Below are 57,671 nucleotides of genomic sequence, written 5' to 3'. Positions count from 1 at the left end.
CATGTTGTGGACCGCTTGGCCGCTAGCACCCTTCAATAAGTTATCGATCATAGAGATGATAAGAAGCTTATCATCTATTTTCTGTAAGTGGATCAAGCATTTATTCGTATTTACCACTTGTTTCAAATCCGGGTTCTTATCAGTGATAAACGTGAAGCTGTGATCATCATAGTATTCCTCATAAATACGTCGGATCTCTACCAAGTCGATCTTGCAATCGATGTATGTCGTGGCGAATATACCACGGGAGAAATTACCGCGTACGGGGATGAAGTTGATCCGGCTTGAATAGCTCTTCTGCAACTGGCTCAAGCTTTGGTTGATCTCGGCCAAGTGCTGATGCGTAAAAGGCTTATAGATCGATATGTTGTCGTTGCGCCAGCTAAAGTGAGAGGTGGAAGAAGGCTTCACGCCCGCTCCCGTCGATCCCGTGATGGCATTGACATGCAAGTCGGAATTCAGCATCAAGTGCTTCGCCAACGGCAATACGCCCAATTGGATGCAAGTAGCGAAACAACCGGGGTTCGCTATATGCCGGGCGTTGCAAATCCGGCGGCGGTTCAATTCCGGCAGGCCGTACACGAAATCGTGCTCCGGGCCTTCGATCCGGTAGTCCATGCTCAGGTCGATAATCTTCACGTTCTCGGGGACCGTGTGGCTCTCCATGAACTTTTTCGTATCGCCATGAGCGGTACAGAAGAACAGAAGGTCGATGCTATCTAACGGCAACTCGCTGGTGAACACCAAATCCGTCTCGCCATAAAGACCGCCATGCACGTCCGTGATCTTGTTACCGGCGTTACTGCTACTGTTTATAAATGTAAGCTCGGCATCAGGGTGGTTTAGGAGCAGGCGGATCAATTCACCCGCCGTGTAACCCGCTCCGCCTATAATTCCGCATTTAATCATATCTCTTCGTCTTTATGGTTCGTATAATAAACACGCAACGGAGTGGAAAGAACCTTGATGAAGCCTTTAGCGTCCTCGGCGGTCCAACCTTTCTGCATCTCTCCGTACTCACCGAATTTCGTCTTCACCAAGTCATCCTCAGATTCTACGCCAACGGTAGAGAAGGACAACGGACGAAGCTCCAGAATAGCCGTACCGTTCACGTTACGCTGAGACTCTTGCAACATCGCCTCGATATCGCGCATCACCGGTTCCAGATATTGGCTCTCGTGCAAGAACATGCCGTACCAGTTCGCTACCTGATCCTTCCAGTATTGTTGCCATTTGCTCAACGTATATTTCTCTAGGAAGCGGTGCGCCCCGATAATCAACATAGGAGCGGCAGCCTCGAAACCGACTCGTCCCTTGATACCGATGATCGTATCGCCCACGTGCATATCACGGCCGATACCGTAAGCGGCCCCGATCTCCTCGATCTTCTGGATAGCGGCGATCTTATCCTCGAACACCTCACCATTCACGGCATGAACCTCACCGTTCTTGAACTCGATGCGCAATTGCTCGCTGCCGGTCTTCTCCACTTGTTTCAGATAAGCGCTCTCGGGCAGTCCTTGCGCGGAATCAAGAATCTCGCCACCGCAGATAGAGGTTCCCCAAAGACCTACGTTATAGGAATATTTCAACTTCGTGAAATCGGCCTCGAAACCGTGCTCCTTCAAGTAGTTGATCTCAAAATCACGGCTCAAGGCCATATCGCGGGTCAACGTGATAATCTCCACGTTCGGAGCCAATACCAAGAAAGTCATATCGAAACGGATCTGGTCGTTACCGGCTCCGGTAGAACCATGGGCGATAGCGTCGGCGCCAATCTCGTTCGCGTAGCGGGCGATCGCCAAGGCTTGGAAGATACGCTCGGAGCTTACGGAGATCGGATACGTACCATTACGCAGCACGTTTCCGAAAATCATGTACTTCAAGCTCTTCTCGTAATACTCTTTCGTAACGTCGATCGTCACGTATTTCGTGGCGCCTAGCTTATAGGCGTTCTCCTCGTTTTGTTTCAATTGTTCCTCGCTGAAACCACCTGTGTTAGCGCAAGCGGCGTATACCTCGTATCCTTTTTCTTTAGCCAGATACATGACCGTGAATGAGGTATCCAAACCTCCGCTGAACGCTACTACTACTTTCTTCTTCATCGTTTCTTTATTTTATGTTGTTTTTCTATCGTATTAATTTAGTCCTTTTTAGTCTGATTACGGGCCTCCCGCTCTCGTTGCGCACGATGCGGATCGGCCGGGTCGAACAGCATGGCCGTGCAGATGCAATACTTACGTTCGGTGCGTTCCAAGATATCGTGGTTCACGCAACCGTTGCAACCTCGCCAGAAAGCCTCATCGTCCGTCAAGTCGGAGAACGTAACCGGTACATATCCCAGCTCGGTATTCATCTTCATCACGGCAGCGCCGGAGGTAAGGCTGAATATCTTCGCTTTCGGCCAGCGCATGCGGGCAAGTTGGAAAGTCATGTCTTTGATGCGTTTCGCGATACCCAAGCCCCGGAAATTCGGATGTACGATCAAGCCGGAGGTAGTCACGTACTGCTTGTTTCCCCATGACTCGATATAACTAAACCCGGCGAACTCGTTTCCCGCCAAGGCGATCACCGCTTTGCCCTCTTTCATCTTCTGGGCCACATACTCGTGCGTACGTTTGGCGATACCCGTGCCCCGGACTTTAGCGGCAGACTCGATCGTATCTAGGATCGTATCCACATATACCTCGTGAGAGGCATCAGCGATCATAACATCAATTTCTATTTCTTGTTCCATTTTATTGTTTGTTCTTAGTTTTTTCCTTTTATATAAAATGTGATAAAGCGGCAATCACCTTCTCTTGGCTCACACCGTTGCGGGGGATTACCAAGATCGTATCGTCTCCGGCTATGGTGGCCAGTATCTCGCTGGGGGCATGGGAGTCTATGTCCGAGGCAATTCCCATGGCGTAACCCGGTCGTGTCTTCACCACCGCCAAGTTTCCGGAAAACTCGATATTCGGCTTTTTCTTGCCTTCAGGCTGTGCTTGTTTGCTTATACTCTCTTCGGGAAGGCGATATACATAATCTCCGGTTCCGTCGTGTACCTTGGCTACTTTCAGTTGCTTGATGTCGCGGGAAAGCGTAGCTTGCGTAACCGAGAATCCGCTATCTTCCAGTTCTTTAAGCAGTTCTTCTTGATTACTTATCACTTTCGTCTGTATAATACCGCAAATGGCATCCAATCGTTCCTTCTTTGTACTCATGTTGTATATTTATGCAAAACAGGCTGCAAATATAAAGAGTATTGTTGAATAAATATACAATCAAGGGCTTTTTTTTCTGATATAAGTAGGGGGTAAGGGATTTTCCTGCTTAGCTTAGGTTTAATCACTGTAAGTGTTAGGCATTTCATCTATTTATATTCATCTTTTATCAGCCGTTGGAGGATCATGCAACAGCTGTTAGAAGATCATGTACCAATTGGTGGATGATCATGCAATGGATGGTAGATGATGAATGTCATTCAAAGAAAAGGCTAATACTCCCTATAGAAAGAACGAAAGGGGGTGCTCGTTTTGAACAAAATGGTAGTATCTTTGCGTTATTAAAAAGAGAGTATCAGGTTTAATTTCAAGTAAAAGGATATGAGAAAAATAGCAAGTTTATTCGTGGCCTTGCTTTTATTGGCAGGCTGTTCCAGCGTACCGTTGACAGGACGTAAGCAAGTGTTGTTGGTTTCGGACCAAGAGGTGTTATCGTCCAGCCTTACCCAGTACAACGATTATATAAAGACGGCGAAGAAGTCGACGAACGCGAACAAGAGCGCTATGGTAACCCGGGTCGGAAAGAGGATAGCCGCCGCTACGGAGGACTATTTGCGGGCGAACGGGATGGCGGATGAGGTAAAAAACTTCTCTTGGGAGTTTAATTTGGTGAATGATCCGCAGGTGAACGCCTTCTGTATGCCGGGAGGCAAGATCGTGGTGTACGAGGGATTGCTGCCTTTAGTTTCCTCGGACGATGAATTGGCGGTGGTCATCGGGCATGAGGTCGCCCATGCCGTAGCTAAACACAGCAATGAGCGTATGAGCCAGCAACTAATGGCCCAATACGGGGCGGCTATTTTAGGTGCGGCTGTAAGCAATAAGAGCGCGGCGGTACAGCAAGCGGCCAATACAGTATATGGTGTGGGAGCGCAGTATGGCGTAATGCTTCCTTTCTCCCGTAAGCACGAGTCGGAAGCGGATTATATGGGATTGGTATTCATGACTATGGCGGGATACAATCCGGACGTGGCAGTCAACTTCTGGCAAAAGATGTCCGCCGGAAAGAGTGGCTCTACGCCGGAATTTATGAGTACGCACCCCAGTGATGCCACTCGTATAGCGGAAATCCAAAAAGTCCTACCCGCAATCAAAACCAAATACAAAAAGTAGTTGACAGTTGACAAGTGACAGCTATTTTACCACTTGTCTCAATTTTCAATTCTCAATTTTCAATTAAACAAGATTCCCATCTTGTTCATTAAGAAACAAGCATTCATATTCTGGGCTATCCCTTCTCTTAGTTGATAAGAGAAGGATAGCTCCTCGTCTTTTATATCCGCTTCGAAGCGGTAATTCTTTATTTGTTCCGGGAACTCTTCCTCCAAAGTACCCAACACTAAATCGTGGGTGGCGATGATGCCGCAAGCCTTATAAGCGACCAGCTGTTTCATAAGGGCAAGAGAGCCTTTCTGCTTGTCGATAGAATTTGTTCCCTTCAAGATCTCGTCCAAGATGATAAATAGCTTCTCCCCGTTTTGCAGCCTGTCGATAATCATTTTCAGCCGTTTCAACTCCGCGAAGAAATAAGACTCGTTGCTAGCCAAGGAATCCGAGGTACGCAAGCTGGTAACCATGTGGGCGGGATAAACCGTCAAGGAGGCGGCACAGACCGGAGCGCCTACGCAAGCCAATAAGTAATTGACACCGATCGTCCGGAGGTATGTACTTTTTCCGGCCATATTCGCTCCGGTGATAATCAGGAACCAAGGACTTTTGCGGATATCGATATCGTTCTTTACGCAGACATCCCGGTTCAAAAGAGGATGTCCCAAAGCCTTGCCTTCCATCTGGAAATAAGTGTCGGCGATCTCCGGATAGATGTATTCCGGATGGTTGAAAGCGAAACCACCCAACGAGTTCAGCGCGTCGAAACGAGCCAGCGCGTCGAACCAAAGCGGAAGTTTATCGGAGTAAGTCTGAATCCAGCGTTCCAAAAGGATGGCATGGCGTGTATCCCGCAAGTAGAAGAGATTGAAAATGATACCCGCCAAACTGAATCGTTGGTCTAATCCTCCGATATACGACGACAAGCGTTTGATAGCATGCGAGGCCAATTCCTTCTCATTCGCTAATTGCCCGCTGATCTCTTTCAGCTCTTCCGACTGGAAATTATCTTCTTCCACACATTGCATCAGCTTTGAGTACCGATTGAAAATAGACTCCATCTTATTGACGGTCGCGTAAAGCGCATTGATTTCCTTGGCTCGTCCGTAAGCGATCACTAACGTGATTAAGAAATAAATATTCAATAAACTCCCGCTGATCCAATCCAGCGAGTAAGCGATACCCAATACGATCCACAACACTGGGACCGCCCAGATCAATAGTTTCCACGGTAGGCTATCAACGAATTTATGCTTACGCCGAGTGAGTCGGTCCATAAAGTTGATATCGTTGTCTCTCGTATCTTGCGTGTCCTGCCGGATGATTCCCGTCACATAGAAATGCTGCCGTAAGGCGGATAAAGCCGCTAATTCCTTGACAGCCTCTTGCCGTTTGACGATCTCCTTCTTATCCGTCAAGGGATTCGAGAGCCAACTGGCCAGTCGTTCCCGCCCGAACCCGGTTACGGTACGATTGAGCGATTGAAATAAGGAGCGGTCTCCAAACACATCCAGATCCAAGCAGAAAGAGTGCTCGCCCGAGATCTTATCGGCCGCCCCATCGAACGCGCTGAAATCATAGTCCAGTCCTTTTAGCTCATCCTCGTTTAGTTTAATCAAGGTCTCGGCGTATACTTTTCGTGCGTACATTTTATTATGGTACCACATCAGGAGCGCAAACGGGATGATATAAGCGAAGGTGATCCCCGTCAGCCATTGCCAACTCTCATCCCTGAATATCCATAAGGAGAGGATCGCTCCCACCACTAAAGCCAACCGGATACTCCCCATCAAATGGATCTTCTTTTTCAAATTACCCAAGCGCCGTGTATAAGCGTCGATATTTTCTTTGTAATAACTATAGATTTCTTCCATAGCCGCGAATATAGGAAAAATGAACTAACCTCTTGAATTTTGGTTTATATATTATATTCATAGGTGAAATGACCATTATTCATGTAATTTGGGCGATAAAGCCAACTGCCGTTTCCCCTATATTCGCGGACATATTTATAATTTAAGATCATTTATGAAAAAAACGATTATATCCTTTCTCTTCCTTCTTGTTTGCGGTATGGCACATTCGCAAGTTTTAGCGAAAGGGCCGGAAGAGAGTTATAATGCGGATAGTATTCGTGCGATTTTGGATAAGTCACCTTATTTTACCTTATTCAAGGACAATTATTTTATTGGCGGTATCCCTATCGGCAACAAGCCTACGGCGAGAAACTCCGACGTTAAATTCCAGTTGAGCATCGCCCAGCGTCTTACGAAAAGTAAACTCCCCTTCGATACCTATCTTTTCTTGCAATACACGCAAAAGGCTTTTTGGAATGTCTTTCAAGAGTCCTTGCCGATGCGCGACTTGAATTTTAATCCGGGTATCGGTTTGGGGCACCTTATCGTGCATAAGAATAAATATATCGGGAAAGGCTATTTGATGGTCGAGCACGAGTCGAACGGTAAAGATAGCATCTTCTCCCGAAGTTGGAACAAGATCACCCTAGCGGCGGCTGTCCTGTTGAATAAGAACTGGGAAGTTCAATTCAAGGGCTGGATACCGATCGTGGACGGTAAGGAAAATAAAGACATCCTTAAATATAATGGTATATTCCAAGTAGCCGCCAATTACCGGACAGACAACAGGCGCTTTAACTGCGGGGTTATCTTGACCAAACGAAAGACTTGGTTCAGCTTTAACACTCAGATCGAGTTGAGCTATAAGTTTAATAATAACGAGAACCAATATTTCTTCCTGCAATATTATAATGGTTACGGTGAGAACCTTTTGGAATACAATCAATACAAAAGCATGCTGCGGATCGGTTTCGTGATCAAGCCGCAAGATTTCAGTATTTACTAAAAAATATCCTTCTTGATAGATCTCATTGATCGGGCGATAGATGTAATATATGATACATTTCGTTTCTTTAGGAAACAATACATTTACAGACTTTGTTTTCTAATATATTGAACGTTTCCCGGATAATTAAAGAGATACGCCATGAAGGAAAAAATTGAAAAATTAAAAGCTCTCAACCACAAAGCTGAGTTAGGGGGCGGAGAAGACCGCATTGCGAAGCAACATGCGGCAGGTAAACTAACCGCTAGAGAAAGAATCGAACTACTATTGGAAAAAGGTAGTTTCGTGGAAATCGACAAGTTCGTGACACATACGTGCCATGAGTTCGGTTTAGAAAAACAGCGTCCATTAGGGGATGGCGTGGTCACCGGTTACGGAATGATCGGGCAACGCACGGTATTTGTTTTCGCTCAGGACTTCACGGTATTCGGTGGAGCCTTGTCCGAGACGTATGCCCGTAAGATCTGTAAGATCATGGACATGGCAACGGAACTAGGCGCTCCGGTGATCGGGTTGAACGATTCGGGAGGCGCACGTATTCAAGAAGGAGTTCGTTCCTTGGCGGGATACGCCGAGATATTCCTCCGGAACTCGTTGGCTTCGGGCGTGATCCCGCAGATTAGCGCCATTATGGGCCCGTGTGCGGGTGGAGCGGTTTACTCGCCGGCGTTGACGGACTTTATCTTTATGGTAAAACAAACGAGCTATATGTTTATCACCGGCCCGGAGGTCGTGAAAAGCGTGACGCAAGAAGAGGTTACGATGGAGAATCTGGGAGGCTCGGAAGTGCATAGCACCCGTTCCGGAGTGGCTCATTGCACGGCGGATAACGATATGGATTGTATCTTGAAGATACGTGAGTTGATGTCGTTCTTGCCGAATAATAATATGGAAGAGCCGCCATTCGTTCCTACTACCGATAGCCCGAACCGCATCGATCCGCAATTGGATCTGCTGGTTCCTACTAATCCCAACCAGCCGTACGACATGAAAGAGTTGATCCTTTCCGTGGCTGATGATCAAAACTTCTTCGAGATACAAGAGGAATATGCCAAGAACATCATTATCGGTTATATCCGTTTGAATGGAAAGACGATCGGTGTCGTGGCGAATCAACCTGCCGCGTTGGCCGGTACGCTGGATATCAATGCGTCCGTAAAGGCCGCCCGTTTCGTCCGTTTCTGCGATGCGTTTAATATACCGTTGTTGACGCTGGTGGATGTACCGGGTTTCTTGCCGGGCGTGAACCAAGAGTACGAGGGAATTATCCGTCATGGCGCTAAGTTATTGTATGCGTATTGCGAGGCTACCGTGCCGAAAGTGACCGTCATTACCCGAAAGGCTTACGGTGGCGCTTACGACGTGATGAGCTCCAAGCATATCCGGGGCGATATCAACTTCGCTTATCCAACCGCCGAGATCGCTGTCATGGGACCGGATGGTGCCGTGAATATCTTGTTCCGTAAGGATTTGAAGACCGCGGAAGATCCCGAAGGCAAACGGAAGGAATTGCAAGCCGATTACCGGGAGAAGTTCGCTAACCCGTACCGGGCCGCTGAGTTAGGCTATGTAGACGAGATCATCGAGCCGTCTATCACACGCAGCCGCTTGATCCGTAGTTTTGAGTTGCTGGCCAACAAACGGCAATCCAATCCTCCGAAGAAGCATTCCAATATTCCTCTTTAAAAACGAATCCTTATGATAAAGAAAGTATTAGTAGCCAATCGTGGCGAGATAGCGATGCGGATATTCCGCACCTGCCGGGTGATGAACATCCCGACCGTAGCGATCTATACGCATGTGGATCGCGGAGCATTACATGTACGTTATGCGGAGGAAGCCTACTGCATCTCGGAAGATGAAGCGGATACCTCTTACTTGAAGCCGGACTTGATCCTTGAGATCGCCAAGAAGACAGGAGCCGCCATTCATCCGGGTTACGGTTTTTTGTCGGAGAACGCCGACTTCGCTCGTCGTTGCGAGGAGGAGGGCGTGATCTTTATCGGCCCGAGCGCCGACGTGATTGCGAAGATGGGTATCAAGACCGAGGCCCGTAAGATCATGAAAGAAGCCGGTGTGCCGGTTGTACCCGGAACGGAAAAGCCGGTGACGGACATAGAGGATGCCAAGAAAGTAGCCGCCGAGGTGGGTTATCCGATTATGCTAAAGGCGCTTGCCGGAGGCGGTGGAAAGGGTATGCGTTTGGTACATAGCGAGGATGAGATGGAAGCGGCTTTCCGTATGTCTCGTTCCGAGGCTGCCAACTCATTCGGAAACGACGCCATCTATATCGAGAAGTATATCGAGAACCCCCATCATATCGAGGTGCAGGTACTCGGGGATAAATATGGGAACGTGATCCATCTGTATGAGCGTGAGTGCTCTATCCAGCGCCGTAACCAGAAAGTGATCGAGGAAGCGCCCTCTCCATTCGTGAAGGAGGCCGCTCGCCAGAAGATGTTGGCCGTAGCGGTGGAGGCTTGCAAGAAAATCGGTTACTACAGTGCCGGGACGTTGGAGTTCATGATGGATAAGGACCAGAACTTCTATTTCCTCGAGATGAATACCCGCCTTCAAGTGGAGCATCTGGTGACGGAGGAGACAACGGGCGTGGACTTGGTGCGCGATATGGTCTTGGTGGCCGCAGGAAATCGTCTGCCTTATAAGCAGGAAGATGTGGCTTGCCGGGGGCATGCCTTGGAATGCCGTATCTACGCGGAGGACCCGGAAAATAACTTTATGCCCTCTCCGGGCGTGATCAAGGTGCGTGAGGCTCCCGAGGGACGTAACGTACGTCTGGATAGCGCCGCTTACGCCGGTTTCGAGGTGTCCTTGCATTACGATCCGATGATCGCCAAGCTTTGCACATGGGGCCGGACCCGTGAGTCCGCCATCTCGAATATGATACGTGCCTTGCGGGAATACAAGATCTTGGGAATCAAGACAACGATTCCGTTCCACCTGCGTGTGTTGCATAACGCGACCTTCTTGAAGGGGAATTACGATACGACCTTTATCGACACCAAGTTCGATAAGGAAGACTTGAAGCGTCGCCAGAACAGCGACCCGACCGTCGCCGTGATCGCCGCCGCCTTGAAGCATTACGAGGAGGAGAAAGAGGCGGCCGCCCGTGCGACGACCGTTCCGCTGGTAGGGGAGTCCCTGTGGAAGCACTACGGGAAGTTACAAATGTTGGCCAATAACTTTTAATGAGAGGAGGAATGATTATGTCAAAGGCTTTAGCGACTTATTTTGCCACGGTTAACGATATTCCCGACACAGAGTTCAAGGTAGAGATTCTGGAAGACGGGCCTATCAAGAAAGTATCCGTAAACGGTACCGTTTATGATGTAGATTACAATCTGGGCGGAGATACGATCCACTCGATCATCATGAACCATAAATCTCATGGCGTACAAATATCCAGTGTTGGAGATTCCACCTATGAGGTAAAGAATAAAGGTGATTATTTCCAAGTACAGGTGATTGACGAGTTGAAGAAATTACGCCTGTCGAGAACCAGTTCCAAGACGGTCGGCCGTCAGGTCATACAGGCCCAGATGCCGGGCGTGATCCAGAAGGTATATGTCAAGGTAGGCGATGAGGTCAAGGCGGGAGACCCGCTTTGCGTATTGGTTGCCATGAAGATGGAGAACGAGATCCGTACGCCGATCGATGGAGTGGTGAAAGAGGTGTATGTCAATGAGACGGACAAGGTCTCCGTGGGTGATAAGATGTTGGTTGTAGAGTGAATTGTCTCGGGGTTATAGTTTTCGCTCGAGAGAATAGGAAAGGAATCGGAGTAGTCCGGTTCCTTTCGCATGTTTGGTAAAATTATCTTAAAAAACATTCTGTTTTTCTATCGTGTTACAGAGTTATTATTTCTACATTTGTAGCGTTTAAACCTAAATCATGAAGTTATGTTGACAGCAATGGTCATTGTGTTCCTTGTCGGTTATTTGATGATCGCATTGGAACATCCTCTAAAGATAAACAAGGCGGGAACGGCTTTGCTTATTGGTACTATCTTATGGGTTATGTACACGTACGCGGCCCCGTTTTTCATCCCGAGGGCCTCGGCAGAGGAATTCAGCTTGTTCTTGGAATCGTTCCCCTCTTTGGGTTCTTTAACGTTTAAGGAACAATGTACCCGGTTCGTCGTGGAGCATCAGGTTCTGGATAGTATCGGAGAGATCGCCGAGACGCTTATATTCCTGATCGGGGCGATGATAACCGTGGAGCTGATCGATGCCCATGGCGGTTTCATGTTTATCACGAATCATATTACCACGAAGAAAAAGAAGAAACTGCTGGCGTTGATCGCCGTGATCACGTTCTTTATGTCGGCCGTGTTGGACAACCTTACGACCTCGATTGTCATGATCATGCTGATCCGTAAGTTGCTCGGGAATTATAAAGAGCGGTGGGTGTTCGGCAGTATCATTATTATAGCGGCGAATAGCGGTGGCGCTTGGTCACCGATCGGCGACGTGACTACGATCATGCTTTGGGTAAGAGGAAATATCTCCACCTCATCCACGATCCCCCATTTGATCCTGCCGAGTATCGTATCGGCGTTGATCCCGGTCTTGATCGCCATGCGTTTCTTGCATGGCAACGTGACGCCCCCTAACGCGTTCTCGCAAATGGAGGCGGACAATGAGTTGCTGAAGAAATTGAAGGATAAGGAGAAGTTATCGATCTTGATCATCGGTGTGTTGTGTTTATTGTTCGTGCCTGTATTCAAGACGGTTACTCATCTTCCCCCGTTTATGGGTATCTTGATGGGAGTGGGTATTCTTTGGTTCTATACGGAGATGCTATACGCCCGTAAACCGATCGACGAGGACTTGAAATTGCGTTTGTCCAAGGTGGTTCACCGTATAGACGGGGCGACCTTGTTATTCTTCCTCGGAATCCTTTTGGCGGTGGATGCCTTGCGTTGCAGCGGCGTATTGTCGGATTTCGCTTTCTGGCTGGACGATACGGTAGGCAATGTGTATGCGGTGAACCTGATTATCGGCGCCTTATCGTCTATCGTGGATAATGTTCCGTTGGTAGCGGGTGCTATCGGTATGTACCCGGTGGCTACGGACGCTATGGTGGCTGCGGCGACTGATCCGGCTTATCTGGCGAACTTCATGCAAGACGGCGTGTTCTGGCAGTTCTTGGCTTATTGCGCAGGAGTAGGTGGAAGTATGTTGATCATCGGTTCCGCCGCCGGAGTCGTCGTGATGGGCTTGGAACGGATCAATTTTATTTGGTACTTGAAGAATATCTCTCTGTTGGCCTTGGCGGGATATTTGTCCGGCGCGGTGGTATATATTCTCCAGAATTTGATATTATAATAAGTATATGATATTAATTGCGGATAGCGGATCTACAAAGACGGAGTGGTGCCTGGCGGATCAAGGCAGACCGGTGCGTACGGTCGTGACAGCGGGTACCAATCCTTATTTCCAGACACGGGAGGAGATTGCCGGAGAAATCCGGGGTGCCTTATTGCCTGCGTTGAGGGGTGAGCGGATCGATGCCATTTACTTCTATGGCGCCGGTTGCGCCTTCCCGGAGAAGAACCGGATCGTGGAAGAGGCGATTACGCCTTATATCCCGGCTCCCATAGAGGTGTATAGTGACTTGATGGCGGCTGCTCGTGCCTTATGCGGGAGCCGTCCGGGAATCGCCTGTATATTGGGGACGGGATCGAATTCTTGTCTGTATGACGGGACGGAGATAACGGAGCATATCTCTCCCTTGGGATTCATTCTGGGGGATGAGGGTAGTGGCGCCGTGCTCGGGAAGTTATTGGTAGGGGATTGCTTGAAGCGTCAGTTGCCGGCGCCTTTGGTTCAGAAGTTTATGGATCAATATGAGTTGACGCCCGCCTTATTGTTGGAGCGGGTATATAAACAACCTTTCCCGAATCGTTTCTTGGCTACCTTATCCCGTTTCTTGTTGGAGAATATCACCGAGCAACCGATTTATAATTTGGTCTATACGAGTTTCCGTAGCTTTTTCCTCCGTAACGTGGCGTTATATCCGGGAGCTGATACGTACCCGATTCATTTCGTAGGCTCTATCGCCTATTATTATCAGGAGGTATTGAAAGCTGCGGCCTTATCCTTAGACTTGAAGGTCGGTACGGTCGTACAGGCTCCCATGAACGGATTGATCCGGTATCATTTTACGAACGAAGAAAAAAATGAATGAGTTATGGCATTTCAAAAGATAACCGAGTCGGAATCGTTGTACGATAATCTGGATCAGATGTCTGTCCGGGAGTTGCTGGAAGGCATCAATAACGAGGACCGGAAAGTGGCGATCGCCGTTGGCCGGGAGATCCCGAAGATCGAGAAGCTGGTAACCCGTATCGTAGAGCGGATGCGGAGAGGCGGCAGGCTCTTCTATATCGGGGCGGGTACGAGTGGTCGCTTGGGTGTCTTGGACGCCTCCGAGATCCCTCCCACGTACGGTATGCCGAATACCTTGGTGATCGGTTTGATCGCCGGCGGTGACCGGGCGCTCCGGAATCCAGTGGAGTCGGCGGAAGACGATCTGGATAAGGCTTGGGAGGAACTTCAACAATATCATATCAATACGAACGATACCTTGGTGGGGATAGCCGCCTCGGGTACGACTCCCTACGTGATTGGCGCCCTGCGTAAGGCACGCTCCGAGGGAATCCTGACGGCCTCTATCTCCTGCAACCCGGACTCCCCGATGGCGGCGGAGGCGGAGATCGCCATCGAGCCGGTAGTAGGTCCGGAGTTCGTCACCGGAAGTACGCGGATGAAGAGCGGTACGGCCCAGAAGATGGTGCTGAATATGATCACGACCTCCACGATGATCAAGCTTGGCCGGGTGAAGGGGAACCGGATGGTGAACATGCAACTGACCAACCAAAAATTGGTGGATCGTGGCACCCGTATGATCATGGAAGAGCTTCGTCTGGATTACGAGCAGAGCAAGAATCTCCTGCTCCTACATGGCTCCGTCCGGGAGGCGATCGATTCTTATCACCGTGAATGGCGGCTGAATCAATAAATAATTCCTATCTTTCGGGGTAAAACCTAAAAGATCGTTGATTATGATGTGGGATTTCATACTAAGACTTTTCGTGGCAGGTATTCTGGGCGCCGTTGTCGGGCTAGACCGTGAGTACCGTGCGAAGGAGGCGGGTTACCGGACTCACTTCCTTGTTTCGTTGGGTAGCGCGTTGATCATGGTTGTCTCCCAATATGGCTTCCAAGATGTCATCCTAGAGAATAGCGTAAGTCTCGATCCGAGCCGTGTGGCCGCCCAAGTGGTGAGTGGCATCGGTTTCATCGGGGCGGGTACGATCATCATCCAGAAACAATTCGTGCGGGGATTGACTACCGCCGCCGGTATCTGGGCGACCGCCGGTATCGGTCTGGCCGTCGGCTCAGGCATGTACGGGCTCGGTATCGCCGCCACTTTGTTGACGCTCGCCGGGCTGGAGCTGTTGAGCGTTATTTTTAAAAGCATTGGGATGCGAAGTTCCTTGGTGGTATTCTCTACCTCCGACAAGGAGGCGATCAACCGGATCGCCCGTGTTATCTACGAGAAAGGTTTCCTGCTGGTAAGCTATGACATGAAAAGACTGGGGCATCAGGAGAAGGACGAGTACGTCGTCAGCATCGTGTTGAAGGCCCGTAAAAACACGGAGGAAAGTCCACTGTTGCTATTGATGGAGCAATTTCCGGAGGTTACGGTGGAGAGAATTGAATAGTTATTCTGCATTGGCGGTAAGTTTTCGTATATTCGCGGCTCGAAACTATTTAATAATCGTACGATGAATTTTATTTCTAAGCTATTCAAGAAGAACGTATCTGAGGCGGAAGAGGCCGGCAAAGGTTCCGTGGAGGAGTTCGTATCTTTAATCCGTGTATATTATCAAGCCGTTATGGCTGTGAACTTGGGTATCACCAACTTGAACATGCTCGCCGATATGGCTTTGTTCAAACGCATGTTGAAGATACCGACCCAGAATAACAAATTGGGTGTCGCCGAGAAATCCCGTGTGCGCAAGGTGTTGATGGAGGATTACGGCCTAAGCGAGGCTTTCTTCAAGGAGATCGACAGCTCGGTGAAGAAGAACTGCAAGAACCAGAACGATATCAAGACGTATTTCTTCATGTTCCAAGGTTTCTGCAATGACTTGTTCAACTTGCTTGGTAATCTGATGCAGTGGAAGTTCCGCTTCTCCATGCTGGTGAAGAAGTTGCTGTATAATATGACGACGAAGACGGTTCACGAAATCTTGACCAAGTCCGAGTGGAAGGATATCAGCGTGCAGAAGGCCGCGTGGAGCGTGCGTAAGTATGCCGAGAAACTAGGCTACTCCGAGCAATGGATCACGGACTTCGTGTATAACGTCGTGCTTCTGGCGAAAGAGGACCAGAAGAAGGAACTCAAAAAGAACAAGGAAGCATGACCACCGAGCTGCATCCGCTAGGTTTCTTCCTCCCGGAGAATACGAGATTGCTGATGCTGGGAAGTTTCCCGCCTCCAAAAGCTCGTTGGAGCATGGATTTTTATTACCCGAATATCCAGAATGATATGTGGCGCATCCTTGGCTTGATTTTCTATGGGAACAAGGATGCGTTCCTGCGAGACAAGAAGGCGTTCAGCGAGGAGAAGGCGAAGGCTTTCTGCCGGGAGAAGGGGATCGGGATCGGTGATACCGCCATGGAGGTGATCCGCTTGAAAGCGAACGCCTCCGATAAGTTCCTTGAGGTGGTACGGCCGATCGATCCGGAAAAGGTCTTGTCCCAGATACCGGAATGCGTGGCGATCGTGGTAACCGGGCAGAAAGCGATGGATACTCTCCTCTCCGTATTGCCCGGCACGGAGGAGCCGAAAGTGGGCTTCTCGTCGGAATTTTCTTGTATGGGAAGGACGATGAGGCTGTTCCGTATGCCTTCATCCTCTAGAGCTTATCCGAGGCCGTTGGAGGAGAAGGCCGCTATTTACCGGGGGATGTTCGAGACTTTGGGGATGGTGTGAGGCAAGTCTGCCATACAGCATTCCTTGTTTACGCCCCACCTCTTCAAGGAGTGCGGTAAGCTCGGAAACGTCCTATCTGAATGATGTCCAATTATCTCTTTCGTGTATATACATATTTTAAGTACTTGATGCGACATTAGAACAGGAGAAACGCTGCGATATTTGCGACGTTATTCAGTTTAAAACGTCCGATTATGGAGTTTAATGCACGAACTTATTTCCAGTAAGGTACAGTTGTAGCATCTTATCGCCGTAAGATGTATGATCTTACTGTTGTAGGATGTATGATCTTACCGTTGTAAGATGTATCATCTTTCACGGATACTTGACATCTCCTTGTCTTGCGTCTTTTAGCAAAGTGACAGTTTGTAAATTTAAGTCCCGGAGAATCGATTCTTTCGGGCAAAGATGCGGTATGCTCCCGAAAACGAAAGAAAAAAGCGACAATCGATTGGTTGATAGGGCAATGCTGGAAAACGGCCTTTTATTCTAGCGGGATTTATTCATCGTATTTCATGTTTTGGGGGCAGGAAGGGAAGAAAAACGGTGCTACAATAGGGTTATAACAGGGTAAGAATGCCCATTTGCGACTACTCATAACCCTATTCTTGACTACTTACGATGCCCAACGGCAGTATTGGCGTAGCCTAACACGACCAGTTGCGTAGGCTTCCGCCACCTATCGTGTGTGAAAAACGCTCTATTTTAACAAAAAGGGGCACTTCTTGCTACCTCTTTCTCGCTAGTTTGCTAGGTTTGGAAAATAGGTGTGTCAAGGTAAATGCTCTATGGAAATCAAAAAGATGGCGAGAGACCGGTTGGGTTGACGGAAGGATATTTGCTGGAGAGTGGACATGATATAAAAAGAGGCGGATACCTTATGTATGGCCCGCCTCCTTTTTATTTTATGCATGAATAACTAGGGAATAGGGGGATCCTTATTCCCTAAATTATTAGTTTATTCCTTCGCCTTGAAGGCCCAGAAAGTAGCCTCACCCCATTGTGCCGTACCGGAGGCGGCGTAGGTTAAAACAAGGTTCTTGTCGTTCAGAAGCATGATATCGAACTCTGTCGGTTTATAACCGTTTCCATTGATCATGTAAGGGAATAAGATTGCTCCCTCGGATGTGTATAGCTTGCCGATTTCCCAAGAATCACTGGCCGTCATATCAAAGGAGAAAGTTCCTTCGTTGATCGTTTGGGATCCCGTGTTCTTCACGATTTTCTTGCCGCTCAGGATGAAGGTCATGTAAGCGTCCGGAGTTTCCTCGCCTGTAGCTGGAACTTTTAGACCCTCTAATTGTCCGGTAAGATCTGCGGGTGCGCAAGTCCACCAGATGCCGTTCTTGTTCGTAATGAAGTCTTCTGCGTTAGAAGCGGCTTTATAACCAAGGTTACCCCAACAGCCTCCTAAAACCTCGGAATCGTATGTCCAAACCTTCTCTCCATCTCCACAGAGATATGCCCATGCCGGGTCTACATCTACGTAAGTCGTGATGCTGAAAGTCTTTTGAAAAGAGGTGATGCTGCCATCTTGATTTATGGTACGAATCGTGAACGTTTGAGACTCCTCTCCACCGGGAGTTAAGTCAAACGATCCACTTGTTCCAGTGGTCAGGATATTTCCTGAGGGATCAAGTATCTGTACGGTCGTGGATGGATTTGTAGCGTATGTAAATTTGTTTTGACCTTCTACCGTTTGCATTAGGGTAGCGGCCTGTTCCAATTGCGCTTCAGTCATACTCGCTGCTATGGAGCCTTCTTCCTCTACCGTAGGATCGCAGGCGGTGAGGAGCATCGCGAAAAGTGAGATAACTATACTATATTTCTTCATGATTTTCTAATTAAAAGTTTGACCTTATTGAAATCGTTTTTACCATCGGTTATATTGGCTGTCTGAACCTTCCCAACCGGCGTTCTGGGTGATGCTGCCGTTCGACATATCCACCTCGCTCTCCGGTATCTTGAAGAATCCGGCGGTAGCGTTATATCGTGTGGCGTAGCCACCTCCGTGGGCTTTGTTAGAGTCCTCTTGGCCATTGGTGTATATCTTCACGTTGGTCTGCTTTTCCAATGCGGCGGCGGCTATGTGCCAGCGACGGATATCATTCCAGCGGATACTCTCAAAAGCGAGTTCCCAACGACGTTCGTTTTGCAGGGCTTGGAGTGAGTAAGACGAGATGGGGCTCAAGCCTGCTCTCTCTCGAACCCGGTTGATTCCGTCCGTGTTCTCTTTCAGCTCGGATTGCATTAGTAATACATCGGCGAAACGGATAAGCACAAGGTCGTGGATATTGTTCAGCTGTAAATTCTCGGAACCCTGTGCCCAGCCGTCAGTCCCGTACATTAGGTTCTCGAAGCATACGGAGTACGTGTCTCCATTTTTAGCGGCAACAGGGAGCCACTTCTTGGAGAGGTATCCGGTCTCTTGGATAAACTCACCACCGCCGCCGAATGCCCATCCTTGCTCGGTCCAAGCGGCGCAATCCGAAATGGAGGCGTCACGGCGTTTGTCGTTAGGCTCGGAACTTTTCCAATCGCTTACGAGGTTCGGGGCGGCGGGTCCTGCTCCCCAGCCTTGCCCGAAGGGGAAGGACTCGGCCACGCCTGCCATGCCGCGTACGCCGAAGTGTAGGGCGAAGTTATTCGCGTAACCAATGCTTGTGCTCCAGTCGGCTAATTTGTTGTATTTGATAGCGAACAAAGTCTCCGGATTCACGGCGTTGTCATCTTCCACCCATTTCAGGCCCTGTCCGGTGGTATAGTCGTAATCTTCTACCGTAAACCGGTTTGTATAGGCCCAAAGGTTGCGGAAGTCCGACGTGACCAGCGAGTAACCAGAATTGTTCACGCAATCGTCGATGTAGCCGATCACTTGGTCTTTCGTCAGTGTGGAACCGTCGGGCAAAGCCACGGAAGTCAACGGTGAGTAAGTGGTGCTGGTAAGCGCGGCCAAATCCTCGCCATTGCAATACATGCCTGTATAGAATAACCAAGCACGGCCCAACATGGCTTCGGCGGTGTATTTATCGACATGTCCGTCCGTCTTGCGAGTGGCGGGCATAATTTCCGCTGCATCACGCAGGTCTTGTAGGATTTGTCCCCATAGCTCAGCGGCGGTCGGTTGGCTTGGCTCAACGGATTGTGAGGTGATAGTGAGAGGAACACGACCGTACATGGAGGCCAGCTCGTAATAATAGAAAGCGCGTAGGAATTTCGCTTCTCCCTCTATCTGGTTCTTGTCGGATTCTGCCAGTTGGATATTTTCAATACCATCCAGCAAGGAGTTCGCACGGTTAATACCTTGGTAACGGTCTTTCCAGAATTGTTGGGTCATGTCTTGCTTGGAGTTCAGCAACATATCCAGAGATTGCATATGCAAGTCGTTTGGACCTCCGCCCCCTAGACAATCGTCGCTGGCCAGCATAGCGGCATAAAGGAAAGAGCACTCAGGTGTGGCGGACACTTGGTTCAAGTTCTGATAGATACCGGCTAACGCTTGTGTGGCATCCTCGGTCGTAGCGGGAAAGTTCTCGCTACTTTTTGTTACGTAATCCTCGGCATCCAGCGTACAAGAGGTGATTCCCCCCATGATCGAGGCCGCAATACCGATTAAATATATTGTTTTTTTCATCTTGATAATCAATTATTAGAATTTGACATTAACTCCTACCATATAGGTTCTCGCTTGGGGGTAGTTACCTACATCCACGCCCGTTACCCAGCTCTCTTTATCGTTGAGAGCGGTTCCGCACTCTGGATCCATTCCTTTATAACCTGTGAAGGTAAAGAGGTTTTGGGCGGAGACATACAAGCGAAGCTGCTGGAATTTGCAACTTTTCCATAGACGTTTGATGTCGTAGCCTAGGGTTACGTTTTGGATACGGAAATAGTCTGCGTCGTCCACGTAAATATCGGAAATGTTGATATGGTTCACGGTGTTACCGGGCAACAGGATCGGGTATCGGTTGGATGTTCCCTCGCCATGCCAGTAATTGTAGACGTTGCTGCTATAGTTATCGAACTGTCCGTTACCAAACTTACGATACGTGTGGGCAACCTGCATGCCGAACGCTCCGTAAGTGGAGATGTTCAAGTCAAAGCCTTTCCAGCTAAAATCTAGATTCAAGCCCATCGTGAGGTCTGGATGAGGATTACCGATCTCCGTCTTATCGCTGTCGTTGATCACGCCATCGCCATTGACATCGACAAATTTCAAGTCACCCGGGGCTATCGAGGTGCCTTGCAGGGAGTTAGAGGCATCCCCACCGCAATTCTGCTCAAGATAGACCTGTATATCCGCTTGATTTTGCATCACGCCATCGGTCTTATAGCCCCAGAAGTAACCGATAGGATGTCCTTCTTCCATACGGGCCATATAGGTGGTTCCCTCGGACAGAAGAGCGTTACCTCCATTTACGTAATGAGTACCGTTATTAACTTCTGTTACCTCATTCTTGTTATGCGCGAGGTTCAAGCCGATGCCATAGCTAAAGTCTGAGCCTACCTCATCCCTCCAATTTAAGGCAAGCTCGATACCCGTGTTCTTAACTGTACCGGCATTTGCGACCATGGAAGAGAAACCGTTGATTGAAGATACGGGTACGTCGATCAGCAAATCTTTTGTTTTCTTACTATACCAATCGAAGTTTGCGTTTAACCGGCCGTTCAAGAAGCGTGCGTCTAAACCTACGTTCGTCTGCTCCGATGTTTCCCATGTAATCTCGTTATTGGGTAACAAAGAGGGGTAAGCGCCTTGGGTTCCTCCGTTTTTATTATTATTGAAGGAATAAAGTCCTAAATCACCGAACGCGTATGTGGAGGCGTATTTGTACGCTCCAATATTCTCGTTACCATTTTGTCCCCAACTGGCGCGAACCTTCAAGAAATCCATCCAGTTTTTCGTGTTTTCCATCCAGCTCTCGTTACTCATCACCCAACCTGCGGAGAATGAGGGGAAGTAACCCCAGCGATGACCGCTGGAGAAATTGGAGGAACCATCGGCACGGACAATCGCGCTAAACATATAAGTTTCCTTGAGGTCGTAGTTGATACGGCCGAAATAGGATAGGATGGAGTGATCATCCACGGGATATCCTCCCACTATACCAGCGGTACGACCGGAGAAGTTGTTGAAGTAAGCATGCGAGAAATCTCCGAAGATGCTGGTCGTGGCGTGTCCTTCGATGGTTTCCGACATATTATTACCTTCTCTGGAATACTCTGTACCGACCAATACGTCGAAATGATTCTCCTTTACGTCGAAAGCATAGCTCAATGTATGTGTCATACCCCAATTCCAACCGATGGTCATATTCTCGTCCAGATAATCATCCGTATTCTGGTCGTTGTTATTATTTTTATAGATGCCGTTGTATGCTTTGTAGAGGCTGGAGTTCTGTTTGTAATAGACTTGGCCTTTATACTTCAAATCCTTTAACGGCTGTATCTCTATATAACCGATGGCGCTAAGATTGTGGTTCCGGCTTTTATTATTGCCACTGGTGGTATTTAACAAGGTGTTCATCGGGTTATTGATGTATTGGTTGAGCCCGAGTAAACCCATTGATCCGGATCCTTGCGCGATCAAGTCGTCGTAGTCGAATAACTCTCCTTGGCTATTGTATAATGGAACCAATGGATTGGCTCCCATCATGCTATAGATGCTGTTGGAGTATTGGTTACCGATTTGGATACCTTGGTTGGATGTGTGTTGGTAATATACGTTCTCACCGAATTTTATGATATCCAGATCCTTGTTTTTCCAAAGGATATGCTCGGAATTTAAACGAATGGTGAAGCGGCTGTAGTCGGATTTAACCGGACCACCGAAAATACCGTCTTGATACTGATAACCTACGCCAGTAGAGAACTTGGAGAGCTCTGAACCTCCGGTCACGTTCACGGAGTGAGATGTGGTTATCGCGTTCTTGTTGCGAAGTAACTCCAGCCAGTTCGTACCCGGGTTGGAACCGTTTTGATAGGATTCCAGTAAATCTGCGTCTAGGTATTGTGACCAATTGAAGGGCGATACGCCGGCGTTGAAGTTGATCTGGTCTTGAACGGCCATGTATTCTTTGGCGGTAAGCATATCCGGCATCTTTACTACATTCTGCCAACCGATGTTGCCGTCATAGGATACTTGCACTTTTCCTTCTTTACCTTGTTTTGTGGTAACCAAGATAACACCATTCGCCGCACGGGCACCATAGATGGCGGAGGAAGCGGCATCCTTTAATACGTCGATACGCTCGATATCGGCAGGGTTCAAGGAATTGATATCGCCCCCGGCCACACCATCAATAACATAGATAGGAGCCGTATCTCCATTCGTACCGGCACCACGGATGTTTACTTTAAATCCGTCACCCGGCTGACCGGAAGAAGCCACGATATTGACACCCGGGCTTTGATTCTGTAATGCGCTTAGTGGGCTGATCGTATTACGTTTAGCGACTTCATCGCCTTTTACCTCTACGGTCGCACCTGTCACCAACTTTTTCTTTTGTACACCATAGCCTACTACCACTACCTCGTCCAAGCTCTGTGAGTCCTCTTTCAAGGTGATCTGTAAGTCGGATGTTTGGGCGGTTACGGGAATCTCTTGGGTCATATAACCAATGTAGGAGATCTCTATGATAGAGCCGGGGGCGGCCTCTAAGCTGAACTTACCATCCAAATCGGTTATCACTCCGTTCGTCGTTCCCTTTACGATAACATTGGCACCGATGACTTCCATTCCTGTTGCGTCTTTCACGGTACCAGTGATTCTTTTTGTTTGTTGCATGACTTCCATCGAAGTACTAGGGGCGGCTAACATTTGTGGTATGCCACCTAGCTGGAAGGCCATACATGCGCCTAAAAACAGCGTCGTTTTCTTAATTGTTGAATTCATTATTTTTTACATTAAATCATATAAGGCTAAACTAAAATTCATTTACTCAATAGGGTCATTAGCGGTTAACTGCTAAAAACATTAGATTTTCGGTCCTTCCTCATAGGCAATTGTTTTTTGTTGTTAATATGTATTGTTAATTTCTGTCGCAAAATTACGTCGGATCCCAAGTGCGTTCAAATACTATTTTATCCAAGAATAATACTTTTTTGCCGGAGTGTATTTTTAACACATCGATGGGGTAGCCGTAGGCATGAAAGCCTTTGTGACTGGTCGCAAAGATAGATGTGTGAAGGAAAAGAGAAGGGGGGATTTTGTATAGAAATAGGGGGGGATATGTATTTATCCCTGTTAAAAAGGTCTCTTATACAATGATTTTTGTCTTTTTGTAGTTATCCCGGAACTCTTTGGGAGAGCAGTTTTTCTTTTTCTTAAAGATACGGTTGAAGTTCGAGAGGTTATTGAAGCCGCAGTCATAACAAATCTCCGCGATGGATCGTTGCGTGTCCACCAGCATGCGGGCGGCGTAACCGATACGGATATCGGTGATATAGTCGGAGAGGGTCTTCCCGGTCCTCAACTTGAAGAAACGGCTGAAAGCGGAAGGGGCCATACCTACGAGTTCAGCCAGTAGGTTCAGGCGGATATCCTGTTGGTATCGCTCGTTGATGTAATTTTGTACTTTTTGGATACGACGACTCTCGGAATGTATATCCGTTATTTTAGCGAACGAGGAACTAGCCAATACTTTGTAGTCCTCCTCGATGGAAAGCTCATACAAGATGGTCAAGAAGTTGATGACCGCATAAAAACTTTGCTCCTCGGAAACCAGCTTTTCCAGTAAATGGTAAACCTTCAAGATGGAAGACATCGGGAAACTGATGCCGCGTTGAGCTTTCTCCAACATTTTCCGGATACTGTTGAATTGGTTTTTCTCCAATATATTATTCCCGAAGAGATTGGGAGAGAACTGGATCGTGATCTCATGGATCAGAGGCGATTTACATGCGTTCTGCTCCCAGACATGTTCCAGTTCTTTCCCGGTTATCAATACTAACTCGTATTCTCCGATCACTTCCGCGGAATCACCGACCACATGCCTTACCCCCGGAGCGTGCTCAATGAAATTGAGCTCGTACTCCAAGTGGCAATGGATCGGATAGGTAAATTCTGTCTTACGTCGGTCTACGATGTAGAAGCAATCCTTTTCCGATAGTGGGGTTATTTCGTGGATAATGTCCATGTTTAGCTGACTGTTGATAGTTGACAATTGACAGTTAATGAACCTCGGTCAGCTCTATGACCTTGCTACGGGCATGAGCCGTAGAGAACACGTTCATTCCTATTTTCATCAAGAAATCTCCGCTGAAGGTACCTCCGTCGGTAACCAAGGTCGATTTCTGGCCCGGCATGAGGTTTATCTCTTGTACCTTATATTTCTTATTCGGGTCCAATCCTTGTAGCTTTACGGGGAAAGTCTTTTCTCCGAAGCGAGGGTGGATATCATAAGCGAATAGGACGGATTTGCTTTTTGCCTTATCCACGTACATCACGGATGAATGGTTGGTCTCGTAGGGGGAAACAAGACGGTAGAGATCGCCGTCGAGGATTGTGCCCTTTAGACGTTTGTAGTTGGCAACCGCTTCTTGGCAATATTTCATCTCGTCTTCGTTCATTTCCTTCAAGCTGATATCGAAGCCCATCTTACACATCATGGCCACGTCGGTACGGAACTTGATGGAGGTATTCTTGTTCCAGCTAGTCACGTGGGCGCACATTGCCTTTGCCGGGAAGAACTGGGAGAATCCCCATTGGATATACAAACGCTCGATCGGATCGGTGTTGTCGCTGCACCAGAATTCCGTGAAGTATTTCAATGCCTCGTAATCACAGCGGGCTCCACCACCGGAACAAAGCATGATTGGTAGGTGAGGGTATTTTTCGGCTACCCGTTTGAATACGTTATAGACTCCTCGTACATGATCGATATATAATTGATTCTGTTTCTCCTTGAGGTAAGGAGAATAGACATTGGTAATCGGGCTGTTGCAATCCCATTTGAAGAAAGCCAGATCCGGATTCTCGGTCATGATATTATCCACTACGCTGAATACGTAATCCTGTACTTTCGGGTTACTTAAGTCCAAGACAAGTTGATTGCGGTAGTAATAAGTCTCACGATTCGGTAGATGGATCGCCCAATCCGGGTGTTTCTCGAAAAGTTCGCTCTTGGGGTTTACCATCTCCGGCTCGATCCAGATACCGAATTTCACGCCGGCATCTTTAGCGGTCTGCACCAGATGAGGAATGCCGTTCGGCAACTTATCGTGTGTAACCTCCCAATCGCCCAATCCGGCCTTATCGTTTTGACGAGGGTATTTATTAGCGAACCAACCATCATCCAGCAAAAACATATCTACACCTAGATGCTTGGCTTCTTTCATTAGTTCCTCCAATTTCTTCTCGTTGAAATTGAAACCGGTCGATTCCCAGTTGTTCAGTAGGGTAAGGCGATCGCCTTTACCATCCTTGATCTGGTAATTACGTGCCCAATCATGGATATCACGACTGGCTTTTCCGGTTCCTTGGTTACTCAACGTAAAGATAAACTCAGGGGTGACGAACCATTCGTTCGGCTTCAATTCATAGGCGGACGCATAGGGATTGATGCCGGAGATGACACGAAGGTTACCGGCGTTGTCTACCTCGAACGTAAAGCGGTAGTTTCCAGTCCAACCGATCGTTCCCATTAAAACATCTCCTGTATTCTCGCTGGCCGGGGCACCTAACCCAATCTCAAAAAACGGGTAAGCGTGCATAGCGGCACGGGAGCCTAGTTTCGTATCGATAATCTTTTTCCCGAATTTCAAGTCTTGGCTGCTCATCTGTACTTCCTTGGCCCAGTCACCGCTAAACTCGGTCAATACATAGCGAGGACTCTCGAAATAAAGCATATTGGAAGCGTATTGGGTAATCGTGACCGGTTTTTTCTCCATATGACGAATCTCGGTCCAAGCCTTGATGACGTTTTCTTTAGCGAAAGTTACATAATGCAATTTAGCCTCCACTGGGTATACGTCGTCTTTCAGAGAGATGATTGTCTCCGTAACGTTATTGTCTAGTTTCTTGGATTCGCTGGAAACATACTTGAATATACTGGTCATGTTCCCGTCGTTGTGCTGGATGGCGAAAGCCGGTTCGAAATAATCCTCCGCTCCTGAACAAGGATACACTTCCCATCCACGGGTTGATACGCTGCCATCCGTTCCGGCTTGGATATTCCATGAGAGGTTCTCAAATTCGGATTCGTTTACTAATTTATTTCCCAGATAAGTTTGGTAGAGCCGTCCGTTGGGGGCTACTTGTAAAATCAAGTCCGTCTCGTTGGTCGAGATTAAGATCATCTTTTGATCGGCGGCTTTTACGAATGGCAAACAAAAACACAAAAGGATAACTGTAAGTAATAGATTTTTCATGGTAAATTATTTGAATGTGTAAATAGTAGAGACGTAGCGTGCCACGCCTCTACTAGAATACATATTGTAATTAATTCTGCTCTTTCAGGATCACGTCGTGAGCGCCACCCTCAACGATACTTGTAGAGGAGACAAGCGTGATCTTGGCATGCTGCTGCAACTCTTGGATAGAGATGGAACCGCAGCTACACATCGTAGCGATCATCTTACCCAATGTTACGTTTAAATTATCTTTCAATTTTCCGGCATACGGTACATAGCTGTCCACGCCTTCCTCGAATTTCAAGGACTCGTTTCCACCCATGTCATAGCGCTGCCAGTTCTTCGCACGGTTAGATCCCTCACCCCAATACTCCTTCACGAAGTTGTTTCCGATTTTCATCTTCTTCGTAGGAGACTCGTCGAAGCGGGCGAAATAACGGCCCATCATCAGGAAGTCGGCACCCATAGCCAACGCTAATACCATATGGTAATCGTGTACCAAGCCACCATCGCTACAGATAGGGATATAAACGCCGTGTCTCTTGAAATACTCGTCACGAGCTTTCGCTACGTCGATCAAGGCGGTAGCCTGTCCGCGACCGATACCTTTCTGCTCACGGGTGATACAGATGGAACCACCACCGATACCTACCTTGATGAAATCCGCTCCGGCGTCAGCCAAGTAGTTGAAACCATCTTGGTCAACCACGTTTCCGGCACCAACCAGTACCTTGTCTCCGTAGGTATCCTTGATCCAGTGCAAGGTCTCGTACTGCCATTCGGAATAGCCGTCGGAAGAGTCGATACACAATACGTCAACGCCAGCCTCTACCAATGCCGGAACACGTTCCTTATAGTCGCGGGTGTTGATACCGGCACCTACTAATAATTTCTTATCTCCGCCGGATAACTCTTTCGGATTCTCACGGTGGCTATCGTAGTCCTTGCGGAATACGAAGTATTGAAGCTTCTGATCCTTGTCGATGATTGGCAATGTATTCAACTTATGATCCCAGATAATCTGGTTCGCCTCTTTCAAGGTCATGCCTAGCTCGCCAACGATTAGTTTAGCGAACGGGGTCATGAAATCTTTCACCTTCATGTCGATCGGGTCTTTGCCTTCACGGTAATCGCGACTGGTTACCATACCTAGCAATTTGCCGTTAGGCGTACCGTCATCTGTTACACCAATCGTAGAATGTTCTGTCCGGCGGACTAGCTCAAGCACGTCGGCCAAGGTATTCTCGGGCGTAAGGTTAGAGTCGCTGATAACGAATCCGGCCTTGAATTTCTTTACTTTGCGAACCATATCCGCTTGGCTCTCGATCGGTTGCGAGCCGAAGATGAAGGAAAGTCCTCCGTTGCGAGCCAACTCGATTGCCAGTTTAGGGCCGGAAACCGATTGCATGATCGCGGAAACGAAAGGAATATTTAATTCAATAGCGGATTTCTCGCCAGACTTGAATTTCACAAGCGGCGTTTTCAATGAAACGTTTGCGGGAATACATTCTTTGGTGGTTAAACCGGGAATAAGTAAATACTCACCAAATGTTCTCGATACATCGTTTAAGTAGATTGCCATAAGATTTTATATTTACAGGATGAGTTTTTTTAATTGCGCAAAAGTAGCGATTTCTGTTCATATATGAATCACATGTTTACATGAAATGTTCGAAATATGCGTCACGCAACATTTATAGTTATGGATTTGTTATTAATGTAGATTTAAAAAGGAGGAAAATATGAGAGTTGTAGTTGATAAGGCTCAATCCAGAGGGTATGCGAATCACGGTTGGTTGAAAACACATCACACGTTTAGTTTTGCTAATTATTACAATCCGGAAAGGGTTCATTTCGGGATGCTACGTGTATTGAATGATGATTCCGTGGCGCCGGGTGAGGGATTCGATATGCATCCACATAAGAATATGGAGGTTATCTCCATCCCGTTAAAGGGATATTTACGCCATGGGGATAGCATAAAGAATAGCGAGGTGATTACGCCGGGAGATATTCAGGTGATGAGCGCCGGTACCGGTATCGTGCATAGTGAGTTCAACGACAGCGGTAATGAACAATTGGAGTTCTTGCAAATATGGGTATTTCCCCGTGAGGAGAATACCAAGCCTCATTATGCCAGTTATGACGTGCGTCCGGTTACTTCGGAAAAGAATAAGTTGTCCTTGATCATCGCTCCGGATGGTAGCGCTCCTGCGTCGATCAACCAAGACGCTTGGTTCTCTTTAGGAAACCTAGATGCCGGTCAAGTAAAGGAGTATAAGCTACATAGTGAAAATAATGGGGTTTATTTATTCGTGATCGACGGAGAGGTGGAGGTAAGTAATACGATCCTGTCTAAGCGTGACGGGGCCGGATTCTGGGAAACCGATAGCATTACGATAGAAGTCTTGAAGCACGCTAAAGTTCTTTTGATAGAAGTTCCGATGATGAAATAAATGTTGATAGGTTAGTGCTGGCGGGTATCTTAATAGTTGATGTAACAAAGCTATTAGGGTACCCGCTCTTTCCTTTTAATGTTTTATCGGTTTATCCGTGAAGTAATCGATCATCTGTAAGATCGCTCGGCTACAAGCTGGACAGAATGGAGCGTAATCACGCATCATACAGTGATCCATCGGGCGATAAATGCCTTTAGCGATGTAACCGCCTCCCTCGAATACGCCTGCCTTATCCTTATGGGCGTCATCTAATGGGGTAGGTATCGGTGTATTAGTCGGTAGAAGATCTTTCCATTTAGCATCGAAGTTAACCAAGGTCGTGATGTTCGGTTCCCAAGGCTCGTACTTCAAATTATAAAAATCTTGATAAGCGACCTCGGAACTGAAGTATTCATCGGCTAGGCCGGCGAAACTATGTCCGAACTCGTGAACGAATACGACCGGGGTACGTGGGTTATCGGCGGTTCCCATGGCATAAAAATTATACATACCGCCACCACCGTAAGCGTCCGTGTTTACCAAGATGAAGATTGCGTCGCAAGGAGCGTTCCATACGGCGTCACGTATAGATTTCATATCCGGGGTGGTTAAATAGCGATCTACCCCAAACGTATAATAGCCGGAATTCAATGCGGTATTCTTGAATATACCTTTACCGGATACATCTGTTCCCGATTCTTCCGAAACGGCATCTACCGCCCAGACATTGAAATCTTCCCGGCGAGTGTCATAAGGCGGGGTTTTAAACAATGCCTCCGTAAAACGTTTGGCATCAGCTACGAATTTCTCTTGCTCATCCGCCGTATAACCTTCCGCTAAGAATACGAGGTCTACTTTCCCGGAGGAATCCCCGTTATATTGGATTTTTGTGATCCGGTTTTCCTTGAGTTTCCCCCGGTCAATAAAAATACTGGCCGGATCAATCTCTTGTTTCAATAAAGGATGGAACTGCATGTCGGCCTTGTCTCTTGCCGTAATCTCAATGATGACAGGAGCTTTCGGATAGGGGATAGAGATGCTATTTGTCCAAGATTGTGTCTCGGTCTTCGCTTGCTCCGTACTTCTCCATTCTTCGAATAACGTATTGAATCCTCGTGAGTAGATCAACTCTTTACCGGCTTTATCATATACATTAATATAATACCCTCCATAACCAAACGGATCGATTAAGTTTTTGACCGGCCCCGCCCAGACAGGTTCTTCCCGGAGTTGTTGTATGGCGGCGGCTTGGAAATCCCAATTTCCACTCAATGCGAAATCAATCCGGAGACTTTTCTTCGTGAAGTGTTTTTCAAAATTAGTTTGTGCCAGACAAGTGAAACTGTAAAGAATGGCGAATAATAATAAGGTTATTCTTGCTCTCATAGATCTATAATATTTATCATGTGTCAACTTTATGACGCAAATGTATATTATTTTTTTTTAGATTTGCCACGATTAGTGTATTATACTCGTTTATAAATAAATTAGACCTATGTTTAGAGAGATCAGACGAAAAGACCGGATTTTGGATAATGAGTTGGCAATTCGTTTATTGGAGGAGGCGGAATATGGTTTTTTGGCCATGTCGGGGATAAATGGGTATGGGTATGGAATCCCGATCAATTATGTAAAGGAAGGGGATTCTATTTATTTCCATTGCGCTCCGGAAGGGTATAAGCTGGAATGTCTACGAGAAAACCCGAAAGTGAGTTTCACGGTAGTTGGCGCTACACAAATCGTTCCGGGAAAATTCACGACAGGTTACGAGAGCACTATCGCTTTTGGAGAGATGCATTTGGATTTGCCGGAAGAAGAGCGTCGGTATGCCTTGCGGCTACTCGTGAATAAATATTCATCGGCGTTTAAGGAGATCGGCGAAAAGTATATTGAGAAATCTTTTTACCGGACTAATATCTTACGTCTAGATATCTCGCATATCTCGGGAAAGTGTAAACGATTGTCTCAATTAGTATAAAAAAAGGGGGCCTAACCCCCTTTCCTGCAATATATCAATGATGGCTTAAATAATTAGAGACTCCTGCGTTTGTCGCTTTCATGGCGTCTTTTCCTTTGGACCAATTTGCCGGGCAAACCTCGCCATATTCTTCGAAGTGCTGTAAGGCGTCGACCATACGGAGAGCCTCGTCTACGTTACGGCCTAATGGTAAATCGTTGATTACATAATGACGGATCAAGCCCTCTTTGTCAATCAGGAACAGACCCCGGTAAGCGACCGGATTTCCTCTGGAGATAAGTTCTCCACTTTCGTTCGTAATATAATCAGCGGCCAATACGCCAAAGTTTTCAGAGATGGTTTTGGAAAAATCGGATACGAGTGGATAAGTCACCCCATGGATACCTCCTTTATTCTTATCTTGGTTTAACCATGCGAAATGAGAAAATTGAGAATCGACGGAGCAACCAACCACCGCTACGTTACGTCTTTCGAATTCCTGTAACTTTTGTTGGAAGGCATGTAATTCTGTCGGGCAAACGAATGTAAAGTCCATCGGATAGAAAAACATGACTACATACTTCTTGCCTACATATTGTTCCAAAGAGAAATCCTCGATGATCTCATTGCCATTCACTACTGCCGGAGCGTGGAATTCCGGTGCCTTTTTACCTATTAATGCTTTCATATTATAATTAATTTGTTTGTTAAGTAACAAGCGTAAGTGAAGGTTTGTTGTTGCTTTTTAGTAAAGAGACTGATTTTCTTGTGAAATAGACCTAAAGTTTATGCTTTAAAATTTCTCTGATTTTCAAAGATTTTATTTCTTTGTAACTTATTGATGTTAATAAAGAAAGTATATGGAGGTTTCCGAGGTAAAACAGCGTTTGCTGACAGATTTTTTTACATATTATCCCATGGGAGGTGCTCTGTATGATAAAAACGGTGCGCTAATTGATATAAATAAGTCCTTAAACGAGAAATTTCCTTTTACGAATGAAGCGGACTTCTTATTAAATAATCTTTTTCGTACAGATTTGTTGACCGATCTTCAAAAACAATATCTGCGTGGGGGAAGCGTGGTTTCCGGTTCTTTGCCTGTACCGTATTCTATCATCCCCTCAATGAATGAGAATAGAGAGATTCTTGGATATACCTTATTATTAACGGGTAATCCGGCGGTCGGGCAGGAGGCAGCCGGTTATGACCGGGAATTGAAGGAATTGACGGACATGTCGCAAAAGATGGCGGAAGCGGTTCCAGATACGATCCTTTTGGTAAACAAGCAATTGATCGTAGAGCGGATTATCGCTTATGCTGTGGAGACTTGTATAACGCCGGAGTCGATCAATCGGCGTATCGATGATCTTCCGGGTTTCATTTATCCGGATGAGACTAAGCGTCGTGTGGCCGCGATTGTGCAAAGTTGCTTGAATAAGTCGGAGATCATGAATTTAGATTTATCGATTCCGGGACATAACGCTCCGATCGTTTATTTTAAACTACGGTTGGTACCTGTACATGACCGGTATGTGATTATTTATATACGGAATGTATCGGAGCTCGTTGAGCAGGAGAAAGCGAATGAGGCGTTAAGCAGTAAGTTGTCCGAAAGCCGGATGATGATGGAGCTTGCTTTGCAGAATAGCAAGATTACGACTTATTCTTTTAATTTCAGCCGGTTTAAGTCTTGCGATAAAGTACATTGTAACCGTTGTTTCCAGTTTTATGGCACGACCAATAGTTTATTGAAACGTAATCAGTTCATCTGTCAGGCTTTGCCGCAACTTCGTCACCCGGACGATTCTGGTGACTTTTTCTATCTATTCAATACGATCCGTACGAATAAATTGGATGAATATAAAATAGATTTTCGTCTAAAGAACGATGATAACACCTATCGGATCTATGAGGTGATCGGTAAGACGCATGAGAAAGATGAGAATGGCTTCCCGAATTTGATTGTTGGTTGTATGATCGATGATCAAGAACGATTGGAGTTTGAGGAAGACTTGATCCGTGCCAAGGAAAAAGCGGAGGAGGCGGATATGCTTAAGTCTACTTTCTTAGCGAATATGACCCATGAGATCCGTACGCCGTTGAACGCTATTGTCGGTTTCTCTGATTTGTTAGGAGTGGAGGAGGATTCGGAATTGCGCCAAAATTATATTAGTTTGATCAAGATGAACAATGATTTACTTTTAAGTATAGTAAATGATGTTTTGGATATTTCCAGAATCGAGTCTGATATGATGACGTTTACTTATATGGATGTTTATTTACCTTCCTTTATGAAAGATCTATATAACTCCATACAATTACGTAGACCGGAAGGGGTGGAAATGACCTTGGATGCATGTCCCGATATCATATTTAATATAGATCGAAATCGATTATGGCAAATCTGCATGAATTTATTGACGAATGCGGTTAAGCATACTAAAAAAGGTCGTATCTGGTTTGGATATACAATTGAGGCTGAGGAGAAAATGATTAAGTTTTATGTCTCGGATACAGGTTGTGGCATTCCTAAGGATGAATTGGATAATATCTTTGCCCGATTCGTGCAATTAAGCGATTTTGAGCAAGGAGTTGGATTGGGATTAGCAATTTGTAAAGGTCTGGTATTAAAAATGGGCGGTAATATTTCAGTGATTTCCGAAGAAGGATTTGGTTCTACATTTATTTTCACTTTACCTATGAAAAGACCCAATAGTTGGAAAAACTAGTGAACAATACTCTTTGAAATTCGGTTGTCTATATAAGAGATGATTTAGGTTGTAGTCAATTTCCATAATAAGCATTAACTTATACATGCTTTTGGTTTATGTTTTGCCATAAGAAATTCTGGACTTATGGCCTAATCTTTTTGTATCATACCTGTAATCAAGGATTTTATATGACGAAAATAGAAATAAAGAATTTATCTATTCTTTTCGGCCCGGAGAAAATGCGTGCGAAAAGAATGCTAGTAGCGGGAAAAAGTAAACAAAACATTTTGAAAGAAACGGGTTGCACGGTAGCTGTACGTAATGCGAACCTAAAGATTGAGGAAGGGGAGTTATTTGTGATAATGGGACTTTCCGGAAGTGGAAAATCTACGCTGTTACGTTGTATTAACCGATTGAACGAACCCTCTTTGGGAGAAGTCTTTATCAACGGAAAAAACATAACGACTTCCTCGGATAAAGAATTATTGGATATACGGCGTAAGGAAATGGCTATGGTTTTCCAGCATTTTGGATTGCTGCCCCATCGCACGGTATTGAGTAATATCGCTTTTGGCTTGGAGTTACAAGGGGTTCCTAAAAAAGAAAGAGACCAGAAAGCTGTGGAAAGTGTAGCCCTAGTAGGGTTAAAAGGATACGAGAACCAGAAGGTTAGCGAGTTGTCTGGAGGTATGCAGCAACGTGTCGGATTGGCCCGTGCGATCTCGAATGATCCCGAGGTGCTCTTGATGGATGAGGCTTTTTCTGCCTTAGATCCATTGATCCGTGTACAGATGCAGGATGAGCTATTGAAACTACAAGAGAAGATGCAAAAAACGATCATCTTTATTACGCATGATCTTGACGAGGCGATTAAGTTGGGGGATCGTATCGCCATTATGAAAGACGGGGAGGTCGTGCAAGTAGGTACCCCTGAGGAGATCTTGACAGATCCGGCCAATCATTATGTCTCTAGATTTACGGAAAATGTAGATCGTGGACGTATCGTTACGGCCTCATCGATTATGATAACCCAGCCGGTTGTCGCTCGTATCCGTAAAGATGGCCCGGAGACCGTGTTGAGGAAAATGAAAGAGAAAAACTTATATGTATTGCCGGTCGTGGATGGGAATAGGCAATTTCTGGGCGAGGTTCGTTTGAAAGATGTCTTGGCTCTTCGGAAAGCGGGGAATCATGATCTCTCATCGATTGTGATGAAAGAGGTGCCTTCGGTTCTGGAAAACACGACGGTTGAGGATATGCTTCCTTTGTTACCGGAGATCCGGCAGGCCTTACCGGTCGTTAATGAGGCCAACCAATTGGCTGGCTTGGTTTCTACTTCATCGATTATAATCGAGATGACGGGGAAGGATAAAGAGGAAATAGATCAAATTGTTCAAAATGCGATAGAATTATGATAAATATAGGAAAATATATAGAGATTGCCATTAATTGGCTGACTGAGCATTTCGCTCGTTTTTTTGATGTGATAAATGATGGGGTCGGAGGATTTATCGATGCTTTTCAAGATGGGCTGACTTGGATTCCGTTTTATGTGATGATTTTGGGCTTGGCATTGTTGGCTTGGTTCAAGGCAGGAAAAGGAGTCGGCGTGTTCACGGCATTGGGTCTATTGTTAATTTACGGAATGGGTTTCTGGGTGGAAACGATGCAGACTTTGGCCTTGGTACTGTCTTCTACCATCATCGCCTTGATGATCGGAGTTCCGTTAGGAATTTGGACCGCACGCAGTGATCGGGCGGATAAGATCATCCATCCGGTCTTGGATTTGATGCAAACGATGCCGGCTTTCGTCTACTTGATACCAGCCGTTTTGTTTTTTGGTTTGGGACCGGTACCCGGCGCTTTCGCAACGGTGATTTTCGCCATGCCTCCGGTTGTACGGCTGACCGATCTGGGAATCCGTCAAGTCCCGGCCGATATTGTGGAGGCTACCCGCTCATTTGGCGCTACTTCCTCTCAGTTGCTTTATAAGGTGCAATTGCCATTGGCTTTGCCTACGATCATGACGGGAGTGAATCAAACGATCATGCTTTCACTTTCTATGGTAGTTATAGCGGCCATGATCTCGGCAGGAGGATTGGGTGAGATTGTCTTGCGAGGAATTACCCAAATGAAAATAGGTTTAGGTTTCGAAGGAGGTATAGCGGTCGTTATCTTGGCTATTATCTTGGACCGTATTACGCAGGGCTGGGCGAAAGGTAAAGTGAATAAACAAAAGAAATAAGAAACATAGAAAAGAAAGAAATAGATATATGAGACGATTTACGATTATTATTGGATGCTGTATGCTTTTAGTGACCTTACAATTTATTTTCAGTTGTGTGGATAGCAAGGATCGAAAGAAAATATCGATAGCGTACGCTAATTGGGCGGAGGGCATCGCTATGACCAACTTAGCCAAAGTGATATTAGAGGATCAAGGATATCGGGTAACATTAAAAAATGCGGATATCGCCCCGATCTTTACTTCTGTCGCTTCGGGAAAAGCGGATGTGTTCATGGATGCATGGTTACCGGTGACCCATGCGGATTATATGGAACAATACGGTGACCGGCTTGAGACACTCGGAACGGTTTATGAGCATGCGAAATTGGGCTTGGTAGTTCCGGAGTACGTTACCATTCGTTCCATCGAGGATTTGAATGCCCATAAAGATCAGTTTAAAGGTGAGATTATAGGGATCGATGCCGGTGCCGGTTTGATGAACTCGGCGGATAAGGCGGTTCAAGATTATTCTTTGGATTTTGATTTGAAATCTTCCAGTGGGGCTACGATGGTTGCTTTCTTGAAGAAATCGATTGATGCGAACGAATGGATCGTGGTTACCGGATGGACCCCTCATTGGATGTTCTCACGTTATCCGTTAAAATTCTTGGAAGACCCGAAAGAGGAATTTGGAGACTCGGAGCATATCGAGGTTATCGCTACGAAAGGATTCTCTGAGAAAGATCCATATGCAGCCTCTTTTTTCAAGAACTTTAAGTTAACCGATGAACAACTGAGCGAATTGATGTATTATATGGAAGACGGGACACGTACGGAATCGCGATCAGCCCGTGCTTGGCTTGAAAAACATCCCGAGATAATCAAATTATTCTTACCTTCGCAGGAGAATCAATTGAATGGGAGCCATGAGACAAATTAAGGGAATCATATGTATTTTAATAAGTATCGTTATGTGTTGGTCTGCTTCAGCCGCAAACAATAAACGTTATGTGAATATCGTATTTATCGGGAATAGTATCACGTTTGGCGCCGGGTTACCGAAGCCTGTCCATGATGCGCCTCCTGTAAAGGCTGCGTTGTTTTTAAGCAAGTGCCCGGAAGTGGCTTCAGTCAAGTATTCCAATAGAGGACAGAGCGGATGCACTACCGTTGATTATTTGCCGGATACGAATACGCTTTTCCCGTGGGCCGTACGTGCTGCCGATAAATTTAAGGATGAGACTTGGGCGGATTTGGTATTCTCTATTATGCTGGGGACGAACGATAGCGCGATAGAAGGCACGAACGGTTGCCCGGTAGCGCCCGAGTGGTATTATGAGAATATGAAGACAATTATCAATCGCTTATTAGCTTTATACCCGAATTGCCGTATTGTGGTACATCGTCCTTTATGGTATAGCCCGAATACGTATAATGGGGCTAAATATTTGGAAGAAGGCTTACGAAGGCTCCAAGATTATTATCCGCAAATACAACGATTAGTCGATTATTATGCGTCTCATTTTCCCGGACAAGTCTTTCTGGGAGATACGAAGGGATTTGATTACTTTAAGGAAAACCATTTGACAGATTTCCAAGCGGAGAAGGGTAACTCCGGAGTGTTCTATCTTCATCCGAATGAGAAAGGAGCGGTCCGGTTAGGCGAATTGTGGAGTGAGGCGATTCGTCAGGCTTTAGGGCTTTGACCTCTATAAAAAAGCCATGCCATCCCAAGAAGACGACATGGCTTTTTAGGTCCATTTATAGGCATGACAAGCAGGTATTCGTTTATCTTTTTCCTAATCGATGATCCATTAATACGGCATGATGTTCTCCGTATAATTTAAGTTTCTCGACAATATTTTTCGCTGTAGCCTCTTCCTCTACCTGCTCTCGGACGAAGCCCCATAGGAAATCTTGTGTCGCCTTGTCTTTCTCTTCGGAAGCGATATCGACAATCTTGTCGATTGATCCGGATACATGCACCTCATGCTCGTAGATATGCTGGAAAATCTCCAACGGCTCTCCCCATGCTGTAGGAACGGAATTAACTACTCCGATCGTCACTTGTCCGCCACGCTTGATTGAGTAATCGATCATTTTATAGGCATGTTCAAGTTCCTCTTGCGATTGTTTTAACGTCCAATGCGCAAAACCATCCAGCCCTATCTGAGTGAAATGTACCGACATGGATAAATATAGGTTGGATGACCACATCTCCATGTTGATTTGCTCGTTGAGAGCATCTGATAATTTTCTGCTTAAAATCATAATGGCTTATTCTATTTTATGTTGTTTATAAATAGAACAAGCCATTATCGGTTTTGTTGAGTTTTTACGAAGGAAAGTGTATCGAGGTTATTTGATCTCGATTACTTTCTCGGCCATTTTAGCCTCTTCCTCAGTTCTTTTCGGTATGCTGATACTCAAGACGCCGTTCTCAACCTTCGCCTCAATCTTGTCTTTCTCTACATTGTCAGGCAAAACCATGGTTTGTTGGAACTTGCTATAAGAGAATTCGCGTCTCAGATAGCGTCCGTCTTTCTTATCCTCATTCTTTTCTTCTTTTTTCTCCATAGATACGACCAAGTTGTTGTTCTCATCGATCTTGATGTTGAAATCATTCTTCGTCATACCGGGAGCGGCTACCTCAACTCGATAATCCTTATCGGATTCTATCACGTTGATGGCTGGAGCTGTAGAGTTTGCTTTTATCATCCAGTCGTTGTCAAATAAATCATTGAATACATACGGTAACCAATTTTGACTTCTTCTCATCGGTGTCATAATACAGTCCTCCAATTATTAGTTAAACATTCTATTTACTATTCTTATTTCTGAACTCGTCCTTTTTAATCTCGAATTCGCTATAGATACTTCAAATGGCATGCCAATCTGATAATGTGTGTGTTAATGCGGATAAAAGAGATTGAATAAGGTTTAACCCACGCATGGGGAACTTATGATTCGGGGGATGCGGGTGCAGGGAATAATATCTTTTAGAAACTGGAATAAAATACAATGAAACGGAAATCTGTAATATTGGCATAATATACGTTATTTTGGCACGATAGAATGACGGGTTGGATAATAACTTTTATCTTTAGACGTTTTTAATAGTAAATCGGTTCGTATATGAGAAAAAAGATAGAGCTGTTTGGACTGCGAATGAAAGCTGCGGTACAGAGCCATCCGGTAGAGGTGTCGCTTTCGGTTTTGGCCTGTGCGATGGGATGTTATGATTATGAAAGCGAGGGTAGTTTTTTCGACATGGTACTACAGTATATGCCAGTTGTTTTCTTGTTTGTTTATACCTTGAACAGGTGTTGCGCGAGGATGAGGAGACGTTTGTTGTATTATTTCTCGGCGTTGTTATGGATTCCTTTTTTAATGATGCCGGTAGAGCGATCTTTCTCTTCTACGCATCTGGTTTCGTTGATCATTGTGATACTCGTTTATTTGGGAAGTGGATGGATGAAAGATAACAAGCGCTTTGTGGAAAATACGCTTTTCTTTGTCCGGTCGCTTTTATATGCGGGCGGGCTTTCGGTGGTTATTTATCTGTTATCCGGATCGATCTATAAGTCAATCCAATATACTTTCGAGATCTGGCAAGATGAGGCAGAAAGAATAATCGCTTATACGGCCTTTGTCGTTTTTAGCATCATTTTCCCACTATTGTTCTTGATGTTTAATGAACGAAGGGAGCGATCTTGGCTTCCTTTCAAGAGCAAGCTATTTGATGTTTTGCTAAACTATGTGCTTTCTCCGGCATTGCTTATTTATGCGGTGATCTTGTATCTGTATTTTATTAAGATCGCTGTCCTGTGGTCATTGCCTAAGGGAGCGGTTGCTTCTATAGTGGTAAGTTTTACTGCCGCTGTGTTTATATTAAAAGGATGTCAGGTATTTCTTACCCGGAGGTATTACGATTGGTTTTATGATCATGCCAGCCTTGCCGTGTTTCCGGCGTTGGTGATGTTTTGGATAGGCACGCTTTATCGGATTCGTGAGTATGGGTTTACCGAACCAAGGGTTTATTTAGTTGTCGTGGGGTTGATATTGACCGGGGCTGCCGTTTTATTTTCCGTCAAACGTTGGGCATCTTATTTATACGTAGCCTGTTGGGCGATCCTTTTGCTGGCGAGCGTAACTTATATCCCGGGGATGACGGCCAAAAATATTGAACATATCTCCCAAATGTCTCGAAAAGATGATCCGATAAAGAAGTCTTGGGAGGTGGAGTATATTCATATTTCCTCGGATAAGCCGGTTGATATCCGGGGATATAATACAATGGCGAGCTTACGGAGTTATAAAATGAGCGATGCTGCTCGGTTAGTGGCGGAGAATGATACGATTGCGGTTTTCGATGAAGAGGATGTCTTGGTCTATCAAAAATCCTATGATGGTTTTTTGGACGGGCAATTGCGGAAAGTCGGGCTTTCGCAGCTGGCTCCTATCCCAGAGTCCGTCTATCCCGATCTTCTCCGGATCGATCTGGATTCATCCGCCATTATTTTGGAGGCGATAGACTTGCGGAGAGATTCCGCCAATCATATTAACTATATCATAGGATCATGTTATCTAAAACAGTAAAATTGTATGTCTAGAAGTAAGGAATTGATTTTATTGGCCCAACGTATCCGGGCCTTGTCTCAGACGGGGTTGGTTTATTCATTAAGCGAGTACGATACGGAACGTTATGAAGAGTTGAGCCGCCTAAGTGATGAAATAACGGCTCTGGCTACCGGATTGAAGCCCGATGATGTGGCGAGTGGTTACCGCCCGGCCCAAGAGTATGTAACCCCGAAAGTCGATATCCGTGCGGTTGTCTTTAACGAGAAAGACGAGATTTTGCTGGTCCGTGAGAAAATGGACGGATGTTGGTCGTTGCCCGGCGGATGGAGCGATGTGGGGTATTCCCCGAAAGAGGTAGCGGCGAAAGAGGTGAAAGAGGAGACGGGCTTGGATGTGCTTCCGGTCCGCTTGCTGGCCGTGATGGATATGAGCAAGCATCCGCATCCCGCTATACCTTATTATGTATATAAGTTTTTTATCCTTTGCGAGTTGAAGGGCGGGTCGTTTACCGAGACCTTCGATATCTTGGGGAAAGGCTTCTTTCGATTGGAGGAGTTGCCCCCGTTGTCCTTGGAGCGTGTGCTGCCGGAGCAGATCCAACGGATGTATGCCTATTATAAGCATCCGGGCGAAGATGTTTATCTGGATTAAGGATACTTTTGTACCTTCGCGACTTCATTTTAAAAACAATGTTATGAAAAGATATTGTCAGACCTTGGATCTGAAAGAGGACGAGCAGTTGATAAAAGAGTATTGCTATTGGCATTCGCCGGAACATATCTGGCCGGAGATACCGGAAGGAATCCGTGCGGTAGGGATCTTGAATATGGAGATTTACCGTTTGGGAACCCGGTTGTTCATGATCGTGGAGACGCCCGATGATTTTGATTGGGATGCGTCGTTCGCCCGTTTGGCGACGATGGATAAGCAAGCGGAATGGGAGGACTTCGTGGCGAAGTATCAGAAAGCCGTTCCGGGAAGTTCCTCGTCGGAGAAATGGCAGTTAATGGAATGTATGTTTAAATTGCCGGGCGCGAGTAAATAGACGGAAGGATGGAAAAACAAAAGAAACAGTTGCTGGTGGCCGCCCCGGGAGGGAAATCTTATTTGGTCCCGTTTATCTTGATCACGAGTTTGTTTTTGCTTTGGGGATTCGCCCACGGACTCTTGGATGTGCTGAACAAGCATTTTCAAGGAGTCTTCACGATGACCAAGGCAGAGAGCGGTTTGGTGCAATTCTCTACGTATATCGCTTATTTCTTGATGGCGTTGCCGGCGGGGGCGTTCATGAAACGTTACGGATATAGGAAAGGGATTATCATGGGTTTGCTATTGTTCGCTATCGGAGCTTTTGGGTTTATCCCGGCGGCTTTTTTGCATTCGGCTACGCCTTTCCTGATCGCCTTGTTTGTGATCGCTTGCGGGCTTTGTATCTTGGAGACGGCGGCGAATCCTTATTCTACGATATTGGGGCCGTCCGCTTCCGCTGCGCAACGGCTGAACTTATCCCAGTCTTTTAATGGATTAGGTTGGATATTGGGGCCATTGGTAGGTGGTTTGTTGATATTCGGGGCATCGGAGGGAGATTCGATGGCGTTGACTAAACCTTATATCTTGGTAGGTGGTATCGTCTTGTTCGTAGCGTTGCTTTTCTTTTTCACGAAGTTGCCGGAGATTAAGCCGGAAGAAGAGGAGGAGGTGACCGCTATTGTCGAGGAGAAACCCGCTGCCTCCCTATGGAAACGTAGGCAGTTTGTACGTTCCGTGGTCGCCCAATTCTGTTATTGCGCCGCGCAGACGGGAATCTTCGGGTTCTTTATTAATTACGTGACGGAGATGGACCCGGGTATCAGTAATTTGCGAGCGTCTCGTATTTTGGCATTCGGTGGAATGGCCTTGTTTATGATCGGGCGTTTGAGCGGTAGTTTTACGATGAAGTGGTTGGCTCCGGGCCGCTTGCTGACTTGGTATTCTTTGTTGAGTGCCGTTTGTATGGCTTTGGTGGTGGCTTCCGTAGGTACGCTTTCGCTATACGCTCTTTATTTATCCTTTTTCTTCATGTCCATCATGTTCCCTACGATTTTCGCCTTGGGGCTGGAAGGTATGGGCGTTTATACCAAGAAAGCCTCTTCTTATATCGTGATGGGAGTCGCCGGCGGCGCTTTCAGTCCGATGCTGATGGGATATATCGGCGAGGAGAATATGGCGCTGGGTTTCATCGTCCCGTTGATCGCTTTCTTGTATATCTTGTATTTCGCTATCAAATGTAATCGATAAATTTGGAATGCTGTTTTTTACTTATGGAATCCGGATAATAAACCAGTATGGCTTGTGTATGAAGGCTTGGGTTTCATGGGATAAATGTTACGCTCAAGTAATATCTGCTTATCTATATCGTTTTCATTTTAAATAAAATAAAAGAGAGTGGATATGAATAAAGGTTTGTTTTTGTGTGGGCTATTTATAGCTCTATTTCTGGCTGGTTGTGGGGATGATGAGGTTAAAATCGCTAATCAGATGACTTTATATTCAAGGCCGGATACGATTCATCTGGGGGGTGACTTAGGGATGGATTCCATATTGGTGAAGGGCTTCACGGCTTGTGAGGCGTATGACGCGAAATGGGGAACATTGCCCGGGGATGTTGCGCGAGAGTTTGATATGAATGCCTCTTATCTCTATTTCTCGTATGAGGCAAGGGTGGTTTTATTGGAAGATAGCATTTATGACATAGGTATAGGACACTTTTGGGATGAGAAAGCTGGATTCTCGGAGGATTTGAGTTCGTATGGCTTCGTTATCAGTACGTTTGGCGTGCAAAAGGATAAGAAGCAAGTGCTGGCGTGTACCTATTTAATATATGTAGAGAAGAACTCAGATGGAGAGAAGATCGATCGCTGGCTTCCTGTACGACCGGAGGAGTTGCGGTGGCGTTATCTCCGAATAGAAGACTTTGATCAATTAAAAAATATAGAATGATATGAGACATTTAATTGTTATATATCTGACTTTTATGATGGGCCTTAATGTGGCTTGCTCACGGGTGGTGGATCTCGGTAAGGATGATTTGCATTCTGAACCGACGATAGAGATCGTAAGTGGTGATACCTTGGATATTGTAGGGTTCACTCTTGCGCATGAGCTGGCTACTAGTGAAGGACGTTTGCCTTATAACGTAGGGGATGAGTTTGGTTATACGGGTTCTTACACCTATAAGTCCTATGTGGTAAGGACGGAATATACGTATCAGGATGATGGAAATAGTATTTGGGTTTGGGAGGATACATTGAGCTCAATAATAGGTTTTTATCCTTATCTTAGGTCTGAGGTATATGATCTTGCGGATATTCAGTTCCATGTCCGGTCGTGCGCTCAAAGTGGATCGGTCTCTGTCGGAGAAAGGACGGATATTTATGATACGGCTCTACTCCATATCATTCGTTCTGTAAATGGAGAGGATATGGATGTATGGATTCCTTGTAAACCATCGGAATTGAGGTATCGATGTGTTGTCTATCATTTAGAAGAGTGAACGGAATGTTTTTAGCCAAGCTCCGGCAGTAGATAATACCCGGAGCTTGACAATATCATTATCACAGCAACATCTGCATCAACTTATCCAACTTCGGAGCCATGATGATCTCCGTACGGCGGTTCTTGCTACGTCCATCGGCGGTCTCGTTATCAGCGACCGGCATAAACTCCCCACGACCACAAGGTTGTATCTGTAGCGGATTCACCCCGTAATCTTTGGTAAGGATACGCACTACGGAGGTCGCACGGATCACGCTTAGATCCCAATTATCCTTGAATTGGGCGGTATTGATCGGCTTGCTGTCCGTATGGCCCTCTATATAAACGTCTATATCGTTTTGCTTATTCAACACCTCGGCCAACTTAGCCAACGCTTCCTTGCCTCGTTTATCGACCTTTGCGCTACCCGATTGGAACAGAAGCTTATCCGACATGGCTACATATACTTTACCATTCTTCTCGGTTACGGTCAGCTCATCACTGTTGAAACCCAGCAAAGCGTCTTTCACGCTACTCAACAAATTCTGTACCTTTGCGTTCTGTGCGTTCATCATATCCTGTAGCTCGTTGATGGTACGCTCACGCTCGTCCAGCTCACTCATCTTTTGCTGTAACAAGGCATTCAGCTTGTCCTGCTCACCCATATTGGTATTCAACATGGTCTGGTAATTACGGATATCACGCCCCATTGTGGTCGTATCCCTTATCAAGGCGGCGATCCGGTTGTTGAGCGCGTCGTTATCGTCCTTGCATTTAATCAATTCCTCCTTCAAGGCGTCGCCACGTCCGATCGCCTCCAACCGGCCGTTCTCGGCAAGGAGGTATTTCTTTTTACTCACGCACGAAGAACATAAAAGGAGTGCGGAGACCGAGATAAATAACAATCTTTTCATTTTACGCATAAAATTTCGTGCAATGTAATATTTATTACAATTTCCTACACGCAAGTTTAGGATATTTGTGTCTCATAAACCAATATTAAAGAATCAGCGGTATGAAAATAAGAGAAATAATACAAACGCTGTTCCCGACAAGAACTTGGAAACTAGCCGCTATCATAGCCGGAGGTGTCCTTTGCGGGCTAGGGTCTTATACCTTATATGCTTCCCGGGCGTGGACTTATTTGTCCGACGACCCGGCTACTTGCGTGAATTGCCACATTATGGGCCCTTATTATGCTACATGGAATCATAGCTCGCACAGCCGTAACGCCACTTGCAACGACTGCCATGTGCCGCACGAGAACGCCGTGAAGAAGTGGTTCTTCAAGGGTATGGACGGAATGCGCCACGCCTCGGTATTCATGATGCGAGGGGAACCGCAAGTGATACAGGCGATCGACGAGAGCGCGGAGGTAATCATGAATAACTGTATCCGTTGCCATACGCAGTTGAATACGGAATTCGTGGATACTGGAAGGATCGATCATGAGATGGCAATGGCGGGAGAAGGGAAAGCTTGCTGGGATTGCCATCGCGAGGTGCCGCACGGAGGTACGAACAGCCTGTCTTCTACACCGAATGCGTTGGTGCCTTATCCGAAGTCCGTATCGCCGGACTGGTTAAAAGATATGCTAAGTAAATAATAATAAATCAGTATAGTTATGGAAAAGAAATTAAAATCATGGCAAGGTTGGTTGCTGTTTGGAGGAACCATGGTCGTTGTTTTTGTTTTGGGTATGATCGCTGCTTCCGTGAACGAGAGACATGCGGAGGTCACTAGCGTAATGAATAATAAGAAGACGGAGATCACAGGAATCGAGGCTCGCAATGATAAGTTCGAATCGAATTATCCACGTGAGTACCAGACTTGGGAGGCTACGGCGGATACGAGTTTCAAGAGTTTATACAATGGAAATCAGGCGGTCGATGTTCTGGAGGCTCGTCCGGAAATGGTGATCCTTTGGGCTGGTTACGCTTTCTCTAAGGATTATTCTACCCCGAGAGGGCATATGCATGCGATCGAGGATATGCGTAACACGTTGCGTGTAGGCGCTCCGATGACAGAGAACGAGGGGCCGCAACCGGCTACTTGCTGGACTTGCAAAAGCCCGGATGTTCCCCGTATGATGCAAGCGATGGGCGTGGATAATTTCTATAAGGGCAAATGGGCTTCTCTGGGTAAAGAGATCGTGAATCCGATCGGTTGCGCCGATTGCCATGAGCCGGAGAATATGAACCTGCATATCAGTCGCCCGGCTTTGATCGAGGCTTTCCAGCGTCAAGGCAAGGACATCACGAAAGCGACTCAACAAGAGATGCGTTCCTTGGTTTGCGCGCAATGCCACGTGGAATATTATTTCAAGGGCGATGGTAAATACTTGACTTTCCCTTGGGATAAAGGTTCTACGGTTGAGGATATGGAGGCTTATTACGATGAGGCCGGTTTCGCCGATTATACGCATAAGCTAAGCCGTGCTCCGATTTTAAAGGCACAGCATCCGGATTATGAGATCTCCCAGATGGGTATCCATGCGCAGCGGGGTGTATCTTGCGCCGATTGCCATATGCCGTATAAGAGCGAGGGGGGCGTGAAATATAGTGACCACCATATCCAAAGCCCGTTGGCTATGATCGACCGTACGTGTCAGGTTTGCCACCGTGAGAGCGAGGAGACTTTACGCAATAATGTGTACGAGCGTCAGAATAAGGCGAACGAGATGCGTAACCGTTTGGAGACCGAGTTGGCGAAAGCGCATGTAGAGGCGAAGTTCGCGTGGGATAAGGGAGCTACCGAGGATCAGATGAAAGATGTATTGAAATTGATCCGTCAGGCACAATGGCGTTGGGATTTCGGCGTGGCTTCTCATGGTGGCGCGTTCCACGCTCCGCAAGAGATTCAAAGGATATTAGGCAATGGATTGGATAAGGCGATGCAGGCTCGTCTGGCTACCGCGAAAGTGTTAGCGAAATTAGGTTATACGGATGATGTTCCGATGCCGGACTTCTCTACGAAAGAAAAGGCTCAGCAATATATCGGTTTGGATATGGCCGCTGAACGTACCGCCAAGGAAAAATTCCTAAATACAATCGTTCCTCAATGGGTGAAAGAGGCGCAAGAGAATAATCGTTTAGCGAAGAACATTTGATTATGTGGAAACAACCTTGGGGATATGCTGAAGGCTGGGCCATCTGTGCCGGTTTACTGATTACGGGATTTGGCTTGCAACTGATCACCGGCCCGGTTCAGGCAGGGTTGTTCCAATATCCGGTGAATGTGGCCGGAGGATTGATTTTTCTGTTGGTTCTATGTATAGGGTTTGTTGTTGGCCGGAAAATCACGGTTGTCCAGTGGTTTTCCGGGTTAACGGCGAGCATTACCTCTTTGTCGGCTCTTTTGTCAGTTGTGTTGGTTATGGGATTTGTGGGTCCGGGTATCGAGCGGATTACGATGTCGTGGCCTTTTGTCCTGCTGTTTCTCTATTTCTTGTTTGTCTTGGGCTTTGTCACATTGAAGCGTATCGTATCGTTCCGCTGGAGGGATGTTCCGTTTATGCTGAACCATGTCGGTTTATTTATCACGCTGCTGGCGGCGATCTTGGGAAACGGGGATTTACGCCGTTTACGGATGACGGTTCCGCTGGAGAATCCTGAGTGGAGGGCTTCGGACGAGAAGAACGAGATGATAGAACTACCGCTTGCCATCGAGCTTCGTTCGTTTACGATTGATGAATATCCTCCTAAGTTAATGCTAATCGACAATACGACCGGAAAAGCGCTTCCTGAAAAGCAACCCGAGAACATATTGGTGGAGGAAATTCCCTTAGCCGGAAACCTGCAAGGCTGGAAGGTTGAGGTTACCCGTTCACTACCGATGGCGGCTTGCGTGATGGGGCAGGATACGATAAACTTCGTGGAATTTCACTCCGAGGGGGCGACCACCGCTTTATACGTAAAAGCACGTAACGAACTTACCGGACGGCAGAAGGAAGGCTGGGTGAGTTGTGGCAGCTATATCTTTCCATACATATCGCTCCAACTGGATGATGCGGTCAGTATGGTGATGCCGGAACGGGAACCGAGACGCTTTGCCTCGGACGTAATGGTCTATACGAAAAATAAACAGACCAAGGAGGCGTGTATCGAGGTGAATAAGCCACTCTCTATTGCCGGATGGAAAATCTACCAATTGAGTTACGACGAGACGAAAGGTAAATGGAGCCGGATGAGTGTATTTGAGTTGGTGAGAGATCCATGGTTGCCGATCGTTTATACAGGGATCTTAATGATGATAGCCGGGGCGATCGGATTATTCCTATCCGCTCCTGTAAAAAAAGAATAGTATGGATTGGAGTTACTTTATTTATTTCGCCGCTCCGGCGTTATTTTGCTGGATAGGTGGGGCATGGTTGGCTTATCGTCCTTCTTTTTCCAAGGGGGCTGTCGCTTGGACCGTGTTTGGCTTGGCTATATTCTCCGCTTTTATCATAGGGATGTGGATCTCGTTGGAGAGGCCGCCCTTGCGCACGATGGGCGAGACTCGTCTATGGTATTCTTTCTTCTTGCCGGTGGCGGGCGTGATCACTTATGTCCGTTGGCGGTATAAATGGATACTTTCCTTTAGTACATTGTTGGCCTTTGTCTTTATCTGTGTCAATCTGTTTAAGCCGGAGATACATAACAAGACCTTGATGCCCGCTTTGCAAAGTCCGTGGTTCGCTCCGCACGTGATTGTCTATATGTTCTCTTATGCCATGCTGGGCGCCGCAGCCCTTATCGCCATTTACCTGCTGATCCGTGCGAGGAAGAAGGGGATTGACGAGGGGATGATGAGTTTATGCGATAACTTGGTATATGTCGGTATGGCCTTTCTCACGATTGGGATGCTGTTCGGCGCTTTATGGGCCAAGGAGGCGTGGGGGCATTATTGGAATTGGGACCCGAAGGAGACATGGGCGGCTGCCACTTGGTTGGGGTACTTGATTTATATCCATTATCGCCTTCGTCATCACTTGCGTTATTCGGCGGCGTTGGGGCTTTTGGTTTTCTCTTTTCTTTTGCTACAGGTGTGTTGGATTGGCGTGAATTATCTACCCTCCGCACGAGGATATAGTGTACATACTTATAATATGGAATAATTAAAATCAGAGGTATATGAAAAGACTAGTTGTTTTAGTAGCGGGCTTGCTTTCCGTGGCCCTTTTCGCGCAAGCGGAAGAAACACAAAATACGAAAGAGAACACGTTCTCGATGAAAGTACAGATACGTCCGAGAGCCGAGTACCGGAACGGGGTCTTATTCCCCCGGCCTAAAGATGCCGAGTCCACCGGGTTTATCAATAACCGTGCCCGCCTTTCTTTGGGGTATGAGCGGGATCGTTTGTCTATCGGCTTGTCCGCGCAACATGTTGGCGTATGGGGGCAGGATCCTCAGATCGATAAGAATGGCCGTTTTATCTTGAATGAGGCGTGGGCGAAGCTGGATTTCGGATCGGGTTTCTTCGCTAAGCTAGGTCGACAATCCTTGGTATACGATGACGAGCGTATCATGGGTGCGTTGGATTGGAACGTGGCCGGTCGTTATCATGATGCTTTGAAGCTAGGCTACGAGAACACGAATAACCAAATGCATTTAATTCTCGCGTTCAACCAGAATGATGAGAAAACGATCGGAGGAACGTATTACGCTCCGGGTGCGCAACCCTATAAAACGATGCAAACCCTTTGGTATAAGCATCTCTTCGACAAGAGTTTTAACGCATCCTTCTTGTTTATGAACTTAGGGATGGAAGGCGGTGATGCCGAGAAACAAAACTCGGATACAAAATACCTGCAAACCTTAGGAACGAACCTGATCTATACGCCTAGTAACTGGACGATAGGTGGTACTATCTATTATCAATTCGGCAAGACGAAAAGCGGACGGGATGTTTCCGCTTTCTTATGGGCGGTAAACGCCGCTTATCAAATCGATCCGCAATGGAAGATCGGTGTAGGTAGTGATTATCTGAGTGGCTCGGATGGGGCCGACGGGAAATATAAGGCGTTTGATCCTCTGTACGGAACCCATCATAAGTTTTATGGTGCCATGGATTATTTCTACGCCTCCTCTTTTGTCAACGGATTGAATCCGGGTTTATGGGATAATCAGATAAATGTAGCTTATAAACCTTCTTCCAAGGTAAACCTGTCTTTAGCCTATCATTATTTCTCCATCACGGGCGACGTATACGAAGGTAATGATAAATTGAGTAAAGGTTTAGGTTCGGAATTGGATTTCCAAGTGGATTGGGTAATTATGAAAGACGTGAAATTATCCGCGGGATATTCTACGATGTTGGGTACGAATACCATGAAGGCCGTGAAGGGTGGAAATCCGTCTCATTGGCAAGATTGGGGTTGGTTATCAATAAATATTAATCCAACTATATTCACGACGAAATGGTAACAGTTCTCAAGGAAAAGGGTATATTTGCAGGAGTAAACCTTTTTTCAAAACAAGATACGATGGATATAACCGATATGTTTAAAATCCCGCTTTTTAAGAATTTTACGCTTAAGATGCGGGAAGAGTTTTTGGATAAACTTGAATATACAGTAGAGGAGCATCCAAAAGGAAAAACCATAATTCATCAAGGGACGACTTGTAACGCCCTTCATGTTTTATTGGAGGGAAAATTGAACGTGGATGTTTTGGACGTATCAGGTAACATCGTGCGCGTGGAGACGATACAGGCTCCACGCACGTTCGCTACGCCTCATATCTTTTCCGAGAAAAACCAATTCCCCGCTACTTTTACCGTCGATGAGGATGTGGTATTGCTTAAGGGTTCCAAGGAGTCTGTATTTACCTTAATGCATTCTATGCCGTTATTCCTGCATAATTTCCTTTGTGTCAGTACAAGCTGTAATAAATGTACGATGACTCGTTTGAAGGTGCTTTCGTTTCGTGGCATCCGGAACCGCTTTATTTATTACTTATTCGAACATCAGCAAAAGGATTCGAATGTCGTGGAACTAGAACATACCCAAGAGCAGTTAGCGGAGTATTTTGGTGTTACCCGCCCGGCTTTATCGAAGGAAATCGGGAGATTGGTGGATGAGGGATTTATCAGCATTACAAGGAGAAAGGTGACGATTTTAAATAAGACGGCGTTAACATGTATGCTTTAATGCTTTTGGGAAAAAGGTAAAAAGCGTACATTTGTGCCCAAATAAATAACTCCGGTGTATGGGCAAAGTTTTAATTATCGACGACGAGAAGCAGATTTTAGGTTTACTTTCACGCATTATCGGTTTGGAGGGATACGAGGTCTTACAGGCTGCTACTTGTAAGGCGGGGCTGAGGCAGATGGAGCAACATTCGCCAGAGGTGGTATTGTGCGATGTGTTCTTGCCGGATGGTAATGGTGTGGATTTGGTGTCGGACTTAAAGAAACTTCGCCCTCTATCCGAGATCATCCTACTTACCGCGCATGGTAATATTCCGGATGGCGTACAGGCAATCAAGAATGGAGCCTTCGATTATATCACGAAAGGGGATGATAATAATAAGATCATTCCTCTGGTAGCCAAAGCGATGGAGAAAGCTTCTGCCGCTTATCAACAGCAAAAGAAGGAAGCTACGTTCGTCGGGAGGCAATATTCGTTTGATACGATTGTCGGTAAATCACCCGCTATCCAAGCGGCGATAGCGTTGGCTCAGAAAGTCTCGGCTACGGAGGTTCCGGTTCTGTTGACTGGTGAGACCGGTACGGGAAAAGAGGTCTTTGCTCAATCCATCCATCAACATAGTTCCCGGAAAGGGAAGTCTTTTGTCGCTATCAATTGTTCCTCTTTTAGTCGGGATTTATTGGAAAGCGAGATGTTCGGTCATAAAGCGGGGGCTTTTACCGGTGCTTTGAAAGAGACAAAAGGCTTGTTTGAGGAAGCTTCCGGAGGTACGATCTTCTTGGATGAGATCGGGGAAATGGCTTTCGACTTGCAAGCGAAATTGCTCCGTATCCTTGAGACCGGGGAGTTTATCAAGATCGGCGATACGAAACCTACGAAAGTGGATGTACGCATTATTGCCGCTACCAATCGTGACTTAGAGAAAGAGATCGAGCTAGGACATTTCCGGGAAGATCTATTTTATCGGCTTTCCGTTTTCCAGATCCATCTTCCTGCGCTTCGTGAACGGGTCGAGGATATCCCTCTCCATATAAAAGCCTTTGTTTCCGCTTTTTCCTCCAAGATGGGAAAGAATATCCGAACAATTTCGCCCGAATATATAGATGCCCTGAAAAAACGAGCTTGGAAAGGTAACGTACGTGAGTTGCGTAATGCAATTGAGCGTAGTCTGATTATTGCCGATGGAGATACCTTAACCTTGGATGCCCTCCCTTTGAATATGCAAACCTCCTCTGCGGCGAGTACGGAATCTTATAGCGGTTTTGACCTGAGTGGCGTAGAGAAAATGCATATCCAAAAAGTGCTCAAATACACAAAAGGCAATAAAACCGAAACTTCCCGCCTTCTAGGTATAGGCCTCACTACTCTTTATCGGAAGATTGAGGAGTATGGGCTTTAGTCTCATATTCTGCATTTATGTATACCCGAAAGCATCTTGAAGATATGCAAGGAGAAACGGACATTGCTAAATAGTTTATCTTTGCTGAACGTAAACTTAATAATAATCGCTTAAAATACATCACCTATGAGTCTGAAGATTAAAACAAAACTAAGATACGGAATCGGGCTGCTGTTTGCCATGATCGTTTTGCTGGGAGGTATATCGGTAAAGAACATCTCCGATATGTCTGCCGACACAAGGAACATATTGGCCGATAATTATAATTCTTTGCTCTATTCACGCCGGATGCTGGATGCGCTGGAACGAATCGATAGCGATCCTTCGGCTCAAGCAGATTTCGAGAAAAACCTAGGGCTACAGAAAAAGAATATCACGGAGGTCGATGAGAACGTGGCCACCTCACATCTAGTCGCTCAATACGAGCAATTGGCGAAAGAGCGTAATGAGGAGAATATCCGTCGTGTACGTCTCGCCTTAAATCAAGTCATGAGTTTGAATATGGCTTCTATCTACAGGAAAAGCCAAGTGGCGGAGTCTACGTCTCAAAAGGCTTTATTTTGGATTTGGGGGATTGGCCTCTCTTGTATGGTGGTCGCTTTCGCTTTTTTAATACGTTTCCCCCGTTCGATAAATACCCCTATCCGTATGTTGATGGACGGTATCATGGAGATCGCTAACCATAATTACGAGAAACGCTTGGATCTCGCTAAATATGATGAATTCGAGGGGGTCGCGAAATCCTTTAACCGGATGGCGGAACGGCTTACGGAATACCGGAAAAGTACGTTGGCGGATATTATCCAAGGAAAGAAATATATAGAGGCTATCGTGAATAGTATCACGGAGCCAATCATAGGCTTGGATCGGGATCGTAAGATTCTTTTCGCCAATAACGAGGCTTTGACGATCTTGAATCTCAAGCGGGAAAACGTGATCGGAAAGTCTGCCTCGGAATTATCCTTACGGAACGATTTGCTTCGCAGGTTAGTTCGGGAACTGATCCAGCCGAGCGAGAAAAAAGAGCCGCTTAAAATTTACGCGGATAATAAGGAAAGTTATTTTCAAGTGCAATATATACCGATCCGTGTGTTGGAGAATGGCGAGGCGGAGGTGTATGTGGGCGACGTGATCTTATTGAAGAACATCACGGAGTTTAAGGAGTTGGATTCCGCTAAGACCACTTTTATCTCGACGATCTCCCATGAATTGAAAACTCCGATATCGGCGATCATGATGAGCCTGAAATTGTTGGAGGATGCCCGTGTGGGAGCCATGAACGACGAGCAAAAAGCACTGGCGGAAAGTATCAAGGAAAGTAGTAATCGATTACTGGAAATTACCAGTGAGCTATTGAAAATGACGCAGGTGGAGACCGGCAAGCTACAATTGAATCCGAAAATAACCAAACCGATCGAATTGATCGAGTATGCGATAAAGGCGAACCAAGTGCAAGCTGATCGCTTCAATTGCCATATAGAGGTGGAATACCCGGAGAAGATTTCCAAGCTTTTCGTGGATAGCGAGAAAATCGCATGGGTCTTGACGAATCTATTGTCGAACGCAATTCATTATACCCCGGAGAATGGCCGTATCATAATCGGTGCCCGCCAGCAAGATCATAGCGTGGAGATCTATGTGCAAGATTTCGGTAAGGGTATTGATCCCCGATATCATCAAAGTATATTCGATCGCTATTTCCGTGTGCCGGGAACGAAGGTACAAGGGAGTGGTCTAGGGCTGGCTATCAGTAAAGACTTCGTGGAAGCTCATGGAGGAACACTTTCTGTTGATAGCGCAGTTGGAAAAGGAAGTACTTTTGTTATAAAATTCAATGTATAAGAGGGTAAAAAAAGAGGGTGTTAATTACCCTCTTTTATAATATCGCTTCCTCCGGAAGTGGATGTATCCGATCTTGCCGAACCTTTGTAATGTACATCACTACCTCCGCTTGCCGAAGCCTTGATATAATCGGTTACGTGCGTATAAATATCGGAGCCACCACTGGCGGAACATTCCAACTGGTTTAAGATAAGATCATAAGCCTTGATATCCGAGCCACCTGAGGCGGAATATTCGCCGTTCTCCGCTTTTCCCGTAAGCTTGAGATCGCTACCTCCGCTGGCACGGCCTCGTATTATTCGGGTAGTAAGATCGTTGATGATGATATCGCTACCGCTGGTCGCCTCAATTATGCAATTGGATACGTTGATTGGCTGCTCCATTTTCACGTCGCTACCCCTTGTCGCTATAATTTCCAGATCATCTCCGGATAAAGCGCTTCTCAGGACAAAATCCATACAACCGGACATTTGGATTTTTTCCAGCTTCTTGGAAGTGCCCTCTATTTTAAATCGGGTAGGGCTTAATTGTGTACCATTCTCTGTGGAGATTGAAAGTTCTTCGTTTTTTACTTGAACGTTTATATAAGGATATAAGTTCTCGTCGATCGTGATTCGTAAGGACGCTGATTCTCCTTGCGTATACCCGAAAACGTACGACGGATTTCCCCCACGGCTGAATAGGCTGAACCAACTGTCGCTATACCCCATAGCGGTTGAGCCGACTTTTATCGCAGAATAGTCTCTGACGGAGATTTCTTTCGTGATAATATCCCCATTTCCTTTTACTTTCTTCGCCTCGATAGGCATTGCGCAAAAAGCGATCAACGCAAATAAGGCCATCATTCTTGTTCTCATATGAAGTGTAATTAATTTATACTCTTTTCTTATAAGACGAATGGATTTGAAAAAACGTTACATCTAAAATGAAAAAAAAGAAGCTATCATTGACTTTTTTTGTGATAGCTTCTTTTTCTTACCCTAATAACAGGGAGGTAGATTAATTACTTTTAGGTTTTTCAACCATATGTTCTACTCTGTCTTTGACGTATTCGACTTGATTTTTACCCGTGTCTACCACGTCCTTTACTTTTTTCTTCGCCTTATCTGTAAGACCGTGGAGTTCGTTCTCCAGACATTCGAACTGTCCTTGATCTTCCATCCTGCGAAGTACGTAACCAACAACTACACCTACGGCTAAACCGAATAATACATTTTTCATAACTACTACTTTTTATGAGTTAAAACATTATTTTTTGTAATTATGAAACAGCAAGTCAACCGATAAGGTTGGTGTTTATTTGTTATTTTTCAGTAAATCCCTAATCTCGGTAAGTAATTGGATATCCGCAGGGGGAGCGGCCGGAGCTTTCGGGGCCTCTTCCTTCTTCTTGCTTAAAGCGTTAACGCCTTTGACAAGTAAAAAGACGGCGAAAGCTATGATTATGAAATCCAGTGTCACTTGTATGAAATTTCCGTAGTTAATGGAGACCGCCGGAGAGATCACCTTGTCTCCCTCCATTACGGCGTGCTTCAAGGTGATTTTTAAATCCGTGAAATTGACGCCACCTACAAGTAAACCTACCGCCGGCATGATCAGATCCGCTACGATAGAAGATACGATCTTTCCAAAGGCACCACCGATAATGATACCTACCGCCATGTCCACTACGTTACCTCGCATGGCGAACTGCTTAAACTCTTGTAATATTTTTTTCATAAAACAACGCTTTTTATATTATAACAACAAAATTAGCCATAAGTTGAATATTTTCAATGCTTATAGCGAAATTTGAAGAAATTATTTTTGATTTTCATGTTTTTGTTTGACCCATTTGAGCATTGATGTGTTATATCCTCTTTCTTTGGCCTTAGTCAATAAAAAGAGAATAGCCTCTTCTGGGAGTGTAGGCGTACGACTAAGTAGCCATAAATAGTCTGAGGTATTACTGCCTACGAGAGCGTATGAGTAATTATCCTCGTCAATTTCCATAATGTTGTACTCGGCGTAGAACCGCATAAAGAAACACACTTTTAATTTACTAGGACACGTAGGATCTGTTATTTTGGCTATACCTTTCGCTCGTTTGAAGGAACCGGAAAAATTACCCCAATATCCGCTGTTAACAACTTCTATATCTCCATTCGGGAGAAATGAGTATTCCACGGTAGCCCCTACGAGATTATGCTCAAAGCGATGATCAAAGCGTGCTATTTCAAACCATTTCCCCATATAGCGGTGTAAATCCAAAGTCTGGACGGTTTCTTTGTTTATAATGTGTTGAGTGCAAGATAAATTACACTGCATTATAAGACAGATGAGGCCTATTAGTTTAAATCGCATAGGTTTTTATTTTTATCTCATAATAAACATAGAGAGCCTCTAAAAAATTTGAAAACGTTCATATTTTAGGATTTTTATTTTTTCGACAATCTGTGCTTTAACTTTTAATTTGAAATTTCTATCCTGTCTGAAGTGAGAAATTCGTAGTTGTGGCATTTCCGGACGATAGATTTAGATCCACGTTTTTATATGTTTTTTTGTATTGAAAATTTCATAGTTATGATTTTTCCAAATCATAACTATGAAATAAAAAGTCATAACTATGAAATAAATGACTCTTTACAGTGAAAAAAATATATGAAGATGTTTTAATTGTAAATGCTTGTTTGAGAGTTAGTAATCGTCAAGATGTCTAACTTTGCGTGTTTGTTTTCAGTTGGAATTTAAAATAGAGAGATATGGATGAGAAAGATTTGGTGGAAGGGATGCGAGAGTATATAAGTCTGTTACAAAAGGAAGGACGGTATTCCTCGGCGAAAAGTTATCAGGATGCGATGAACTCTTTTATACGGTATAGCGGGACGGATCGTATCCCATATACATATATAAATAAGGATACTCTTCGCCGGTACGAGGCTTATTTGTTGGAGAAAGGCTGCATGCGTAATACGGTCTCCACGTATATCCGCCGTTTGCGTTGTATCTATAACAAGGCGGTGGAGAATGGCGAGGCGGCGTTTATCCCCTCTTTATTCAAGGGGGTTTTTACGGGTGTGGAAAGCCAACGTAAGAAATCCTTGCCTCTGGGGGATTTGAATCGTCTGATGACTGTTCCGGTAAAAGGAGAGAAGTTGAGGAAGACACAGTTGGCGCTTTGCTTGATGTTTCAATACGGGGGAATGTCGTTCGTTGATTTCGCCCATTTGAATAGAGGTAATATCAAGAACGGCATATTGGATTACAATCGCCAGAA

The 57,671-nt window shown here is 45.9% G+C and carries 53 protein-coding genes (1 of these 53 running past the window's edge); 33 read left to right on the top strand and 20 right to left on the bottom strand.

Annotation, left to right across the window (positions count from 1 at the left end; genetic code table 11):
- The 4 genes in view from argC to DW205_RS13200 are tightly spaced (at most 38 nt apart) and all read right to left on the bottom strand, a layout consistent with a single transcriptional unit that may run on beyond the window.
- Positions 1-909, bottom strand: partial view of an N-acetyl-gamma-glutamyl-phosphate reductase gene (gene argC, locus DW205_RS13215; RefSeq protein ID WP_005855221.1) — the 5' portion only. It extends 60 nt beyond the left edge of the window; only the first 909 of its 969 coding nucleotides appear in the window; the start codon lies at positions 907-909; its stop codon lies beyond the left edge, outside the window.
- The gene (locus tag DW205_RS13210) at positions 906-2,105 is read right to left on the bottom strand and encodes an argininosuccinate synthase (RefSeq protein WP_005865601.1); all 1,200 of its coding nucleotides are present in this window, start codon (positions 2,103-2,105) and stop codon (positions 906-908) included. Before DW205_RS13210 ends, argC begins: the two co-directional genes overlap by 4 nt.
- Positions 2,106-2,143: 38 nt before the next feature.
- Positions 2,144-2,737, bottom strand: a complete 594-nt coding sequence (locus tag DW205_RS13205) for a GNAT family N-acetyltransferase (protein ID WP_005865603.1) — start codon at positions 2,735-2,737, stop codon at positions 2,144-2,146.
- A 28-nt stretch (positions 2,738-2,765) separates the two neighbouring features.
- Positions 2,766-3,206 (bottom strand): arginine repressor, encoded by a 441-nt coding sequence (locus tag DW205_RS13200; protein WP_005865605.1) that lies wholly within the window; start codon positions 3,204-3,206, stop codon positions 2,766-2,768.
- A 381-nt stretch (positions 3,207-3,587) separates the two neighbouring features.
- On the opposite strand from DW205_RS13200, the gene DW205_RS13195 reads away from it, so the two are divergent.
- Entirely contained in the window at positions 3,588-4,379 is a 792-nt protein-coding gene (locus tag DW205_RS13195) for a M48 family metallopeptidase (protein ID WP_005865607.1), read from the top strand.
- A 59-nt stretch (positions 4,380-4,438) separates the two neighbouring features.
- On the opposite strand, the gene DW205_RS13190 is transcribed toward DW205_RS13195, so the two are convergent.
- The gene (locus tag DW205_RS13190) at positions 4,439-6,247 is read right to left on the bottom strand and encodes a MutS family DNA mismatch repair protein (protein WP_005865609.1); all 1,809 of its coding nucleotides are present in this window, start codon (positions 6,245-6,247) and stop codon (positions 4,439-4,441) included.
- A 154-nt stretch (positions 6,248-6,401) separates the two neighbouring features.
- Between DW205_RS13190 and DW205_RS13185 the strand changes: the two genes are divergently transcribed.
- From DW205_RS13185 to DW205_RS13140, 10 genes are all read left to right on the top strand, one after another.
- A complete protein-coding gene (locus DW205_RS13185) occupies positions 6,402-7,235 on the top strand; it encodes a phospholipase A (RefSeq protein WP_005855233.1) in 834 nt (277 codons plus the stop codon).
- 141 nt (positions 7,236-7,376) lie between these two features.
- Positions 7,377-8,921 carry an acyl-CoA carboxylase subunit beta gene (locus DW205_RS13180; RefSeq protein ID WP_005865611.1) on the top strand — a complete coding sequence of 515 codons (1,545 nt, stop codon included), beginning with the start codon at positions 7,377-7,379 and terminating at the stop codon, positions 8,919-8,921.
- A 12-nt stretch (positions 8,922-8,933) separates the two neighbouring features.
- Complete coding sequence (gene accC, locus DW205_RS13175) at positions 8,934-10,445, top strand: acetyl-CoA carboxylase biotin carboxylase subunit (protein WP_005865613.1); 1,512 nt, start codon at positions 8,934-8,936, stop codon at positions 10,443-10,445.
- A 17-nt stretch (positions 10,446-10,462) separates the two neighbouring features.
- Positions 10,463-10,987, top strand: a complete 525-nt coding sequence (locus DW205_RS13170) for a biotin/lipoyl-containing protein (protein ID WP_029257277.1) — start codon at positions 10,463-10,465, stop codon at positions 10,985-10,987.
- A 168-nt stretch (positions 10,988-11,155) separates the two neighbouring features.
- Positions 11,156-12,583 carry a sodium:proton antiporter NhaD gene (gene nhaD / locus DW205_RS13165; RefSeq protein WP_005865615.1) on the top strand — a complete coding sequence of 476 codons (1,428 nt, stop codon included), beginning with the start codon at positions 11,156-11,158 and terminating at the stop codon, positions 12,581-12,583.
- Positions 12,584-12,590: 7 nt separating this feature from the next.
- Positions 12,591-13,445 carry an ATPase gene (locus DW205_RS13160; protein ID WP_005865617.1) on the top strand — a complete coding sequence of 285 codons (855 nt, stop codon included), beginning with the start codon at positions 12,591-12,593 and terminating at the stop codon, positions 13,443-13,445.
- A 3-nt stretch (positions 13,446-13,448) separates the two neighbouring features.
- The gene (gene murQ, locus DW205_RS13155) at positions 13,449-14,279 is read left to right on the top strand and encodes an N-acetylmuramic acid 6-phosphate etherase (protein WP_005855245.1); all 831 of its coding nucleotides are present in this window, start codon (positions 13,449-13,451) and stop codon (positions 14,277-14,279) included.
- A gap of 43 nt (positions 14,280-14,322) precedes the next feature.
- A complete protein-coding gene (locus DW205_RS13150) occupies positions 14,323-14,985 on the top strand; it encodes an MgtC/SapB family protein (RefSeq protein ID WP_005855247.1) in 663 nt (220 codons plus the stop codon).
- A gap of 63 nt (positions 14,986-15,048) precedes the next feature.
- On the top strand, positions 15,049-15,690 hold the full coding sequence (locus DW205_RS13145; RefSeq protein ID WP_005865620.1) for a hypothetical protein: 642 nt from the start codon (positions 15,049-15,051) through the stop codon (positions 15,688-15,690).
- Entirely contained in the window at positions 15,687-16,262 is a 576-nt protein-coding gene (locus DW205_RS13140; RefSeq protein WP_005865622.1) for a uracil-DNA glycosylase family protein, read from the top strand. Before DW205_RS13145 ends, DW205_RS13140 begins: the two co-directional genes overlap by 4 nt.
- 958 nt (positions 16,263-17,220) lie before the next feature.
- Here DW205_RS13140 and DW205_RS13130 read toward each other — a convergent pair.
- The 6 genes from DW205_RS13130 to DW205_RS13105 form a co-directional block, all read right to left on the bottom strand.
- Complete coding sequence (locus DW205_RS13130) at positions 17,221-18,096, bottom strand: hypothetical protein (RefSeq protein WP_005865624.1); 876 nt, start codon at positions 18,094-18,096, stop codon at positions 17,221-17,223.
- Positions 18,097-18,135: 39 nt separating this feature from the next.
- Positions 18,136-19,896 carry a RagB/SusD family nutrient uptake outer membrane protein gene (locus DW205_RS13125; RefSeq protein WP_005865626.1) on the bottom strand — a complete coding sequence of 587 codons (1,761 nt, stop codon included), beginning with the start codon at positions 19,894-19,896 and terminating at the stop codon, positions 18,136-18,138.
- Positions 19,897-19,911: 15 nt separating this feature from the next.
- Positions 19,912-23,157: a TonB-dependent receptor gene (locus tag DW205_RS13120; protein WP_005865628.1), complete on the bottom strand. Its 3,246-nt coding sequence runs from the start codon at positions 23,155-23,157 to the stop codon at positions 19,912-19,914.
- A gap of 364 nt (positions 23,158-23,521) precedes the next feature.
- Complete coding sequence (locus DW205_RS13115) at positions 23,522-24,400, bottom strand: AraC family transcriptional regulator (RefSeq protein WP_121963101.1); 879 nt, start codon at positions 24,398-24,400, stop codon at positions 23,522-23,524.
- A 34-nt stretch (positions 24,401-24,434) separates the two neighbouring features.
- Positions 24,435-26,633: an alpha-galactosidase gene (locus tag DW205_RS13110; RefSeq protein WP_005865632.1), complete on the bottom strand. Its 2,199-nt coding sequence runs from the start codon at positions 26,631-26,633 to the stop codon at positions 24,435-24,437.
- A gap of 70 nt (positions 26,634-26,703) precedes the next feature.
- Entirely contained in the window at positions 26,704-28,197 is a 1,494-nt protein-coding gene (locus tag DW205_RS13105) for an IMP dehydrogenase (protein WP_005855263.1), read from the bottom strand.
- A 160-nt stretch (positions 28,198-28,357) separates the two neighbouring features.
- Between DW205_RS13105 and DW205_RS13100 the strand changes: the two genes are divergently transcribed.
- On the top strand, positions 28,358-29,071 hold the full coding sequence (locus tag DW205_RS13100) for a pirin family protein (RefSeq protein ID WP_005865634.1): 714 nt from the start codon (positions 28,358-28,360) through the stop codon (positions 29,069-29,071).
- 75 nt (positions 29,072-29,146) lie between these two features.
- Here DW205_RS13100 and DW205_RS13095 read toward each other — a convergent pair whose 3' ends face one another.
- The gene (locus DW205_RS13095) at positions 29,147-30,439 is read right to left on the bottom strand and encodes a M64 family metallopeptidase (protein ID WP_005865635.1); all 1,293 of its coding nucleotides are present in this window, start codon (positions 30,437-30,439) and stop codon (positions 29,147-29,149) included.
- 109 nt (positions 30,440-30,548) lie between these two features.
- On the opposite strand from DW205_RS13095, the gene DW205_RS13090 reads away from it, so the two are divergent.
- A complete protein-coding gene (locus DW205_RS13090) occupies positions 30,549-31,031 on the top strand; it encodes a pyridoxamine 5'-phosphate oxidase family protein (protein ID WP_005865637.1) in 483 nt (160 codons plus the stop codon).
- Positions 31,032-31,065: 34 nt separating this feature from the next.
- On the opposite strand, the gene DW205_RS13085 is transcribed toward DW205_RS13090, so the two are convergent.
- Positions 31,066-31,698: a peroxiredoxin gene (locus DW205_RS13085; protein ID WP_008774437.1), complete on the bottom strand. Its 633-nt coding sequence runs from the start codon at positions 31,696-31,698 to the stop codon at positions 31,066-31,068.
- A gap of 172 nt (positions 31,699-31,870) precedes the next feature.
- Here DW205_RS13085 and DW205_RS13080 point away from each other — a divergent pair, with 172 nt between their 5' ends.
- The 5 genes from DW205_RS13080 to DW205_RS13060 all read left to right on the top strand — a co-directional run bounded on the left by DW205_RS13080 (position 31,871) and on the right by DW205_RS13060 (position 37,654).
- Positions 31,871-33,739, top strand: a complete 1,869-nt coding sequence (locus DW205_RS13080) for a HAMP domain-containing sensor histidine kinase (protein WP_005865639.1) — start codon at positions 31,871-31,873, stop codon at positions 33,737-33,739.
- A 170-nt stretch (positions 33,740-33,909) separates the two neighbouring features.
- Positions 33,910-35,136: a glycine betaine/L-proline ABC transporter ATP-binding protein gene (locus DW205_RS13075; protein WP_005865641.1), complete on the top strand. Its 1,227-nt coding sequence runs from the start codon at positions 33,910-33,912 to the stop codon at positions 35,134-35,136.
- Positions 35,133-35,966 carry a proline/glycine betaine ABC transporter permease gene (locus DW205_RS13070; RefSeq protein ID WP_005865644.1) on the top strand — a complete coding sequence of 278 codons (834 nt, stop codon included), beginning with the start codon at positions 35,133-35,135 and terminating at the stop codon, positions 35,964-35,966. The genes DW205_RS13075 and DW205_RS13070 overlap by 4 nt, the downstream gene beginning before the upstream one ends.
- A gap of 28 nt (positions 35,967-35,994) precedes the next feature.
- Complete coding sequence (locus DW205_RS13065) at positions 35,995-36,888, top strand: glycine betaine ABC transporter substrate-binding protein (RefSeq protein ID WP_005855279.1); 894 nt, start codon at positions 35,995-35,997, stop codon at positions 36,886-36,888.
- Positions 36,875-37,654 (top strand): GDSL-type esterase/lipase family protein, encoded by a 780-nt coding sequence (locus DW205_RS13060; RefSeq protein WP_008778100.1) that lies wholly within the window; start codon positions 36,875-36,877, stop codon positions 37,652-37,654. Before DW205_RS13065 ends, DW205_RS13060 begins: the two co-directional genes overlap by 14 nt.
- Before the next feature lie 82 nt (positions 37,655-37,736).
- On the opposite strand, the gene DW205_RS13055 is transcribed toward DW205_RS13060, so the two are convergent.
- Both DW205_RS13055 and DW205_RS13050 read right to left on the bottom strand, forming a co-directional pair.
- Entirely contained in the window at positions 37,737-38,219 is a 483-nt protein-coding gene (locus DW205_RS13055; protein ID WP_005865648.1) for a ferritin, read from the bottom strand.
- An 87-nt stretch (positions 38,220-38,306) separates the two neighbouring features.
- Entirely contained in the window at positions 38,307-38,735 is a 429-nt protein-coding gene (locus DW205_RS13050) for an Hsp20/alpha crystallin family protein (RefSeq protein WP_005855288.1), read from the bottom strand.
- A gap of 348 nt (positions 38,736-39,083) precedes the next feature.
- Between DW205_RS13050 and DW205_RS13045 the strand changes: the two genes are divergently transcribed.
- The 6 genes from DW205_RS13045 to DW205_RS13020 all read left to right on the top strand — a co-directional run bounded on the left by DW205_RS13045 (position 39,084) and on the right by DW205_RS13020 (position 44,061).
- Entirely contained in the window at positions 39,084-40,547 is a 1,464-nt protein-coding gene (locus DW205_RS13045; RefSeq protein ID WP_005865651.1) for a DUF4153 domain-containing protein, read from the top strand.
- Between the two features lie 6 nt (positions 40,548-40,553).
- Entirely contained in the window at positions 40,554-41,180 is a 627-nt protein-coding gene (locus tag DW205_RS13040) for an NUDIX hydrolase N-terminal domain-containing protein (protein WP_005855292.1), read from the top strand.
- A gap of 43 nt (positions 41,181-41,223) precedes the next feature.
- Complete coding sequence (locus DW205_RS13035; RefSeq protein WP_005865653.1) at positions 41,224-41,574, top strand: L-rhamnose mutarotase; 351 nt, start codon at positions 41,224-41,226, stop codon at positions 41,572-41,574.
- Between the two features lie 8 nt (positions 41,575-41,582).
- Entirely contained in the window at positions 41,583-42,806 is a 1,224-nt protein-coding gene (locus tag DW205_RS13030; protein WP_005865655.1) for a sugar MFS transporter, read from the top strand.
- Positions 42,807-42,959: 153 nt separating this feature from the next.
- Positions 42,960-43,508: a hypothetical protein gene (locus DW205_RS13025; protein ID WP_005865659.1), complete on the top strand. Its 549-nt coding sequence runs from the start codon at positions 42,960-42,962 to the stop codon at positions 43,506-43,508.
- A gap of 1 nt (position 43,509) precedes the next feature.
- Positions 43,510-44,061: a hypothetical protein gene (locus DW205_RS13020; protein WP_005865661.1), complete on the top strand. Its 552-nt coding sequence runs from the start codon at positions 43,510-43,512 to the stop codon at positions 44,059-44,061.
- Positions 44,062-44,122: 61 nt separating this feature from the next.
- Here the strand turns inward: DW205_RS13020 and DW205_RS13015 are convergent, their stop codons facing one another.
- Positions 44,123-44,956, bottom strand: a complete 834-nt coding sequence (locus DW205_RS13015; protein WP_005865663.1) for an OmpA family protein — start codon at positions 44,954-44,956, stop codon at positions 44,123-44,125.
- A 101-nt stretch (positions 44,957-45,057) separates the two neighbouring features.
- Between DW205_RS13015 and nrfH the strand changes: the two genes are divergently transcribed.
- From nrfH to DW205_RS12975, 8 genes are all read left to right on the top strand, one after another.
- Entirely contained in the window at positions 45,058-45,648 is a 591-nt protein-coding gene (nrfH, locus tag DW205_RS13010; protein ID WP_005865665.1) for a cytochrome c nitrite reductase small subunit, read from the top strand.
- Between the two features lie 18 nt (positions 45,649-45,666).
- Positions 45,667-47,151: an ammonia-forming cytochrome c nitrite reductase gene (gene nrfA / locus DW205_RS13005; RefSeq protein WP_005865667.1), complete on the top strand. Its 1,485-nt coding sequence runs from the start codon at positions 45,667-45,669 to the stop codon at positions 47,149-47,151.
- Between the two features lie 2 nt (positions 47,152-47,153).
- Entirely contained in the window at positions 47,154-48,344 is a 1,191-nt protein-coding gene (locus DW205_RS13000; protein WP_005865669.1) for a cytochrome c biogenesis protein ResB, read from the top strand.
- A 1-nt stretch (position 48,345) separates the two neighbouring features.
- Positions 48,346-49,140: a cytochrome c biogenesis protein CcsA gene (gene ccsA, locus DW205_RS12995; protein WP_005865671.1), complete on the top strand. Its 795-nt coding sequence runs from the start codon at positions 48,346-48,348 to the stop codon at positions 49,138-49,140.
- A gap of 16 nt (positions 49,141-49,156) precedes the next feature.
- Positions 49,157-50,449 (top strand): alginate export family protein, encoded by a 1,293-nt coding sequence (locus DW205_RS12990; RefSeq protein ID WP_005865673.1) that lies wholly within the window; start codon positions 49,157-49,159, stop codon positions 50,447-50,449.
- Between the two features lie 59 nt (positions 50,450-50,508).
- On the top strand, positions 50,509-51,174 hold the full coding sequence (locus DW205_RS12985; protein ID WP_005865675.1) for a Crp/Fnr family transcriptional regulator: 666 nt from the start codon (positions 50,509-50,511) through the stop codon (positions 51,172-51,174).
- A 58-nt stretch (positions 51,175-51,232) separates the two neighbouring features.
- Positions 51,233-52,573: a sigma-54 dependent transcriptional regulator gene (locus tag DW205_RS12980; RefSeq protein ID WP_005865677.1), complete on the top strand. Its 1,341-nt coding sequence runs from the start codon at positions 51,233-51,235 to the stop codon at positions 52,571-52,573.
- A 126-nt stretch (positions 52,574-52,699) separates the two neighbouring features.
- Positions 52,700-54,415, top strand: coding sequence for an ATP-binding protein (locus DW205_RS12975; protein WP_005865679.1), 1,716 nt, complete (start codon positions 52,700-52,702; stop codon positions 54,413-54,415).
- A gap of 20 nt (positions 54,416-54,435) precedes the next feature.
- Here the strand turns inward: DW205_RS12975 and DW205_RS12970 are convergent, their stop codons facing one another.
- The 4 genes from DW205_RS12970 to DW205_RS12955 form a co-directional block, all read right to left on the bottom strand.
- A complete protein-coding gene (locus tag DW205_RS12970) occupies positions 54,436-55,272 on the bottom strand; it encodes a head GIN domain-containing protein (RefSeq protein ID WP_005865681.1) in 837 nt (278 codons plus the stop codon).
- Between the two features lie 142 nt (positions 55,273-55,414).
- Entirely contained in the window at positions 55,415-55,636 is a 222-nt protein-coding gene (locus DW205_RS12965) for a hypothetical protein (protein WP_005855327.1), read from the bottom strand.
- 75 nt (positions 55,637-55,711) lie between these two features.
- Positions 55,712-56,134, bottom strand: coding sequence for a large-conductance mechanosensitive channel protein MscL (gene mscL, locus DW205_RS12960; RefSeq protein WP_005865683.1), 423 nt, complete (start codon positions 56,132-56,134; stop codon positions 55,712-55,714).
- Between the two features lie 81 nt (positions 56,135-56,215).
- Positions 56,216-56,758 (bottom strand): lipocalin family protein, encoded by a 543-nt coding sequence (locus DW205_RS12955; RefSeq protein ID WP_005855331.1) that lies wholly within the window; start codon positions 56,756-56,758, stop codon positions 56,216-56,218.
- Between the two features lie 398 nt (positions 56,759-57,156).
- Here DW205_RS12955 and DW205_RS12950 point away from each other — a divergent pair.
- Positions 57,157-57,671, top strand: a 515-nt coding sequence (locus DW205_RS12950) for a site-specific integrase (RefSeq protein ID WP_147326765.1), incomplete at its 3' end; no start/stop codon positions are given.

It is taken from the genome of Parabacteroides sp. AM17-47 (assembly GCF_003434625.1).
GTDB classification, from domain to species: Bacteria; Bacteroidota; Bacteroidia; order Bacteroidales; family Tannerellaceae; genus Parabacteroides; species Parabacteroides distasonis.
This window is presented reverse-complemented; position numbering and strand designations above follow the sequence as displayed.

Coding starts and splice junctions, on each gene's coding strand:
- DW205_RS13210 (WP_005865601.1), bottom strand. CDS start 2,105: ATGAAGAAGAAAGTAGTAGTAGCGTTCAGCGGAGGTTTGGATACCTCA.
- DW205_RS13205 (WP_005865603.1), bottom strand. CDS start 2,737: ATGGAACAAGAAATAGAAATTGATGTTATGATCGCTGATGCCTCTCAC.
- DW205_RS13200 (WP_005865605.1), bottom strand. CDS start 3,206: ATGAGTACAAAGAAGGAACGATTGGATGCCATTTGCGGTATTATACAG.
- DW205_RS13195 (WP_005865607.1), top strand. CDS start 3,588: ATGAGAAAAATAGCAAGTTTATTCGTGGCCTTGCTTTTATTGGCAGGC.
- DW205_RS13190 (WP_005865609.1), bottom strand. CDS start 6,247: ATGGAAGAAATCTATAGTTATTACAAAGAAAATATCGACGCTTATACA.
- DW205_RS13185 (WP_005855233.1), top strand. CDS start 6,402: ATGAAAAAAACGATTATATCCTTTCTCTTCCTTCTTGTTTGCGGTATG.
- DW205_RS13180 (WP_005865611.1), top strand. CDS start 7,377: ATGAAGGAAAAAATTGAAAAATTAAAAGCTCTCAACCACAAAGCTGAG.
- accC (WP_005865613.1), top strand. CDS start 8,934: ATGATAAAGAAAGTATTAGTAGCCAATCGTGGCGAGATAGCGATGCGG.
- DW205_RS13170 (WP_029257277.1), top strand. CDS start 10,463: ATGTCAAAGGCTTTAGCGACTTATTTTGCCACGGTTAACGATATTCCC.
- nhaD (WP_005865615.1), top strand. CDS start 11,156: ATGTTGACAGCAATGGTCATTGTGTTCCTTGTCGGTTATTTGATGATC.
- DW205_RS13160 (WP_005865617.1), top strand. CDS start 12,591: ATGATATTAATTGCGGATAGCGGATCTACAAAGACGGAGTGGTGCCTG.
- murQ (WP_005855245.1), top strand. CDS start 13,449: ATGGCATTTCAAAAGATAACCGAGTCGGAATCGTTGTACGATAATCTG.
- DW205_RS13150 (WP_005855247.1), top strand. CDS start 14,323: ATGATGTGGGATTTCATACTAAGACTTTTCGTGGCAGGTATTCTGGGC.
- DW205_RS13145 (WP_005865620.1), top strand. CDS start 15,049: ATGAATTTTATTTCTAAGCTATTCAAGAAGAACGTATCTGAGGCGGAA.
- DW205_RS13140 (WP_005865622.1), top strand. CDS start 15,687: ATGACCACCGAGCTGCATCCGCTAGGTTTCTTCCTCCCGGAGAATACG.
- DW205_RS13130 (WP_005865624.1), bottom strand. CDS start 18,096: ATGAAGAAATATAGTATAGTTATCTCACTTTTCGCGATGCTCCTCACC.
- DW205_RS13125 (WP_005865626.1), bottom strand. CDS start 19,896: ATGAAAAAAACAATATATTTAATCGGTATTGCGGCCTCGATCATGGGG.
- DW205_RS13120 (WP_005865628.1), bottom strand. CDS start 23,157: ATGAATTCAACAATTAAGAAAACGACGCTGTTTTTAGGCGCATGTATG.
- DW205_RS13115 (WP_121963101.1), bottom strand. CDS start 24,400: ATGGACATTATCCACGAAATAACCCCACTATCGGAAAAGGATTGCTTC.
- DW205_RS13110 (WP_005865632.1), bottom strand. CDS start 26,633: ATGAAAAATCTATTACTTACAGTTATCCTTTTGTGTTTTTGTTTGCCA.
- DW205_RS13105 (WP_005855263.1), bottom strand. CDS start 28,197: ATGGCAATCTACTTAAACGATGTATCGAGAACATTTGGTGAGTATTTA.
- DW205_RS13100 (WP_005865634.1), top strand. CDS start 28,358: ATGAGAGTTGTAGTTGATAAGGCTCAATCCAGAGGGTATGCGAATCAC.
- DW205_RS13095 (WP_005865635.1), bottom strand. CDS start 30,439: ATGAGAGCAAGAATAACCTTATTATTATTCGCCATTCTTTACAGTTTC.
- DW205_RS13090 (WP_005865637.1), top strand. CDS start 30,549: ATGTTTAGAGAGATCAGACGAAAAGACCGGATTTTGGATAATGAGTTG.
- DW205_RS13085 (WP_008774437.1), bottom strand. CDS start 31,698: ATGAAAGCATTAATAGGTAAAAAGGCACCGGAATTCCACGCTCCGGCA.
- DW205_RS13080 (WP_005865639.1), top strand. CDS start 31,871: ATGGAGGTTTCCGAGGTAAAACAGCGTTTGCTGACAGATTTTTTTACA.
- DW205_RS13075 (WP_005865641.1), top strand. CDS start 33,910: ATGACGAAAATAGAAATAAAGAATTTATCTATTCTTTTCGGCCCGGAG.
- DW205_RS13070 (WP_005865644.1), top strand. CDS start 35,133: ATGATAAATATAGGAAAATATATAGAGATTGCCATTAATTGGCTGACT.
- DW205_RS13065 (WP_005855279.1), top strand. CDS start 35,995: ATGAGACGATTTACGATTATTATTGGATGCTGTATGCTTTTAGTGACC.
- DW205_RS13060 (WP_008778100.1), top strand. CDS start 36,875: ATGAGACAAATTAAGGGAATCATATGTATTTTAATAAGTATCGTTATG.
- DW205_RS13055 (WP_005865648.1), bottom strand. CDS start 38,219: ATGATTTTAAGCAGAAAATTATCAGATGCTCTCAACGAGCAAATCAAC.
- DW205_RS13050 (WP_005855288.1), bottom strand. CDS start 38,735: ATGACACCGATGAGAAGAAGTCAAAATTGGTTACCGTATGTATTCAAT.
- DW205_RS13045 (WP_005865651.1), top strand. CDS start 39,084: ATGAGAAAAAAGATAGAGCTGTTTGGACTGCGAATGAAAGCTGCGGTA.
- DW205_RS13040 (WP_005855292.1), top strand. CDS start 40,554: ATGTCTAGAAGTAAGGAATTGATTTTATTGGCCCAACGTATCCGGGCC.
- DW205_RS13035 (WP_005865653.1), top strand. CDS start 41,224: ATGAAAAGATATTGTCAGACCTTGGATCTGAAAGAGGACGAGCAGTTG.
- DW205_RS13030 (WP_005865655.1), top strand. CDS start 41,583: ATGGAAAAACAAAAGAAACAGTTGCTGGTGGCCGCCCCGGGAGGGAAA.
- DW205_RS13025 (WP_005865659.1), top strand. CDS start 42,960: ATGAATAAAGGTTTGTTTTTGTGTGGGCTATTTATAGCTCTATTTCTG.
- DW205_RS13020 (WP_005865661.1), top strand. CDS start 43,510: ATGAGACATTTAATTGTTATATATCTGACTTTTATGATGGGCCTTAAT.
- DW205_RS13015 (WP_005865663.1), bottom strand. CDS start 44,956: ATGAAAAGATTGTTATTTATCTCGGTCTCCGCACTCCTTTTATGTTCT.
- nrfH (WP_005865665.1), top strand. CDS start 45,058: ATGAAAATAAGAGAAATAATACAAACGCTGTTCCCGACAAGAACTTGG.
- nrfA (WP_005865667.1), top strand. CDS start 45,667: ATGGAAAAGAAATTAAAATCATGGCAAGGTTGGTTGCTGTTTGGAGGA.
- DW205_RS13000 (WP_005865669.1), top strand. CDS start 47,154: ATGTGGAAACAACCTTGGGGATATGCTGAAGGCTGGGCCATCTGTGCC.
- ccsA (WP_005865671.1), top strand. CDS start 48,346: ATGGATTGGAGTTACTTTATTTATTTCGCCGCTCCGGCGTTATTTTGC.
- DW205_RS12990 (WP_005865673.1), top strand. CDS start 49,157: ATGAAAAGACTAGTTGTTTTAGTAGCGGGCTTGCTTTCCGTGGCCCTT.
- DW205_RS12985 (WP_005865675.1), top strand. CDS start 50,509: ATGGATATAACCGATATGTTTAAAATCCCGCTTTTTAAGAATTTTACG.
- DW205_RS12980 (WP_005865677.1), top strand. CDS start 51,233: ATGGGCAAAGTTTTAATTATCGACGACGAGAAGCAGATTTTAGGTTTA.
- DW205_RS12975 (WP_005865679.1), top strand. CDS start 52,700: ATGAGTCTGAAGATTAAAACAAAACTAAGATACGGAATCGGGCTGCTG.
- DW205_RS12970 (WP_005865681.1), bottom strand. CDS start 55,272: ATGAGAACAAGAATGATGGCCTTATTTGCGTTGATCGCTTTTTGCGCA.
- DW205_RS12965 (WP_005855327.1), bottom strand. CDS start 55,636: ATGAAAAATGTATTATTCGGTTTAGCCGTAGGTGTAGTTGTTGGTTAC.
- mscL (WP_005865683.1), bottom strand. CDS start 56,134: ATGAAAAAAATATTACAAGAGTTTAAGCAGTTCGCCATGCGAGGTAAC.
- DW205_RS12955 (WP_005855331.1), bottom strand. CDS start 56,758: ATGCGATTTAAACTAATAGGCCTCATCTGTCTTATAATGCAGTGTAAT.